The organism is Rhodococcus sp. RCBS9 (assembly GCF_029457415.1).
Classification (GTDB): domain Bacteria; phylum Actinomycetota; class Actinomycetes; order Mycobacteriales; family Mycobacteriaceae; genus Rhodococcus_F; species Rhodococcus_F qingshengii.
Genome location: NZ_CP120422.1, coordinates 3,663,715 through 3,721,385, shown reverse-complemented (window position 1 = coordinate 3,721,385; position 57,671 = coordinate 3,663,715). Strand labels below are relative to the sequence as shown.

51 protein-coding genes (2 of these 51 only partly in view) are annotated in these 57,671 nt (G+C 62.3%); 24 read left to right on the top strand and 27 right to left on the bottom strand.

The features are described 5' to 3' along the window. On the top strand, positions 1-75 hold the 3' end of the coding sequence (locus tag P0M12_RS17460) for a response regulator transcription factor (RefSeq protein ID WP_007734457.1). It extends 639 nt beyond the left edge of the window; the window shows 75 of its 714 coding nt (coding positions 640-714); the start codon falls outside the window, past its left edge; the stop codon is at positions 73-75. Beyond that, complete coding sequence (locus P0M12_RS17455) at positions 72-1,193, top strand: ATP-binding protein (RefSeq protein ID WP_277376626.1); 1,122 nt, start codon at positions 72-74, stop codon at positions 1,191-1,193. The genes P0M12_RS17460 and P0M12_RS17455 overlap by 4 nt, the downstream gene beginning before the upstream one ends. On the opposite strand, the gene P0M12_RS17450 is transcribed toward P0M12_RS17455, so the two are convergent. Continuing rightward, positions 1,177-1,467, bottom strand: a complete 291-nt coding sequence (locus P0M12_RS17450; protein WP_003945505.1) for a YiaA/YiaB family inner membrane protein — start codon at positions 1,465-1,467, stop codon at positions 1,177-1,179. The genes P0M12_RS17455 and P0M12_RS17450 overlap by 17 nt on opposite strands. Before the next feature lie 163 nt (positions 1,468-1,630). Between P0M12_RS17450 and P0M12_RS17445 the strand changes: the two genes are divergently transcribed. Continuing rightward, positions 1,631-2,839 carry a macrolide family glycosyltransferase gene (locus P0M12_RS17445; RefSeq protein ID WP_277376625.1) on the top strand — a complete coding sequence of 403 codons (1,209 nt, stop codon included), beginning with the start codon at positions 1,631-1,633 and terminating at the stop codon, positions 2,837-2,839. 6 nt (positions 2,840-2,845) lie between these two features. On the opposite strand, the gene P0M12_RS17440 is transcribed toward P0M12_RS17445, so the two are convergent. Together P0M12_RS17440 and P0M12_RS17435 are read right to left on the bottom strand one after the other, a co-directional pair. Further along, entirely contained in the window at positions 2,846-3,292 is a 447-nt protein-coding gene (locus tag P0M12_RS17440) for a hypothetical protein (RefSeq protein ID WP_007734451.1), read from the bottom strand. A 57-nt stretch (positions 3,293-3,349) separates the two neighbouring features. Beyond that, positions 3,350-4,756, bottom strand: a complete 1,407-nt coding sequence (locus P0M12_RS17435; protein WP_042452643.1) for a PLP-dependent aminotransferase family protein — start codon at positions 4,754-4,756, stop codon at positions 3,350-3,352. A 138-nt stretch (positions 4,757-4,894) separates the two neighbouring features. Here P0M12_RS17435 and P0M12_RS17430 point away from each other — a divergent pair, with 138 nt between their 5' ends. Then, the gene (locus P0M12_RS17430) at positions 4,895-6,115 is read left to right on the top strand and encodes a pyridoxal phosphate-dependent aminotransferase (protein WP_003945423.1); all 1,221 of its coding nucleotides are present in this window, start codon (positions 4,895-4,897) and stop codon (positions 6,113-6,115) included. Between the two features lie 79 nt (positions 6,116-6,194). Here P0M12_RS17430 and purQ read toward each other — a convergent pair whose 3' ends face one another. Further along, positions 6,195-6,872, bottom strand: a complete 678-nt coding sequence (gene purQ / locus P0M12_RS17425; protein ID WP_003945887.1) for a phosphoribosylformylglycinamidine synthase subunit PurQ — start codon at positions 6,870-6,872, stop codon at positions 6,195-6,197. Next, on the bottom strand, positions 6,869-7,108 hold the full coding sequence (purS, locus tag P0M12_RS17420) for a phosphoribosylformylglycinamidine synthase subunit PurS (protein ID WP_003945817.1): 240 nt from the start codon (positions 7,106-7,108) through the stop codon (positions 6,869-6,871). Before purS ends, purQ begins: the two co-directional genes overlap by 4 nt. 165 nt (positions 7,109-7,273) lie before the next feature. Here purS and P0M12_RS17415 point away from each other — a divergent pair, with 165 nt between their 5' ends. Beyond that, positions 7,274-7,921 carry an MBL fold metallo-hydrolase gene (locus P0M12_RS17415; RefSeq protein WP_007734446.1) on the top strand — a complete coding sequence of 216 codons (648 nt, stop codon included), beginning with the start codon at positions 7,274-7,276 and terminating at the stop codon, positions 7,919-7,921. 8 nt (positions 7,922-7,929) lie between these two features. Here the strand turns inward: P0M12_RS17415 and P0M12_RS17410 are convergent, their stop codons facing one another. The 4 genes from P0M12_RS17410 to P0M12_RS17395 form a co-directional block, all read right to left on the bottom strand. Continuing rightward, positions 7,930-9,300, bottom strand: coding sequence for an Ig-like domain-containing protein (locus P0M12_RS17410; RefSeq protein ID WP_277376624.1), 1,371 nt, complete (start codon positions 9,298-9,300; stop codon positions 7,930-7,932). 227 nt (positions 9,301-9,527) lie between these two features. Next, the gene (locus P0M12_RS17405) at positions 9,528-10,232 is read right to left on the bottom strand and encodes a DUF2334 domain-containing protein (RefSeq protein ID WP_007734443.1); all 705 of its coding nucleotides are present in this window, start codon (positions 10,230-10,232) and stop codon (positions 9,528-9,530) included. A gap of 94 nt (positions 10,233-10,326) precedes the next feature. Next, complete coding sequence (locus tag P0M12_RS17400; protein ID WP_003945816.1) at positions 10,327-10,824, bottom strand: glutathione peroxidase; 498 nt, start codon at positions 10,822-10,824, stop codon at positions 10,327-10,329. 47 nt (positions 10,825-10,871) lie between these two features. Beyond that, positions 10,872-11,810: an iron-siderophore ABC transporter substrate-binding protein gene (locus tag P0M12_RS17395; protein ID WP_042452648.1), complete on the bottom strand. Its 939-nt coding sequence runs from the start codon at positions 11,808-11,810 to the stop codon at positions 10,872-10,874. A gap of 277 nt (positions 11,811-12,087) precedes the next feature. Here P0M12_RS17395 and P0M12_RS17390 point away from each other — a divergent pair, with 277 nt between their 5' ends. From P0M12_RS17390 to P0M12_RS17380, 3 genes are all read left to right on the top strand, one after another. Beyond that, positions 12,088-12,912, top strand: a complete 825-nt coding sequence (locus P0M12_RS17390) for a sucrase ferredoxin (protein WP_228401916.1) — start codon at positions 12,088-12,090, stop codon at positions 12,910-12,912. Between the two features lie 125 nt (positions 12,913-13,037). Continuing rightward, on the top strand, positions 13,038-14,315 hold the full coding sequence (locus P0M12_RS17385; RefSeq protein ID WP_042920311.1) for an acyl-CoA dehydrogenase family protein: 1,278 nt from the start codon (positions 13,038-13,040) through the stop codon (positions 14,313-14,315). Continuing rightward, positions 14,312-15,535 carry an acyl-CoA dehydrogenase family protein gene (locus tag P0M12_RS17380; protein ID WP_054188015.1) on the top strand — a complete coding sequence of 408 codons (1,224 nt, stop codon included), beginning with the start codon at positions 14,312-14,314 and terminating at the stop codon, positions 15,533-15,535. Before P0M12_RS17385 ends, P0M12_RS17380 begins: the two co-directional genes overlap by 4 nt. Before the next feature lie 128 nt (positions 15,536-15,663). On the opposite strand, the gene P0M12_RS17375 is transcribed toward P0M12_RS17380, so the two are convergent. Then, positions 15,664-17,076, bottom strand: coding sequence for a C4-dicarboxylate transporter DctA (locus P0M12_RS17375; RefSeq protein ID WP_007734438.1), 1,413 nt, complete (start codon positions 17,074-17,076; stop codon positions 15,664-15,666). A gap of 119 nt (positions 17,077-17,195) precedes the next feature. Here P0M12_RS17375 and P0M12_RS17370 point away from each other — a divergent pair, with 119 nt between their 5' ends. Both P0M12_RS17370 and P0M12_RS17365 read left to right on the top strand, forming a co-directional pair. Continuing rightward, positions 17,196-18,782 (top strand): sensor histidine kinase, encoded by a 1,587-nt coding sequence (locus P0M12_RS17370; protein WP_007734437.1) that lies wholly within the window; start codon positions 17,196-17,198, stop codon positions 18,780-18,782. Next, positions 18,779-19,468 (top strand): response regulator, encoded by a 690-nt coding sequence (locus P0M12_RS17365; protein ID WP_003945570.1) that lies wholly within the window; start codon positions 18,779-18,781, stop codon positions 19,466-19,468. The genes P0M12_RS17370 and P0M12_RS17365 overlap by 4 nt, the downstream gene beginning before the upstream one ends. A 44-nt stretch (positions 19,469-19,512) precedes the next feature. Here the strand turns inward: P0M12_RS17365 and P0M12_RS17360 are convergent, their stop codons facing one another. The 3 genes from P0M12_RS17360 to P0M12_RS17350 form a co-directional block, all read right to left on the bottom strand. Beyond that, a complete protein-coding gene (locus tag P0M12_RS17360) occupies positions 19,513-21,627 on the bottom strand; it encodes a S9 family peptidase (protein ID WP_075832286.1) in 2,115 nt (704 codons plus the stop codon). Then, entirely contained in the window at positions 21,624-22,517 is an 894-nt protein-coding gene (locus tag P0M12_RS17355; RefSeq protein WP_003945463.1) for a phosphoribosylaminoimidazolesuccinocarboxamide synthase, read from the bottom strand. Before P0M12_RS17355 ends, P0M12_RS17360 begins: the two co-directional genes overlap by 4 nt. A 155-nt stretch (positions 22,518-22,672) precedes the next feature. After that, a complete protein-coding gene (locus P0M12_RS17350) occupies positions 22,673-23,707 on the bottom strand; it encodes an ABC transporter substrate-binding protein (RefSeq protein ID WP_277376622.1) in 1,035 nt (344 codons plus the stop codon). Between the two features lie 250 nt (positions 23,708-23,957). On the opposite strand from P0M12_RS17350, the gene P0M12_RS17345 reads away from it, so the two are divergent. Further along, positions 23,958-24,890, top strand: coding sequence for a tyrosine-protein phosphatase (locus P0M12_RS17345; RefSeq protein ID WP_007734429.1), 933 nt, complete (start codon positions 23,958-23,960; stop codon positions 24,888-24,890). A 96-nt stretch (positions 24,891-24,986) separates the two neighbouring features. Here P0M12_RS17345 and P0M12_RS17340 read toward each other — a convergent pair whose 3' ends face one another. From P0M12_RS17340 to fepB, 3 genes are all read right to left on the bottom strand, one after another. Continuing rightward, positions 24,987-25,649 (bottom strand): response regulator transcription factor, encoded by a 663-nt coding sequence (locus tag P0M12_RS17340; RefSeq protein WP_003945911.1) that lies wholly within the window; start codon positions 25,647-25,649, stop codon positions 24,987-24,989. Beyond that, positions 25,646-26,923, bottom strand: coding sequence for a histidine kinase (locus tag P0M12_RS17335; RefSeq protein WP_007734428.1), 1,278 nt, complete (start codon positions 26,921-26,923; stop codon positions 25,646-25,648). Before P0M12_RS17335 ends, P0M12_RS17340 begins: the two co-directional genes overlap by 4 nt. A 147-nt stretch (positions 26,924-27,070) precedes the next feature. Then, a complete protein-coding gene (gene fepB / locus P0M12_RS17330) occupies positions 27,071-28,066 on the bottom strand; it encodes a Fe2+-enterobactin ABC transporter substrate-binding protein (protein ID WP_037132295.1) in 996 nt (331 codons plus the stop codon). Positions 28,067-28,132: 66 nt separating this feature from the next. On the opposite strand from fepB, the gene fes reads away from it, so the two are divergent. Next, a complete protein-coding gene (fes, locus tag P0M12_RS17325; protein WP_070162186.1) occupies positions 28,133-29,368 on the top strand; it encodes an enterochelin esterase in 1,236 nt (411 codons plus the stop codon). 13 nt (positions 29,369-29,381) lie between these two features. Here fes and P0M12_RS17320 read toward each other — a convergent pair whose 3' ends face one another. From P0M12_RS17320 to P0M12_RS17295, 6 genes are all read right to left on the bottom strand, one after another. Then, the gene (locus P0M12_RS17320) at positions 29,382-29,993 is read right to left on the bottom strand and encodes a DUF1214 domain-containing protein (protein ID WP_277376620.1); all 612 of its coding nucleotides are present in this window, start codon (positions 29,991-29,993) and stop codon (positions 29,382-29,384) included. A 4-nt stretch (positions 29,994-29,997) separates the two neighbouring features. Next, the gene (locus tag P0M12_RS17315) at positions 29,998-30,771 is read right to left on the bottom strand and encodes a DUF1254 domain-containing protein (protein ID WP_277376618.1); all 774 of its coding nucleotides are present in this window, start codon (positions 30,769-30,771) and stop codon (positions 29,998-30,000) included. Positions 30,772-30,826: 55 nt separating this feature from the next. Beyond that, positions 30,827-31,240 (bottom strand): HIT family protein, encoded by a 414-nt coding sequence (locus P0M12_RS17310; protein WP_065456106.1) that lies wholly within the window; start codon positions 31,238-31,240, stop codon positions 30,827-30,829. Between the two features lie 66 nt (positions 31,241-31,306). Continuing rightward, positions 31,307-32,728, bottom strand: coding sequence for an adenylosuccinate lyase (gene purB, locus P0M12_RS17305; protein WP_003945775.1), 1,422 nt, complete (start codon positions 32,726-32,728; stop codon positions 31,307-31,309). A gap of 55 nt (positions 32,729-32,783) precedes the next feature. Further along, positions 32,784-33,389: a TetR family transcriptional regulator gene (locus P0M12_RS17300; RefSeq protein ID WP_003945736.1), complete on the bottom strand. Its 606-nt coding sequence runs from the start codon at positions 33,387-33,389 to the stop codon at positions 32,784-32,786. 64 nt (positions 33,390-33,453) lie between these two features. Then, the gene (locus P0M12_RS17295; RefSeq protein WP_037132442.1) at positions 33,454-34,614 is read right to left on the bottom strand and encodes a pyridoxal phosphate-dependent aminotransferase; all 1,161 of its coding nucleotides are present in this window, start codon (positions 34,612-34,614) and stop codon (positions 33,454-33,456) included. 162 nt (positions 34,615-34,776) lie between these two features. Here P0M12_RS17295 and P0M12_RS17290 point away from each other — a divergent pair, with 162 nt between their 5' ends. From P0M12_RS17290 to P0M12_RS17275, 4 genes are all read left to right on the top strand, one after another. Next, the gene (locus P0M12_RS17290; protein ID WP_042452661.1) at positions 34,777-36,387 is read left to right on the top strand and encodes an ABC transporter substrate-binding protein; all 1,611 of its coding nucleotides are present in this window, start codon (positions 34,777-34,779) and stop codon (positions 36,385-36,387) included. Positions 36,388-36,441: 54 nt separating this feature from the next. Next, positions 36,442-39,810: a serine hydrolase gene (locus P0M12_RS17285; protein WP_277376616.1), complete on the top strand. Its 3,369-nt coding sequence runs from the start codon at positions 36,442-36,444 to the stop codon at positions 39,808-39,810. Between the two features lie 20 nt (positions 39,811-39,830). Continuing rightward, the gene (locus P0M12_RS17280) at positions 39,831-41,228 is read left to right on the top strand and encodes a serine hydrolase domain-containing protein (protein ID WP_007734413.1); all 1,398 of its coding nucleotides are present in this window, start codon (positions 39,831-39,833) and stop codon (positions 41,226-41,228) included. 87 nt (positions 41,229-41,315) lie between these two features. Next, positions 41,316-42,704, top strand: coding sequence for a HAMP domain-containing sensor histidine kinase (locus tag P0M12_RS17275; RefSeq protein ID WP_277376615.1), 1,389 nt, complete (start codon positions 41,316-41,318; stop codon positions 42,702-42,704). A 3-nt stretch (positions 42,705-42,707) separates the two neighbouring features. Here the strand turns inward: P0M12_RS17275 and P0M12_RS17270 are convergent, their stop codons facing one another. Beyond that, positions 42,708-43,382: a response regulator transcription factor gene (locus P0M12_RS17270; protein WP_037132434.1), complete on the bottom strand. Its 675-nt coding sequence runs from the start codon at positions 43,380-43,382 to the stop codon at positions 42,708-42,710. 117 nt (positions 43,383-43,499) lie between these two features. On the opposite strand from P0M12_RS17270, the gene P0M12_RS17265 reads away from it, so the two are divergent. Next, complete coding sequence (locus P0M12_RS17265; protein WP_277376614.1) at positions 43,500-44,333, top strand: phosphatase PAP2 family protein; 834 nt, start codon at positions 43,500-43,502, stop codon at positions 44,331-44,333. Here the strand turns inward: P0M12_RS17265 and P0M12_RS17260 are convergent. Beyond that, complete coding sequence (locus P0M12_RS17260; protein WP_231917208.1) at positions 44,269-45,351, bottom strand: ABC transporter substrate-binding protein; 1,083 nt, start codon at positions 45,349-45,351, stop codon at positions 44,269-44,271. The genes P0M12_RS17265 and P0M12_RS17260 overlap by 65 nt on opposite strands. A gap of 42 nt (positions 45,352-45,393) precedes the next feature. Between P0M12_RS17260 and P0M12_RS17255 the strand changes: the two genes are divergently transcribed. Next, positions 45,394-45,906, top strand: a complete 513-nt coding sequence (locus P0M12_RS17255; protein ID WP_231917207.1) for a MarR family winged helix-turn-helix transcriptional regulator — start codon at positions 45,394-45,396, stop codon at positions 45,904-45,906. 74 nt (positions 45,907-45,980) lie between these two features. Here P0M12_RS17255 and P0M12_RS17250 read toward each other — a convergent pair whose 3' ends face one another. Both P0M12_RS17250 and purD read right to left on the bottom strand, forming a co-directional pair. Further along, entirely contained in the window at positions 45,981-47,549 is a 1,569-nt protein-coding gene (locus P0M12_RS17250; protein WP_007734403.1) for a GMC oxidoreductase, read from the bottom strand. 242 nt (positions 47,550-47,791) lie between these two features. Then, positions 47,792-49,048, bottom strand: coding sequence for a phosphoribosylamine--glycine ligase (purD, locus tag P0M12_RS17245; protein WP_007734401.1), 1,257 nt, complete (start codon positions 49,046-49,048; stop codon positions 47,792-47,794). 171 nt (positions 49,049-49,219) lie between these two features. Here purD and P0M12_RS17240 point away from each other — a divergent pair, with 171 nt between their 5' ends. From P0M12_RS17240 to P0M12_RS17215, 6 genes are all read left to right on the top strand, one after another. Further along, positions 49,220-50,842: an ABC transporter substrate-binding protein gene (locus P0M12_RS17240; protein WP_277376613.1), complete on the top strand. Its 1,623-nt coding sequence runs from the start codon at positions 49,220-49,222 to the stop codon at positions 50,840-50,842. Further along, complete coding sequence (locus P0M12_RS17235; RefSeq protein ID WP_082920574.1) at positions 50,839-51,873, top strand: ABC transporter permease; 1,035 nt, start codon at positions 50,839-50,841, stop codon at positions 51,871-51,873. The genes P0M12_RS17240 and P0M12_RS17235 overlap by 4 nt, the downstream gene beginning before the upstream one ends. After that, positions 51,866-52,687 carry an ABC transporter permease gene (locus tag P0M12_RS17230; RefSeq protein WP_020906350.1) on the top strand — a complete coding sequence of 274 codons (822 nt, stop codon included), beginning with the start codon at positions 51,866-51,868 and terminating at the stop codon, positions 52,685-52,687. The genes P0M12_RS17235 and P0M12_RS17230 overlap by 8 nt, the downstream gene beginning before the upstream one ends. After that, complete coding sequence (locus tag P0M12_RS17225) at positions 52,684-53,601, top strand: ABC transporter ATP-binding protein (protein ID WP_209922137.1); 918 nt, start codon at positions 52,684-52,686, stop codon at positions 53,599-53,601. The genes P0M12_RS17230 and P0M12_RS17225 overlap by 4 nt, the downstream gene beginning before the upstream one ends. A 1-nt stretch (position 53,602) precedes the next feature. Then, on the top strand, positions 53,603-54,250 hold the full coding sequence (locus tag P0M12_RS17220) for an ATP-binding cassette domain-containing protein (RefSeq protein ID WP_277376611.1): 648 nt from the start codon (positions 53,603-53,605) through the stop codon (positions 54,248-54,250). Positions 54,251-54,320: 70 nt separating this feature from the next. After that, on the top strand, positions 54,321-55,622 hold the full coding sequence (locus P0M12_RS17215; RefSeq protein WP_277376610.1) for an HNH endonuclease signature motif containing protein: 1,302 nt from the start codon (positions 54,321-54,323) through the stop codon (positions 55,620-55,622). Between the two features lie 85 nt (positions 55,623-55,707). Here the strand turns inward: P0M12_RS17215 and P0M12_RS17210 are convergent, their stop codons facing one another. Further along, a protein-coding gene (locus P0M12_RS17210) for a glycosyltransferase family 39 protein (RefSeq protein ID WP_277376608.1) crosses the window boundary here: on the bottom strand, positions 55,708-57,671 show its 3' portion. It continues 184 nt past the right edge of the window; 1,964 of the gene's 2,148 nt are visible here — the last part of the coding sequence; its start codon lies beyond the right edge, outside the window; its stop codon occupies positions 55,708-55,710.

Below are 57,671 nucleotides of genomic sequence, written 5' to 3'. Positions count from 1 at the left end.
CTCGGCGACGACGCGACCGATCCTCGGTTCATCAGAACCGTCAGGGGCGTCGGATACTCCCTGAGGTCGTCATGAACGCGGTCGTCATGAACGAGGTCGTCATGAAGAAACTCGGGCTACGCGGAAAACTGCTGCTGGCGCAGCTTGTCGTCCTGTTCGTCTCCTGCCTCGCCATCGCCGCAGTCGCCATTGCCGTCGCTGCCCCGCTCTTTCACAACCACCTCATGATGGCCGGCATCGAAGACTCGAATGTCCGTACCCACACCGAAGAGGCATTCGCTCAGACCATGACCATTGCACTGTTGTGCGGGATCGCGGTCGCACTGGTGGGCGCAAGCATCGCCGCGGTCTACATCGTCCGACGCATCACGGCCCCGATCTCAACGCTGGCGGAGGCGGCTCAAAGCGTCGCAGACGGGAACTTCGACGTGACAATCGGCAGGTCCGACGTAGATGCCGATTTCACGCGTCTCGAAACTGCCTTTGCCGACATGGCGGCACGCCTTGATCATTCGGATCGGGTCCGCAAACGCCTGCTTGCCGATCTTGCCCACGAATTACGCACTCCGGTATCGACTTTGGCTGCGTACGTGGACGGCATCGAGGATGGCGTCCTCCCCACGGACAACTCTTCATGGTCGGTCATGCGCGATCAACTCGAAAGACTGCGTCGGCTCTCTTGCGATCTGGCGGACGTCTCCGCGGCCGACGAACACGCTCTCGAACTCGATCGCCGAGACGAGAACATCGACGACATCGTTTGCAGCGCAACGGCAGCAGCGGCGCCACGTTTCGCCGATCGTGGAGTCGAATTGACGACCGCGCTACCTCCGCAACCGATCACGGCCGAGGTCGATCGCCAACGAATCGAACAGATCCTCGCCAATCTGCTCGAAAACGCGTTGCGGCACACTCCGAGCGGAGGTTCGGTGACGGTGACACTCGCACGGGAAGGTGACCACCTCTCGGTGTCCGTCACCGACACCGGTGACGGAATTCCCGCAGACCAACTCGAATCAGTCTTCGACCGTTTCCATCGCGGTGATCGATCCGACGGTTCCGGTTTGGGGCTCACGATTGCGCGCAGCCTCGCGCTCGCACACGGCGGCGATCTGTCGGCGCTCCGAAACGAGCAACCTCTCGGCAGCACGCTGATCCTCACCTTGCCGACAGGTTTCAGGCTGCCGCTTTGAACGGATCGTGCTCGGCGATCAGCTTCTCGAGTCGAGCCTCGTCCACTCGAACCCTGACAGTGGATGCCTCCTGCTGATCACGAATCACCTTGGCCAACGTGAACGTACTGGTGACCAAGAACAGCAAGGACATTCCGAGAAATCCGCGTTGCCACGCATCGATCGGAAGATACGCAATTCCGAGGAGGGTGCCGACAAAACTGACGGCAAAGGCTATTCCGGCCTGAAGATAGAAGGCTGCAGTGGTCTTCGAGGGTGTTGTCGGTGTGCTCATGCTTCGAAGTCTGCTCGCCCATCCCGGCACTCGGATGCGTAGTCCTACTCGAGTGCGCACGGTACTTCCCCGGCAAAAATCAGATGCCGTCACCCATCCTGGTGGATAGTCTCGGTCCCGTATCCGGAGTTGTTCCAGAACAGTCAGACGGCAGGAGTGATCGATGACCCGCAGACATATAGCCATGGTGAGCATTCCGGCACCGGGCCACGTCAATCCGAGCCTGGCGGTCATCGCGCGTCTCGTCGCCGCCGGTCACCGCGTCACCTATGCCAACGACGAGTCGATGCGTGAGATCATCGAGGCGACCGGGGCCGAATTCGCACCGTACGTCTCCACGCTGCCCAGCCTCGTCCCTTCTCCCGACGGCGCCGAATCCGAGAAGAGCTGGGACGGGGATCTGATCGATCAGTTGACGATTTTCCAGGACGATTACGAGTCGATGCTGCCGCAGCTACGCCGAATCTACGAAGACGATCGCCCTGACCTCTTTCTCTACGACATCGCCGGCATTCCGGCACGAATACTGGCTCAGCAGTGGGGCGTTCCCATCATCCAGTTGTCGCCGACGTACGTTGCCTGGGACGGTTACGAAGCCGACGCCGCACCGATGTACGACGAAATTCGTTCCGATCCGAGAGGCGTCGACCTGCTCGATCGGGAGACCCGGTTCTTCCGCGCCGAAGGCGTCGAGGTCGATCCACGTGAGTTCACCGGACGCCCACCCCGTGCAATCGTGCTGATCGCAGAATCGATGCAGCCCAACGCCGAACGCGTGAACCGCGACGTCTACACGTTCGTCGGCCCCGCACTCGAACCGAGCAGTCAACCTTGGGTGAACCCGGATCCCGAACGCAAGCTCTTGTTGATCTCGCTGGGTTCAGCATTCACCGATCATCCGGATTTCTACCGCACCTGCGTCGAGGCTTTCGGCCAGATGGACGGCTGGCACGTCGTCCTCCAGATCGGAAAGCAGGTGCAGATCTCAGATCTCGGACCATTGCCCGACAACGTCGAAATACACCGTTGGGTACCGCAGTTCGCGATTCTGCAGCAGGCCGACGCGTTCGTGACCCACGCGGGTATGGGCGGATCCAGCGAGGGACTGGTGACCGGGACACCCATGATCGCAGTGCCGCAAGCCGTCGATCAGTTCGGCAACGCCGACTCGCTCGTCGACGCCGGTGTCGCAGTACGCGTCGACAGCGCTACCGTCACGGCAGTAGAGCTTCGTGAGGCGCTGACTCTGGTGAGCGCCAACGAGTTCCGCCGACGCAGCGCGGAGTTGGCAGAAGAACTCGCAGCGGCGGGCGGTGTGTCCCGTGCCGTCGAATTGATCGAAGCCGCTCTACCCGGCAGCGGGCCCAGATAATGTCTGCTACCAGTGCCAGGCGTCGCCGCCCACGTTCTTGATGGTTCGCTGCAGCACAGTGATGGTGGTGACAAACTCCTCTTCGGTGATTCCCTGCATCCGCTCTTCCTGCAGCATCTGCTGTACCCGCGCGGCGCGATCGAACTGCTCGGAGCCCGCATCAGTCGGGCGAAGGACAGACCCGTCTTCGCGCGCCCACCCCAGTTCGAGGGCAGAGTCGACGGCGTCATCGATCACGTCGGTGGATTCGTTCGGACCGATCGTCCGCAAGAGGACAGCACGCTCCACCCCTTCAGGGTGCAGCGAAAGTTGGTGCAGGACCCACCACCCCGGCTGGGTGACGCCGATCGCTTCGAGTGCTCCGCGCGTGCGCGTGCGAATCGCTTCACCGGCTCGCGCGGTCCAGAATCCGATCGGCTGGTTGGCCGGTGGCTGCATCGCTTGTTTGTTCATGCACACGACGATAAAACCTCAACGGAAGTTCAGGTCAACCACCAGCGAGGTGAAGTTCTACATATGTTGCGTGATTGCTCGGCCGATAATGCGGGCGGCGTCGGGGAACTCACCCGGGTTCGGTCCGGCGTAGTTGAGCCGCAAGAACTTTCCAGTCGGTTCTGCCGGGAACCAATCGTCACCGGCCCCGACGATGACGCCGGCCGACCGGCAGTCCTGCACCACGCGTTCGACGTTCGTGGTGTCCGGGAGCCGAAGCCAGAGGTTGAGTCCGCCTTTCGGTACGGCGTCGAGGTGAGCGTCCGGCGCGTGCTCGCGCAGACTCGACACGAGGAGGTCGCGTCTGGCCTCGAGTTGGTGACGAAGCCTACGCAAGTGCGTTCGCCAGGCCGGTTGGGTCACGACGTCGAGCGCTACCGCTTGCAGCATCCCGCTGACATACATCGAATCTGCCTGTGTATCAGCCAGAATCCGCTCGTACGCCGGACCCCGAGCGATCAATCCGGCAACTCGCACCGATGGGGACACGCTCTTGGTCAGCGCACGAAGGTAGACGACGTGACCGCTGTCGTCTCGTGCAGCGATGGGGCTGGGATCTGCGGTGATTCCGAAGTCGAGCGCCGAACTGTCCTCGATGAGGAATGCGCCGTGCCGACGGACGGTGTCGAGAACCTTGTCAGCCAACGACGGCGACCACAGCGCTCCGGTCGGACTCGCGAAGCTCGGTTGTGCGTAGAACGCACGGGCACCGGTCTGTTCGAATGCACGCGAAAGCTCTTCAGGATCAGGACCGTTGGCGCCGCTGGAAATCGGAATGACCGTGACTCCAGCCTGTGCGGCGGCCAGGATCGCTCCCCAGTAGGTCGGCGATTCCATGAGCAACGGACGTCCCTCCCCCACCAACGCGCGAAAGGACGTCGCAAGCCCACCCTGACTGCCGGGAAGTACAACCACGTCGTTCGGCCCCGGCGGAGTGATCCCGGCAGGAGTGGCGGAACCCAATTCGGAGGCAAACCAGGACTGCAGTTCCGGAAGCCCGGCAGCGAGGGGCCGATTGAACACGGCGTCGGTTCGCGTCGCCCTGGTGAAGGCTGCACGAACCAGACCTTCCGGCAACAGCTCTCGGGCCGGATAGCCGGAATGCAGCGCGATCACGTCGTTGGAGGTGGACTGCAGCGCCATGGGCAGCTGCAGACGATAGTTCGGCGATCCGAGCGCCGCTGTCTGCCACCCGTAGTCGTTGGGTCGCACGACGCGCGCCGCGCGCACGAAGGTCCCCACACCGGGACGAGCCTCCACAACCCCCTGAGATACCAGTGTTCGCAGCGCCTTCTGCACGGTGACCGGACTCGCCCCGTGCAGGCTGACGAGCGACCGAGTGGACGGAAGCTTCGCGCCTGGAGGAGCCGTCGCGATCCACTCACGCAAGGCTGCGACAATCCTCGAACTGCTATCATTGGACATGTCGAATCATAGTAGCGCTACTCTTCTTTCGCCGCTAGCGCTATCGCGAATCAATGTCCGTTTCCAGACCGAACCCTGAGGCGCCCTTCTCATCTGAAACACAACTCACCCACCCGAACCGGAGAGGTACGTAACCGCGTGAACACACCCATCGATCAGGCCCGCAAGCTCGAGAATGTCAGGTACGACATCAGAGGGCGAATTCTCGACAAGACCGAAGAACTCGAGGATCAGGGACACACGATCCTGCGACTCAACGTCGGCAATCCGGCCCCCTTCGGGTTCGAAGCTCCGGACGAAATCATGATGGCCATGATCCGCAATCTCCCTACCGCGCAGGGATATTGCGATTCTCGCGGACTGTATTCGGCGCGCACTGCGGTGGTCCAGTACTACCAGACGCGGGGTATCACCGACGTCACCGTCGACGAGATCTATCTCGGAAACGGTGTGTCCGAACTGATCACCCTGACGATGCAGGCCCTCTGCAATCCAGAGGACGAGATCCTGATTCCCGCTCCCGACTATCCCTTGTGGACGGCTTCGGTTTCACTTGCCGGCGGCACGCCCGTCCACTACCTCACCGATGAAAGCCAAGGCTGGGCACCGGACTTCGACGATCTGGAAGCTCGGATCACGCCGCGCACCCGAGGGATTGTCGTCATCAATCCCAACAATCCGACGGGCGCCGTCTACTCGACGGAGGTGCTGCAACGCTTCGTGGATCTAGCGCGCAAACACGATCTGATGCTCTTCGCCGACGAGATCTACGAAAAGATCGTCTACGACGGCCGATCCATGACAAACCTTGCGACGATGACCGGGCGAGACGTTCTGTGTCTGACGTATTCGGGACTGTCCAAGGCCTACCGCGTGTGCGGATTCCGAGCCGGATGGCTGGCCATCACCGGACCACTCGAGCGGGCGTCGAGCTTCATCGAAGGCATCAAATTGCTGGCCAACATGCGAATGTGTGCCAACGTGCCGGCGCAGCACGCTATCCAGACTGCACTCGGCGGACGCCAGTCCATCGAGGACCTGTTGCTCCCACAAGGTCGGCTGACGGCCCAGCGCGATCTCGCACACACCACGCTCAACAGCATCGACGGGATCAGTTGCCAACAGGCCGACGGGGCGCTGTACCTGTTCCCCAAGCTCGACGTCGACAAGTTCGGCATCGTCGACGACGAGAGGTTCGTTCTCGATCTACTGGAATCGGAGAAGATTCTTGTCAGCCACGGTCGCGCGTTCAATTGGATCGAACCCGATCACTTCCGGTTGGTGACTCTCCCCAACACCGACGATCTCTCGACGGCACTCGAGCGACTCGGCAACTTCCTCAGTTCCTACAGCCAGTAGCCCTGGGTACCGGGCCCACATACGACTGAACGCCGACCGGATTTCCGGTCGGCGTTCAGTGGTGAAAATCAGCAGGCGATCAGGCAGTGACGATCGCGTCGAGGGCCGAGTAGAACAAGCCCAATCCGTCGTCACTGGGACCGGTGAGAGCCTCGGTGGCGTGCTCGGGGTGCGGCATCAAACCGACGACCCGGCCGTTGGCCGAGGAGATGCCGGCGATACGACGCTGCGAGCCGTTGGGGTTCTCCTCCGAGTAACGGAAGACGACGCGGCCTTCGCCCTCGAGTTCGTCGAGAACCTTCTCGGACGCCTGGAAGCGACCTTCACCCGACTTGAGGGGGATGAGGATCTGCGCGCCGGCCTCGTATCGCGAGGACCACGCCGTGTTGTTGGCTTCGACCGTCAACCACTCGTCGCGGCAGATGAAGTGCAGACCCTGGTTACGGGTCAGGGCACCGGGCAGCAAACCTGCTTCGCAGAGGATCTGGAAACCGTTGCAGATGCCCAGGACCGGCATGCCGCCCTTGGCTGCTTCCACGACCTTGCCCATCGCGGGAGCAAAACGTGCGATCGCGCCGCAACGAAGGTAATCGCCGTACGAGAATCCGCCGGGCACGATGACCGCGTCGACACCCTTGAGGTCTGCATCGCCGTGCCAGAGTTCGACAGCTTCACCGCCGGCCAGGTTCACTGCCCGCGCCGCGTCGATGTCGTCGAGCGTGCCGGGGAAAGTGATTACTCCGATACGTGCGCTCATGCCTCGACTCGCCTGACGGTCCAATCCTCGATCACCGTGTTGGCCAGCAGGCCTTCGGCGATCTTCTCGAGTTCGGCGTCTTCGACACTGCCGTCGATCTCCAACTCGAACCGCTTGCCCTGACGGACATCGGATACTCCTGCAAAGCCCAGGCGAGACAGTGCCCCGACAATTGCCTGTCCCTGGGGGTCGAGAATCTCGGCCTTGGGCATGACTTCGACGACGACACGGGCCACGTGCTGCTCCTCGGTACTAGTGCGCGAACCCGGAGTGAAACGCTCGGGTGATGGCCAGTTTACCGGGCGGACCCGAGATGGTTCGCATCGAGTGATCGGGGCGTGACGGCCACCACCTGTGAAACCCGCCTGCGAGTCCCTTCGGGGCGGCGCATACTCGAAATCATGCGACTGACACATTTTGGCCATTCCTGTGTGCTCGTGGAGTTGAACGGCTCGAAGATCCTCTTCGATCCCGGCAACTTCTCGCACGGATTCGAAGGCATCACCGGCCTCGACGCCATCCTCGTGACACATCAACACCCCGATCACGCCGACCCGGCGCGGCTGCCCGAACTGGCCGAAGCGAATCCTGACGCCGTGCTCTACAGCGATCCGCAGACGGCTGAAAAGCTCGGTGGGCGCTGGACCGGCGTCCGGCCGGGCGACCGGTTCAGCATCGGCGACGTCGAGGTGACCGGAACGGGCGGAGAGCACGCAATCATCCATCCGGACCTACCGATGATCGACAACACCGCGTTCCTCCTCGGTGACGCCACAAACCCGGCACGGTTCATGCATCCCGGCGATTCCCTCTACGTCCCCGAACAGAAGGTCGACGTTCTCGCCCTCCCCGCCGCCGCACCGTGGCTCAAGATCTCGGAGGCCATCGACTACCTCCGCGCGGTGGCGCCGCGCGTTGCGGTTCCCATTCATCAAGCGATCATCCGCGACGAGGCCGCAGGCATCTTCTACGGTCGCTACTCGGAAATGGCTGCCGACGGCACCGAGTTCCGAGTTCTCGACGAGGAGTCGAGCGTCGAAGTCGCCTGATTCGGTTCTCACGCACTCACATCGACGATGATCCAGCCGGTGCTCGTGCCACCGGCTGCGTCGGTGAGTGTGTAGAGAATCTTGTCGGTGCCTGCCTTCGTTCCGGCTTCGAACACCACTTCGCCGTTTTCGAGCTTCACGGTGCCACCGAGAAGTGACGTCGCCCCGACGCCGGTCACTTTGATCGAATCTCCGTTGCTGTCATGATCATTCGCGACGGCGTCGACGGTGACTGTGCCGCCTGAGCGGACCCGCGCGGTGTCGAGTGCGGCGTACGGTGGGATCGGGCTTGCCGTGTACCGACCGACGTCGTCGAGTCGAGCCGAGGCAACCTCCGCCGCATCGACGATGGCAGCGAATTCGGTGCCGTCGAAGCGCGAGAGGTCGTTACCGTTCATGATGGTCGATCCCTCGGCGCCGCCGCCGTGGTAGTCGTCGGCATAGAAGTTGTGGCCCAACTCGTGGCGGAGAACGCGGCTGAAGTTGCCGTCGGACTCGGCACCGACATGCGCGTAGCTGTGGTCGAGTTCGAACTTCGAGTAGTAGGCATTTCCGCCACCGGATGCGCACACGACGGTCGCCTGATCGACACTCGACCCGACCTGATCGGACCACAGATCTTCCAACTGCTCGAGATTTTCACAACTGCTCGAGTACGGATCGCCGGCGGAATCTGCCCGCAGGACAACTCGACCGAGGACCGGCCGAATCCCGACGTCTCTGATCCAGATGGCAGCGGTGCGGGCCATTGATTCCTCGGCCCGATCCAGAGCGACGGCGGCACTGCCTGCGCCGTGCGCGGAGTACCACTCGCCACTGAGGTCCAGTCCGACCACGAACTGCTTGACCGTCTTGCCGACCCTTGCGGCCGAGGCCGGCGCAATGGCCGCGGTGGGCCACTTGGGTTTTGCGTCGATCGGCGCCGTGCTGCGACCGACCACCTCGGATCCGACGAACTCTATCGAAACACCACGATCGAAAATCACCTGCCCGCGCAGTGTTCCGGCGGAGTCGACGATGGCCGAGACGATTGCGTCCGGACGCCCTTCCACGCTGCCGATGTACGAACGGGGCGCCGGGATCACCGCGTCGGTCAGCGCTCCGTCGCTGTCTTGCACAGCCATCGAGAACTCGGATCCCCGCAGGTTCATCTTGTGAAGGCGCAGTGTGAGTTGCTCACCTTCATCGTCGACGGTTGCGGTGCGGACGCCATCGCTCGATCCGCTCGACCCGCCGTCGACACTGCCCGTCGGCAGCGTGTGAACCGCGCCGGTCGGAGCGGCAGACGCGAGCGCCGGAACGAACGCAGCACAGACGACTGCGCCCACAGCCACGGCGACAAGACCCTCGGCCGACTTGGAGAACACTCTCGTGCGCATGGCGAGATCCCGATCCCATCTACTAGCGGCAGATTAACTGCACGCACTCTAGCAGTGGGAGAGCTGGCTGACCCAGCGCTCTAATTAATCGTCCGTTTTATGCGATTTTGACCCACTCTGCACTACTACCAGCAAGGAAGTGGAGAAACGCGAAGAGTCTGCCCGCTCGGACAACCCGGACAGACGACATAGTCTCGTAGCTATCAAATAGTTGCCAACTGCCGAATTCAGGCAGCGCCGAGCTCCTGAGACGGGGAGTTCCACCGATACACCTGCGAGTCGGCTTCGTGGAAGAGGGCAAGGTCGACGGCGTCGAGGACGGCCTGACGTGGGCCCTCGTTTCCCAACTGCTTGGCCGTGATCGACAATCTGACCAGTCCCCCACGTTTGGCGGCACGCCCGGCTCCGAGAACCAATGCGCGACACCACCACGGCTCGGCCTTGAAGCCTTCGCCGATCCCGAAAACCCTTCCCCGTTGCAAGGTTCCGCGGGTCAGATCATGTACTGCCCCGAGGCCTGCCATCGTGCGAAAGCCCGTCTCCGGCAACACCGACATGGCACCGGGCGATGCCACCCAGCGCGGCGGTGCGAACACCCGGGTCCGAAGGCCTGCATGCTCGAGAACGCGGTCCGCAGCGAGTAGTCGCAGTTTCGCTTCGTGCTTCGACAGAGTGGCGAACTCGGCTCGGCGACGCTTGGTCGCGGCCTGGTCGTAGCCGTGCAGAACGATGGCATCGCCGTGCTCGCGACGCTCACGCAGCCAAGCCGTCGTCACCGCGTCGTCGGCCAGTCGGTATTTGTCCTTCAGTCGCGGCGCCACCAGGAGCGACAAGCGGACACCTCGAGTGTCCATCTCGTCTGCGAATCCGGCAGCGAGATAACATGTCTCGTCTCTGATTCCGGATACCGACACGATCAGTTCTGCGGACATACTCCGATAGTGGCAGCTGTGGGTGAACAGCACACTGCCGCCGGATGATCATCCGGCGGCAGTTTTCAGCGCACCTACTGGTTCTTGGGAGCCTCTAGTTCTTGGGAAGCGCAGCTTCGATCGCGGCGACAACCTCGGGTGCGTCAGGCTCGGTCCGCGGACGGAAGCGGTTGACGACGGTGCCGTCCGGTCCGATCAGGAACTTTTCGAAGTTCCACTGAATGTCTCCCGCAGCGCCTTCGGCGTCGGCCGCCTTGGTGAGCTCGGCGTACAGCGGATGCTGGTTTTCGCCGTTCACCTCGATCTTCTCGAGAAGCGGGAACGTGACGCCGTAGGTAGTGGAGCAGAACGTCTCGATCTCTTCGGCGGTACCCGGTTCCTGCCCCATGAACTGGTTGCACGGGATACCGATCACGGTCAGACCGCGATCGGCGTACTCGCTGGCCAGCTTCTCGAGCGCCGAGTACTGCGGGGTCAGTCCACACTTGGACGCGACGTTGACCACGAGGACGGCGCGGCCGTCGTATTCACCCAAAGAGGTGGGCACGCCACCGAGGGTGTTGATCGCGATGTTCTGTACTGGAGTTGTCATAGGCTCCAACTTAGCGACTCTCTCACGCACTGCTCCTTCGCGCACTGCTAATTCGACGCTCCGAGAATGCGATCGAGGTCGTCCAGAACGGTGAGGCCGCCGAGCGGTCCGACGCCGGTGATCCAGTAGGACATGTCCACCAGATGCGGGTTCGGGAAGAATCCGGCGTTGTCGGCCACGGCCTTCGGCATCGTGCCGGCATCGGCCGGTTTCGCGGAGGTGACCAGGATGAGGTCGGCGTTGGCTCCGGAGACGAATTCCGGGGAGAGGTCGACCGAGATCGAGTTCTCCCAGTCGCGTGCGGGAATCGTGAGTCCAGCACATTCGAGAGTGCTTCCGGCAAACGACGTGGGTCCGTACAGCGTCAGAACGTCGTCGCGTGGGCGGATCAGCTGAGCAGTCTTGCCCTCGGTGCTGTGCTTGCTCGCCACTTCCTCGCAGCGTGCCGTGTAGTCACCGAGCAGTTCACCTGCCTGATCGGTCTTGTTCAACGCCTCTGCGACGAACTGGACGTTGTCCTGCCACGGATCGGTCTGAGTTGCCATGTAGACGGTCGGTGCGATGGCAGCGAGCTGCTCGTACAGATCACCGTGCCGCGATTCCGTTCCGATGATCAGGTCCGGGCTCAGTGCGACGATCTTCTCGAGGTTCGGTGCCGCGACGGTTCCGACCATCTCGATCTCCGCCGCCTTCTCACCGAGGTACGCCGGAACGCCGGTCGTCTCGCTGAGTACCGCGGTGCCCACGGGAATCACGCCCAGCGCTACCGACGTGTCGAGCTGAACCGGCTCGAGCACGACAACTCGCTGCGGATCCGTCGGTACGTCGGTAGTTCCGCGGGCGTGGGTGACCGCGTGCACGGTGTCGGCAGACTGACTGCCGGTATCCGTCTTGTCGTCACTGCCACACGCCGTTGTCGTTGCCACTATGGCGGCGAGGACAAAACCACCCAGCATGTACTTCGTCCGCGAGTTACTGCGTTTCATTCACAAACTCCTGTTACCGACTGCTTCCGACCGTCACAGCCACGTGCATTCACCGCGGCTGAGCAAAGGATTCACCATCCAATAGTCTGGTGAGCCTAACCTACGAGACTGGAGCCTCATCATGTCTTCCCTCCCCTGCCACAGTGACGGTGTCCTGGGGAAAGGATCTATGCAGTGCCTTTCGGAATTTGTCGCCAATCCGCAAACCAGTCGACGCCCTCACGCCTGTACACGGCAGTCGTCGACCGCCGGCGAACCTATGGTCGGTCGCGCCGGAATGACACATCTGTGGGTATTGATCGAGCACCCCGGCCCCTGGCCGGCGTCCGCCCCTGACGACGTTCTCCCCGTCGCGCTCACCGAAAAGATCTACGCAGCGCAGGGCCGTATCCGTGTCGTGGTGATCCGGCGGACCCGCAACCGCCGGGTGCTCACCCCGACGTGTGTACTCGCCTGGACGGACGGCACACGCCAATGGATGCGGGAAGGGGCGGTCGACCGATACGAGGACCTGTCGGTACTGCCGTTCGAATCGATGGCCACCGGAGCGGAACCCGACTTCGGCCGCCCCCGCACGGAACCGCTCTTCGCAGTCTGCACACATGGAAAGAAGGATGCGTGCTGCGCGGAACTCGGCCGCCCGGTCGTGTCGGCGCTGAACGCGGCACAGATCGCAGATGTGTGGGAATGCAGTCACATCGGCGGAGATCGTTTCGCGGCCAACATGATTGCGTGGCCCGCCGCAGTCTATTTCAGCCGACTGGACGGCAACTCCGCAATCGATGCAGCCGAAAAATACCAAGCCGGAGAATTGGAGCTGCTGCACCTGCGCGGCCGGGCGGCACTGTCACAGACCGCTCAGGCAGCCGAACATGCTGTCCGACGCGCCACCGACATCGTCGCCACGGACGCACTCGAGAGCATCAGCGAGAGTGTCGACGGAGAACACACGACTGTCGATCTTCGGTTGGAGGGGAGAGACTTTCGCGTCGTCGTTCGCTCCGGTCCTCCAGGGCTGCCGTTCCGACATGATTGTGGTGCCGGAGGGACCGTCGAATGGAGCGGATGGACCGTCGAGCACGTTCGCGAGCAACCCCACTGACCACTCGATTTCGACAAGAGTGCCCGGCAGGCCATCGAACCGAGATTTGCGCTGACTGACAACACTTCGAATCAGGTCGCGATGAAGGATCGACGCCCCTGGTGTTTACAGCTTGCATTCTTCCCATGACCACCGCACTGACGCCGAATGCCGTACCCCGGTCTGCTGATCCGATCAAAAGTGAGGTCGACTACGAAACACTGGCAGAGAAATTCCGTCCGATCTTCGCGGACATCGCACAAGGCGTCGTCGAACGCGAACGCGATCACGTGCTTCCCTTCCAACAGATCGACGCGCTCAAGAATGCAGGCTTCGGCGCCGTTCGGGTGCCGACAACACACGGTGGATCGGGTGCGAGCATCCCGCAATTGATCCGCTTACTAGTCGAGCTGTCGAGCGCCGATTCCAATATCACCCAGGCCCTGCGCGGACATTTCGCGTTTGTCGAAGACCGACTGGTCGCCGACCCCGACCCGGAGCGTGACATCTGGCTCCGACGCTTCGCGGAGGGACAGTTGGTCGGCAACGCATGGACCGAAATCGGCGACGTTGCATTGGGCGAAGCCAATACCAAGGTCTCGCCCGCACCCGATGCCGACCATTTCCTGGCGAACGGGGCAAAGTTCTACAGCACGGGTTCCATCTTCGCCGACTGGATCGACCTGTACTCGCAGCGCACCGACACCGGCGCATTCGTGATCGCGGCGGTCGAGGCGAGACAACCCGGTGTCACACACAGTGACGATTGGAACGGGTTCGGTCAGCAGACGACTGGCTCCGGTTCGTCCGTCTACGAGGACGCAATTGTACAGCCGGAGAACATCTTCGACTTCTCGACACGATTCAAATACCAGACCGCGTTCTACCAATTGTTCCACCTCGCCACTCTCGCCGGCATCGCCAAGGCTGCTACGATCGAGATCTCTCGTCGAGTTGCCTCTCGTACTCGAACCTTCAGTCACGGCAACGCTCCGAGATACGCGCAGGATTCGCAGATCCAGCAAGTTGTCGGCGAGGTGTCCTCTGCTGCCTTTGCAGCCGAGGCCGTTGCACTGCACGCAGCACAGTCGTCCCAATGGGCTTACGAAGCCGCATTCTCCGGCTCGCCGGAGGAAGAGAAGGCCGCCAACATCGCAGCCGAAATCGATTCGGGGCGAGGGCAAGTCGCCTCGATCGGACTCGTCGTGCCGGCCACGGCCAAGATCTTCGACGCACTCGGTGCCTCCGGAGTCAGCCGCGACCTCGATCTCGATCGATTCTGGCGCAACGCCCGCACCGTCGCCAGCCACAATCCGGTCGTCTTCAAATCCAAAGTTGTCGGCGACTACGAAATCAACGGAACCGAACCGATTTACGTGTGGGCCATCGGGACCGCACCGACCGAAAAGGATGAACAGGCATGACCGTGACCAGTGAAACCGAAGTCTTCGTCGGCGTTCCCGACACATCCGAAGGCTGGATCGACCGGGCTCGCGAGGTGAGCAACATCCTTGCCGCCGACGCACTCGCCCGCGACCGAGCCGGCGAACCACCGTTCCGAGAAGTTCAGCTGCTCAAGGACAGTGGTCTTGTGACGCTCCTGGGCCCGGTCGAGTTCGGCGGCGGCGGGCAGCGATGGGAGACCGCCTACAAGGTGGTTCGGGAGATCGCCCGCGCCGACGGCTCCATCGGACAACTGCTCGGATACCACTACCTGTGGGCATGGGCAGCCAGATTGGTCGGAACCGATCCGCAGATCTCCGCTGTCGAGGAGCTGTACACGAGCAACCGATTCTTCTTCGGCGGCGCGGTCAACCCTCGAGACACCGACCTCACCGTCGCGGACCGCGGAGACACCCTGGTGTTCAACGGTGTGAAGTCGTTTTCCACCGGCGGCCGAGTCACCGACCTCACTGTGCTCGAAGGAATCATCGACGGAACTGCGACGCATGTGTTCGCAATCGTGCCGACTGCTCAGGACGGCATAGTCTTCCGCGGTGATTGGGACAATCTCGGGCAGCGCCTCACCGATTCCGGCAGTGTCGAGATCAACGACGTCGAGGTCGACTGGGCAAGTGCGGCAGGCTTTGTCGACAAGGAATTCCAACCTCTGGTCTACAACACCCTGAACTTCCCGGCGATCGAGATCGTGTTCGCCAACTTCTACCTCGGGATCGCTCGTGGCGCACTGGACACTGCCGCCGAGTACACCCGAACCCGTACGCGCCCATGGCCGTACGGCGGTGACAACCGCGAAATCGCAACCGACGAGTGGTACCTCCGTGAGGGCTACGGCGACTTGCAATCCAAGCTGTGGGCAGCGGAGGCCTTCGTGGATCAGGTCAGCCGTGAGGCCGACGCCGTGCTCCACGACGCTCGCGAAAACCTCACCGAGCAGGCTCGCGGCGACCTCGCCGTACGCATCGCGGCCGCAAAACTTCGCGCCGCCGACGTCTCCTTGGAGATCAGCAACAAAATCTTCGAGCTGACCGGTGCCCGAGCCACGTCCAACGACGTCGGCCTGGACATCTACTGGCGCAACATCCGGACGCATACCCTTCACGATCCGCTCGCGTACAAGCGCCGTGAAGTCGGTAGTCGTTTTCTGACCGGCGAGATTCCCGAACCGACCTGGTACACCTAGCCACGAACAGAAAGAGACCGTCGCACGGTTGGTGCGGCGGTCTCTTTCATCGTTACGACCAGGATCACTGATCGTAGATCGGGTTCCGCGCCTGCAGCGCAGTCAAACGTTCAGCAGAGCGGACGTTTCTAGTGATGGCTCACGAACGACTGTTTGGTGCCGGTCGGAGCCGTTTCGAGCTTGTGCTGCTCTTCTTCGTCCTCGTCGTCGAGCATCGTGGCTTCGTTGAACGGAATCTTCCCGTCGAGTACCTCGACGACGCGTTCCTTGTCGATCGTCTTGGTCCAGGCGCCGACCAGGAGAGTCGCAACCGCATTGCCCGAGAAGTTGGTGATCGCTCGCGCTTCCGACATGAAGCGGTCGATTCCGACGATGAGTCCGACGCCGTCGAGAAGCTCGGGGCGATGGCTCTGCAGTCCGCCGGCCAGCGTGGCCAGACCGGCGCCGCTGACTCCGGCAGCGCCCTTGGAGGCGATGATCATGAACACCAGCAGCGAGAGCTGTTCACCGAAACCGAGCGGCTGTCCCATGGCGTCGGCGATGAAGATCGAGGCCATCGTCAGGTAGATCGCGGTGCCGTCGAGGTTGAACGAGTAGCCGGTGGGAACGACGATGCCCACCGTGGTGCGCTCGACGCCTACGTGCTCCATCTTGGCGATCAGACGCGGCAGTGCCGATTCGGAGGACGACGTGGCGAAGATGAGCAGGTACTCACGGGCCAAGTACTTGACCAGCTTGAAGATGTTGAATCCGGTGACCGCGCGCAGCAGCGTTCCGAGAACACCGAAAACGAAGATCAGGCAGGTCAGGTAGAAGCCGATCATCAGGGTTCCGAGCTGGACGACGGCGTTCAAACCGGTCTGGCCGACGACGCTGGCGATGGCACCGAAAGCACCGATCGGGGCGAGCCAGAGGATCATCGTCAGGATCTTGAACACGAGCTTCTGGATGTATCCGACGGCCTTGAGGATCGGTTCACCCGACTTGCCGAGCGACTGGATCGCGAAGCCGACCAGAAGGGCGACGAACAGAGTCTGCAGCACGCTGCCGGCTGTGAGAGAGGACAGCATCGACGTCGGAATGATGGACGCGATGAAGTCCCAGGTACCGCCCGCGCTGTGGGCCTGATCTGCAAGCTTGGCCACGGAGGCCGCATTGGGCGTGATGTTCAGGCCACTGCCCGGGTTGAGCAGGTTGCCGACGCCCAGGCCGATCGCGAGTGCGATGGTGGACATCCCGATGAAGTAGGCGAGTGCGAGGCCGCCGACCTTGCCGACCTTGGCCGCCGCTCGAACCGAGCCGATGCCGAGCACGATGGTGCAGAAGATGACCGGGCTGATCATCATCTTGATCAGGCTGACGAACAACGTGCCGAGTACACCGACGGACTTACCGAACTCGGGTGCGAGCCAACCGACGAGGATGCCTCCGATGACCGCGACGATGACGCTCATGTAGAGCCAATGCGTCTTGTCGCGCTTTGCCTTGGTGCCCTCGGGCTGTGGGGAACCGTCTACTGTCCCTGTTGCCGTGCTGCTCATGGGGTGTCCTTTGGATCGGATATCTGTGAAGTGATCGGGATCACTTCGAGTCGTGGAGAATTCTTGTTGCAAACAGGTGGGCCCGGAAGTTTGTGTTCATTACGTTCAGGAGGCGCTCGATGGTCGAACGAAAGACCGGCCGACGTATGAGCGTCGCCAGGCAGATCCTGCTCCTGCAGTTGGCGTTGTTGGCGCTGGTCATCGGTGTGGGAGCCGCGCTCGCAGTTGTCGACGAACGCCGAGACAGCGACGACGCGATCCGCAGGCAGGTGAGCTCGATAGCGCAGACTCTCGCCCTGTCGGATTCGACGGCGGCAGCCCTGACGAGTCCGGACCCGACCGCGATTCTGCAACCACAGACCGAGAAGATCCGACAGGCAACCGGCGTCGATTTCATCGTGGTGATGGCGCCTGATCGCACTCGGTTCACCCACACGAGCCCGGAGCTGATCGGTCAACTCTTCACCGGGAACATCGACCGCGCACTTGCCGGCGTGACCTTCACAGAGACGTACGCCGGGTCGCTGGGGCCGTCGATCCGCGCAGTCACTCCTGTTTACGATTCCGGCGGAACCCTGGTCGGTCTGGTTTCTGCCGGTGTCACCCGCGAGCAGATCAGCAAGCAGTTCGCCCAAAGTGTTCCGGTCATCCTGTTCGTTGCCGGCGGCGGTCTTCTTGCCGCCCTCCTGAGTTCACTTCTGGTGAGTCGGCGTATCCGGCGACAGACCCTGGGGATGGCGCCGGATGAACTGCGCACCATGTACGAACACCACGACGCCGTCCTGCACAGCATCGGTGAGGGTCTGGTGGTGATCGGGCGAGGCCGAAGCAGAGATGCGCGAGTGGATATCGTCAACGACGAAGCGCGTCGCCTCCTCGATCTACCGGACGGGCCCGTGCCACTTTCGTCCATCCCCGAGACCATGCGAGTCGACGACGCCTCTCCCGCGAAGGATCAAGTGCACCTCACCGACAAGCGTGTGCTGGTGGTCAACCAACACCCGGTTGAGTGGGAGGGCAACAGAATTGGCACCGTGCTGACAATTCGCGATCACACCGAATTGCAGAACGTACTCGGGGAATTGGATTCGGTACGCAGTTTTGCCGAGTCGCTTCGATCGCAAGCCCACGAGAGTGCAAATCGTCTTCACACGATCATCACGATGGTCGAGTTGGGCCGGAACGAAGACGCAGTGGCCTTCGCCACCAATGAATTGCGAGTGTCCCAACAGTTGATAGATCGTCTGATGAATGCGGTCCACGAGCCGGCGCTCGCCGCACTGCTGCTCGGGAAAATGAGTGAAGCGGCCGAACGCGGGGTCGACCTGACCATCACCGAAGACACCGCGCTCGGTCCGGTTCCTTCGCTCAATGCACGCGAGTTGGTCACGCTGGTCGGCAATCTCGTGGACAATGCTATTGACGCATCGCGCGCGAGCGAGTCTCCGTGGGTGGAAGTGACGGTAATGGAAGAGGATTCGATGATGGTTGTTGCCGTCGCCGACAGCGGCCCGGGAATGACACCCGAAGCACTCGAAAAGGCCAAGGGCCGTGGCTACTCCACAAAATCCGGCTCTCGCGGACTCGGTCTCGCACTGGTCTCTCAAGTTGTGAAACGGCACGGCGGCACGCTCACCAGCGAGCCGGCGATGGGCTCCATGCTGGTTGTCCGTATCCCGCTGCGCGAGGCGGAAGCACCGCGATGATCCGTGTGCTGATAGTCGACGACGAACCGTTGATCGCCCAGGCGCACCGTTCGTACGTCGAGCGTGTGCCGGAATTCGTGGTCCACGGCGTGGTTCATTCCGGGAACGCCGCCGTGCGTGCAGTTACGGCGGCCAACGCCACCGACCAGCCCATCGACCTGGTCCTGCTCGACATCGGGTTGCCCGACGCCAGCGGTCTCGACGTGGCTTCCGCCCTGGGCGGTTTGCGGCCCAGTCCGGACATCATCGCGGTTACCTCGGCGCGCGATCTGGAGGTGGTCCGAAGCGCCGTGGCTCGCGGGATCGTCCTCTATCTTCTCAAGCCGTTCACTTTCGCAGCATTCCGCGACAAGCTCGAGCGCTACCTCGAATATCGTGCAGCGCTTCCCGCTGGAGAGTCTGCGGTCAGTCAACACGACATCGACCGCGCGATGTCTGCGCTACGAACGTCCGACGATCGAGCAGCGGCACCGAAAGGCTTTGCGTCTCAAACACTCGGACTCGTCGCAGCGTCTGTCCGGGATTCTGAGGGACCCGTGACCGCTGCAGAGGTGGCAGCCTCGGTCGGCGTGTCCCGGGTGACAGCCTGGCGCTACCTGGAAAAGCTGGCAGACGACGGCATGCTCACCCGGGAGACCGAGTACGGGCGCGCTGGGCGCCCTCAGGTTCGTTACCGCAGAACCTGATTGACACAGAACCTGACAGTCACCGAACCCGATTGACACCGGAGCTAGTTCGCACCCACGGTGTCCAGCACCCAGGCGAACTCGAACGCGACCTCTTTCCACTTCTCGTAGCGACCGCTGACACCGCCGTGTCCGGCGCTCATCTCGGTCTTGAGAAGTAGCGGAGCATCACCGGTCTTGGTGGCGCGCAGTTTTGCGACCCACTTGGCCGGCTCCACGTACAGAACACGGGTGTCGTTGATGCTCGTGATCGCAAGAATGGCGGGATAGTCCTTGGCTTCCACGTTCTCGTACGGGCTGTACGAGCGCATGTAGTCGTAGACGTCCTTGTTGTGCAGCGGATCTCCCCATTCGTCCCACTCGATGACCGTCAACGGCAGCGACGGATCGAGAATCGACGTCAACGGGTCGACAAACGGAACGTTGGCGAGAATGCCGGCAAACAGTTCCGGAGCGATGTTGGCGACAGCGCCCATCAGCAATCCACCTGCACTACCGCCGTCGGCAACCATCCGGTCGGCCGATGTGACGCCGGTGTCGATCAAATGCTTTGCGCAAGAGACAAAATCGGTGAAGGTGTTCTTCTTGGTGAGCGTCTTGCCGTTTTCGTACCAGTGACGGCCCATCTCGCCGCCGCCGCGCACGTGTGCGACGACGAAGACGACGCCGCGATCGAGCAACGACAAGCGGGCAACCGAGAACGACGGGTCGATGCTCGCCTCGTAGGAACCGTAGCCGTACAACAGCAGCGGCGCGGGACCTTCCGGCGCACCTACGCGCCTCACGATCGAGAGCGGAATGCGGGTTCCGTCGTCGGCTACTGCCCAGTCGCGACGCTGCTCGTAGTTACTCGCATCGAAGTCTCCGAGAACGGGCTGCGACTTACGCAGTGCCAGTTCACCACTGGCGACGTAGTAGTCGTACACCTGCCCGGGAGTGATGAATGAGGTGAATCCGAGCCGGATGGTGGGCTGCGCCCATTCCGGGTTGGACCCCATGCCGATGCTGAAGAGTTCTTCGTCGAAGTCGATTTCGTGACGTTCGCCGTAGCCGTCATCCGTCAACGGCCACACGGCAACCCGAGTGAGCGCCTCGCGGCGGTAGCTCAGGACGAGGTGTCCGGCAAAGGCTTCGGCTTCTTCCAGACGAACGTCTGCGCTGTGCTCGATCAGCGTCGTCATGTTCGTCGGATCCGACACGGGAGCTTCCACCAACACGAAGTTCTCTGCCTTGATGCCGTCGACGACGTCGTTGTGGAGGATCAGGAAGCGGTCCTCTCCCCCGATCACGGCGTGCTCGGCCCCGTACTCGACGCCCTCGCGACGCGGGATGATGACGCGGAATTCGCCTTCCGGGTTCGCCGATTCCAGCATCCAGCCTTCGCTGGTCACCTTGGAACCGACCCAGATCATCAGGTACTTCTCGCTGCGGGTGGACCCCACCGAAACCCAGTACCGTTCGTCGGGCTCGTGGAACACCGAAACATCTTGACTCTGCGGCGTTCCCAGCTTGTGACGCCACACCGTGTCCGGACGCCAGGAGTCGTCGACCGTCATGTAGAAGACGTGACTGTGGTCGATCGCCCAGGTGGCGCCAGGCGCGGTATCGGGAATCTCGTCGGCGAGCATCTCACCGGTCTCGAGGTTCTTGAACCGCAGGGTGTACCGCTCGTCGCCGACGATGTCCACCGAGTACGCGAGCAACGTGCCGTCCTCGCTGATGGAGAACGCGCCGAGCGAAAAGAACTCGTGCCCTTCGGCTTCGACGTTGCCGTCCATGAGGATCTGCTCGTCGGCCAGCTCGACGCCGGGCGTCAGGTCGGGCGGAGTCCAGTCGTCTTCACCGGCGATGGGGCACCGGCACTGGACGGTGTACGACTTGCCTTCCACGCTGCGCGAGTAGTACCACCACTTACCCATGCGAGTGGGCACCGACATGTCGGTTTCCTGCGTCCGCGACTTGATCTCCTGGAAGATCTTCTCGCGCAACGGCTCGAGCGCGGCCGTCTGCTCGTCGGTGTACGCGTTTTCGGCTTCGAGGTATGCGACTACCTCGGCGTTGTCCTTGTCCCGCAGCCACTCGTAGTCATCGACGAACGTGTGTCCGTGATGGGTACGTTCGGTGGGGACCTTCTTTGCGACCGGCGGGATCAGGCTCATGCGCTGGGACCGACCCAATCGTCGAAGGACAGACCGGAAATGCGCTCGTACGCCTCGATGTAGCGTGCCCGGGTCGCGTCGACGATCTCCTGCGGCAACGGCGGCGGTGTCGTGTCCGAGCTACGGTCCCAGCCGGATTCAGGGCTCGTGAGCCAGTCGCGCACGAACTGCTTGTCGAAACTGGGCTGCACCTTGCCCGCTTCGTAGCCTTCGAGAGGCCAGTAGCGCGACGAGTCGGGGGTGAGCACCTCGTCGGCGAGCACGAGGTTTCCAGCGGAGTCGAGACCGAATTCGAGCTTGGTGTCGGCAAGGATGATTCCGCGATCGGCTGCGAAGTTGGAGGCGCGGGCATAGACGTCGAGAGTGTCCTCGCGAAGCTGCACTGCCAGCTTCTGGCCGACCTTCTCCACTACCTGATCGAAGCTGATGTTCTCGTCGTGATCCCCGAGAGCCGCCTTGGACGCCGGGGTGAAGATCGGGTCGGGCAGACGCGAGGCCTCGACGAGGCCCTCGGGCAACGCGACGCCGCACACTGCGCCGGTGTTGTTGTAGTCGACCAAGCCGGAGCCGGTGAGGAAGCCACGAACGACGCATTCGACGGGAACCATGTCGAGGGAGCGCACCACGAGAGCGCGGCCGAGAACCTCTTCCGGGATGCGATCGTCGTCGGGCTCGCCGGCCAGGTGGTTGGTGCCACCGAGGACGTTGAAGAAGAACACGCTCATCGCGGTGAGCACGCGACCCTTGTCCGGGATCGGCGTGCTGAGCACGTGGTCGTAGGCCGAGATCCGATCACTCGCGACAAGCAGCAGATGCTCGTCGTCGATCGTGTAAAGGTCACGGACCTTGCCACCGGCCAGATGAGTGTAGGAATCAAGTGTAGGACGCACCCGGTCACCCTATCGGGCGTTCGCAGTTCGTACAGAACCCCGGTAGCCGGGACAGGTAAGCGTCCTCGCCGATCGGAGAGCTGTCCGCCCTGCTCATCCGGATATGCAGGTGGCCCCTCGCCAGCAGGCGAGAGGCCACCGTCACAGTCGATGAACTACTGGTTTGCGGGCAGCTTCGACAGGCCCTCGTCGATCGAATCCAGCGTCAGAAGAGCCGTCTGATAGGTCGCGGCCAGCGAATGCTGGACCTGGACGACGTTGCCGGCCTTCACTGCGGGCAATTCCTTCCACAGCTCGGAATTGACCAGCTCCTGCAACTGCGGAGACATCGAGCCGTCGGCATTGAGGCCGTAGACGATCACGTCGACATTTCCGAGATTTTCGCCGATCTTCTCGATGGATACCTGTTCGACGTGGATGTCGGCGGGGTCTGCGGGGGTGCCGGGGAACTGCAGTCCGAGTCCGTCGAAGAGATTGGTCGTGTACGAGGACGCGTACTCGCGTGAGAAGGTGCCGGCTTCCGGCTTGCAGACGTTGCACACGCCGCCGAAGGTCAGCGAGCCGAGCTTGTCCTTGTACTTCGCGGCCAGTTCGGCGGTTTTGGCGTCGTAGTCGTCCTTGAACTCGCCGTAGTTGCCGGAGACATTCGCGGCATCGGCGAACTGCTCGCCCAGCACTCGCCAATCAGCAGGAACCGTCGGTCCCAGGAAGACGACGGGAGCGGCCGCCTCGAGCTGCGCCATGTCCAGCTGGCTTTCGACTCGAGCGGGAACGCCCATGATGATCAGATCGGGCTCGGCAGCGACGATTCCCTCGTAGTTGAGCTGGGAGACGTTGCCGTCGGGCGCGACCTTCGGCAGAGCTTCGTAAGCGGCCTTGGTCTTGTCGTCCATGTTGCCGAGTTCACGGGTCCACTCACATACTGCTGCCAGGTTCGCTCCCGCCTGAATCAGCGGCAGAACTGCGTATCCGCAGGCCACGATCCGTTGCGGGTCGCTCGGGATCTCGATGGATCCGTTCTGTGCCTCGAAGACACGGGTCTGCGAGCTCGCGGCTGTCGTCGACGATTCGGACGACGCCTCCTCGGAGTTGCTGCAGCCGGCGACGCCGACCGCCAGCGCAGCTGCTGCGCCGATCACCACTGCGCGGCGAAACCGCGACAGACCTTGAACCCGCATGTTGAACTCCATCTGAACGCACCGGACCGCTCCGGAATTGATTTGGTGAGGCTAACCAATATCAGGGCACCGGACCTTTACACAAACACAGGTCCCGAGGAATGAACTGCGCCTCCCGAGCCGCCCACGCTCACAGCAGCACGCCTCCCACTGAGAGGGAGCAAAGCAAGATTCCTCTCGAATCGGACACGCGAACTCGCTACCTTGCCTTCGCGATACCTCATCGACTCGCCACTCTCTCCGCTCGACGAAGGGCTCACACATGTCCCGATCCACCCGTACCTGCTCACTACGGTCTGCCGCGGCCATTGCGTTGACCAGTAGCTTTCTCATCACCGGTTTCGGCGCCTCGATCGCGCAGGCCGAACCTGGCCCCTCGGCTCCGCTGTTCGGCTCGCTGGATTTCGGATCCAGCAACCTCGGCAGTTCCGAGCAGACCCCAGATGCGCCGCGGCTGACCGGGATCGACAATTTCCGCGACGTCGCAGGCACCGGCGCCGGATACTCGGGAACTTTCGGCCTGCCCGTGAACAAGGGAGTCTTCTACCGCGCGAACGCGATCACGCCCAAGGGCGATGACATGAGCAATCTCGAAAAGCTGGGACTGACAAAGGTTTACGATCTGCGCACGGAACCCGAGATCGCCAGTAAGCCCGATGTCTTGCCCGACGGGGTTGCGTACGAGAACATTCCGATCCTGTCCGGGAACATCGCCGAGATGATCGCGAAGATCAAGTCCCCCGAGGACTCACGATCGATGATGCAGGACATGAACCGCGCCTTCGTCACCGGAGCGACGGAGCGAGCCGGGTTCGCGCAGTTGCTCACAGGTCTCGCGGAAACCGAAGGTGCACAGGTCTTCCACTGCACCGCAGGCAAAGACCGCACCGGCTGGACGTCGTTTCTGCTGCTGAGTATCGCCGGTGTCGACCGCTCGGTGATCATGAACGACTACTTGCTGACCAACGAGTACACAGCCGAAGGCATGAAGGCCACGCGCGCGGGCATCGCGGCGAGCCTGGGCGAACAGATGGCCGTCAACATGGAGCCTCTGTTGGGTGTCGAGGCAAGCTATCTCGATGCCGGTCTCGCCCAGTTGGACCAGACCTACGGGTCGGTCGATCGGTACCTGACCGAGGGCCTGGGTCTGAGCCCGGCGACTGTCATGACGCTCAAAGCCAAACTGCTGGGCTGAGTGGCACGGATGCCCCGGGTTCGACGAGGGATCGGACCCGGGGCACGTGTACTTCTCTGCCCGTGCCGCGGCGGATGCGCCGCAGCGTCCCGTGCGTCAGCGCGATACGGCGATCACGTTGTTTCGGTACGCCCAGATGACGATCTGCACACGGGTACGCACCTGCAGCTTCTTGCAGATGTTGCTGATGTGCGACTTCACCGTGCTCTGTTCGAGGCTGAGGGAATCTGCGATGTCGTTGTTTCCCAAGCCTTGTGACAGCAACTGCACCACATCCATCTCACGCGCACTGAGACCGTGATCCGATCCGGAGCGCGCCGTGGACATCGGTGCCGGCTTGCGCCTCGCGAACTCCACGATCAGTCTCGACGTCAATCTCGGCGAGAGCACCGAACCACCTTCGGCCACGGTCAACACTGCCGACGAGAGCTCTTCGGGATCGGCGTCTTTGAGCAAGAACCCTGCGGCACCGCTGTCGAGCGCCTCGAAAACGTACTCGTCGAGATCGAACGTGGTGATCACGATGACGCGGGTCCCGGGAAACTCGGCAAGGACCTCCCGAGTCGCAGTCAACCCGTCGCCGTGCGGCATTCGGATATCCATCAGCACGACGTCCGGTCGCAGTGCACGCACCTGCTCGTACGCCTCGACTCCCGTCTTGGCATGCCCGACGACGCGAATCTCGGGGTGACCGGAGAGAAACAGCTCGAACCCCTGCCGTACCACCTGCTGGTCGTCTGCAATAAGGACATCGATCATGCGTTGATCCTCCCGTTCACCGGCACCAGTGCCTGCACAGCCCACTCACCTTCCGAATTCGGTCCGGCGTCCAGTTGACCACCCATGAGCGTCGCGCGTTCGCGCATTCCCACAATTCCGAGGTTTTGCCCGTCGGAGGCCGGGCGAGCATTCCCGAGAGTATTGACCACCCGTACCCTCACCGCACCGGCTTCTCGACTCAGACACACCTTGGACTCGCTACCCGGCGCATGGCGAAGGACGTTCGACAACGCCTCCTGCACGATGCGGTAACACGTCAACTGGACTCCGCTGTCCAGGTCGTCGAAGCGGCCGACCTTCTCCAACGAGATCGACGAGATGGTGCGCTTGCAGTCGTCCACCAACTCGTCGATGTCGGAGACCATGGGCGTCGGGAAATCGGGGTCTTCCTCACCCAGGCGAAGTATCCCCACGATCTGCCGCAAGCTGTTGAGGGCCCGCTGTCCCTGCTCGATGACGCCGCCCAGAAGGGCTTGCGCTTGTTCGGGATTGCTCGAGAAGAACTTGTCGGCGGCACGAGCCTGGATGATCATGCCGGTCATGTGGTGGGCAGCGACGTCGTGCAGTTCACGTGCCATGTCCTGCCGTTCGGCGACAACGGCATTCGCGATCTTGCGTTCGCGGTCCCGGTGCAGATCCGCTACTGCCTGACTGTTCTCCACTGCTTGTTTTCGCAGGCGCGCGACAATCTTTCCCATGGCTGCGACGACCAGGAAACTCGTGACGGTGTTTGCCGCCGGTTCGAGGAACAAGTGAGGCAACTCCCCCACCTGAACCTCGGCGACCGTCAGCCCGTCCCGTTCGGTGAGATACATCGCCAAGATCACGTCCATCGCCATTCCGAGGACCAGCAGTCCGACCAGGCGCATGCCTGTCACTCGGATGGACACTGCCATGATCGCGAACCAGAAAAGCGGCGTGGCCCCCAGCGATCGACTGCCGAGGAAGAGCATCAATCCGCCGGATCCTGCCAACGTCAGGAGGTAGTACGCGATCGGGTACCGCCGGCGCGCACACGCCACAACGGTCAACACCGTCAGGAAACCCATGATGCCGACGACGGTTCCCGGATCGCTCAGCACTCGATTGCTCGTCTCGGGTTCAGTCTTGAGACTGGCGAGACCGAACACCCACGGCACACTCAGCAGGCCGACGATCACGGCCGCCGTGGCCGGGTTGTTCAGGTTGAAACGTCCCCACCCTCGCGATGCCAGGGCTTGCCCCGGGGCATTCTGACCAGCCGAGTCGAACATCCACTCCCCATTCCGCATCCGATGATTGACGTTCATGGTGGCATGCGCGCACCACTTGGTCCCACATTCGGCGAACGTGAAGGGAATGTTCGATTCCCGGCTCCTACCAAAGCACTAGTTGAAGGTGAAAGGCCTAGTACTTATGGCTCAGCTGAACTGCTCGACCAACCGGTTCACCATGTTGGTTGCGCTGTAGTAGTCGAGACGGAAGGTGTCCAGACCCACGGCATAGACATGGTGGTCACGAATTGCAGGATGCTGGGCCAACAGGGGAAGTGCCTCGACCGCTTTCACCGCACCGTCGTCGGCGCTGACCAGGATCAGGGTGTTGCCCGCGATACCGTCGTAGAGGTTCTCCGCCGAGACCTGAATGATGTCCTTGCGCTTACCCATGGATTCACTGCTCTTCGCGGACTCGGGAATGTCGGCGACCGTGAAACCCATCGCCGTGAGCAACTTCGCCTGCCCGGACTCGTGCGTCCAGATATTGGCGCCGCTGCCGTCCTCGTAGTAGACGAGCGCGGTGGTCGGCTGCGGGGGAAGTGTGATCTTGGCCTTCGCGGCCTCTACTGCGCTGTCGAACTTCGCGACCGTGGCCGCCGCGTTGTCTTCGAGACCTGTCGCCTTACCCAGCACAGCGGCGACTTCCTGCCAACTACTTCCGCCGTAGTCCACCACGATTGTCGGCGCGATGGCCGTGAACTGTTCGTACAGATCGACGACGGAGTCACCTCCAGTTGCCGAGACGACGATCAGGTCCGGGTTCTGCGCCAGAACGGATTCCGCGTTCGCACCGCCCATCGGCAACACTGCAAGTCCGCGTTCTTCTGCTATGTCGCCCCACTGTGTGAACAACCCCTGCGCATCCGAGACGTCGGTGTTCGGTCCCGTCGATGCGGTAGCCACCACCGGAGCGTCGATCGACAACAGCGTGCCCGTCAGCGTCACACTGGTCGAGACGATCCTCTCCGGCTTCGACGTGATCTCCACCGGCCCCTTCGGCGTTTCCACGGTACGCGGCCAATTACCCTGCGATGCAGCTGAGTCAGCATCGGAATCGGCATCCGCAGAACTACAACCGACGAGGGCGAACCCTGCCACCAAGACTGCGGAGAGCACCTTCAGGGTGCGTGATTTTTTCATTGTGACGCCCACTGGCGGACCACTCCTCGAATTCAAAAGCCCATCAAATTAGGTTAGGCTGTGCTCATGCTAACTCAGGCGGTGACCGAATTGTCCGCTACCCTCGCAGCCTCGCCCGACATCGAGACGTCCTGGAATCGGATAGTGCAACAAGGAACGCCGATCATCGAAAGCATTGATACACAGACTGTTCGAGTTACGTTCCTCTGGCGTCAGCCCGAGGAGACCGAGGTCGAGCGCGTTTACCTGGATGCAAATTCGCTGACCGACCATCACGCAGAACAACTCAGCGTGATGCAGCGACTCGGCGACAGTCCGGTGTGGTTCTACACCGCCGAAGTCTCGAACACCTGGCGTAGCAGTTACAGCATCATCCCGGTACCGAAGTCCGTAGTCGACGAGTTCGACTATCCGGGAGCAGGCAAGGAAGACTCGACCCGCCGCACCCGCTGGTTGGGGTTGCTCGAGCACCGAATTGCCGACCCACTCAATCCGCTTTCCGCAGGTGTGGACACAAGGCGTTCCGTCGCCGAGATGCCCTCGGCGCCGGTCCAGTTCGGTTGGGATGCTCCAGTTTTCAGGAAGTCGATACAGCTCACCTGGGCTAGTTCGACTTTGGACGTCGAGCGGCCGGTGTGGATCTACGAGACCGTGGACGACGGATTGACACCGCTCGAAGAACGGCCGCTCGTGATACTTCTCGACGGGCGTCACTGGGCCGAGGTCATGCCGGCAGGCGCCGCGTTCGATCGTGCGGTCCAGACCGGCAAACTGAAATCCTGCGTTCTGCTGGCCATCGATTCCGTTGACAATCAACGCCGTTCGCAGGAATTGCCGTGCAACCGCGACTACTGGAGTGCAGTCGTCGACGAACTGCTTCCGCAGGTGCGCGCCGTCACACCCTTCTCGTCTGATCGAACGCGAACGGTGGTCTCGGGGCAGAGCTTCGGCGGCCTGGCTTCGATGTTCGCAGCACTCGAATTCCCCGAACACTTCGCGCTGGTCGCCAGCGGGTCCGGTTCGTTCTGGTGGCCAACCGGATTGAAGCGCGGGGAAGACGGCCCGCCGGGTGGAGACATAGCCGCACGGATCGAGCGCGACGGCGTACCGGACGGTTTACGCGTTGTCCTCGAAGTAGGTAAGCACGAGTCCGACATGGTCGGGCACAGCGCAGCGGTCGCACAGGCACTGAAGGCCGCAGGAGCGCAAGTATCGTGTCGGATCTTCGACGGCGGCCACGACTGGTTGTGCTGGCGCAGTGTCCTTCTGGACTCCGTTGTCGAACTGATCGGCAGTCCGTGAGACAGACCACGCTCTAGGCCGGCTCGATGTCACCAAGCTTCCAAGTCCGATCGAAATACGGTTCGAGCGGTCCGTAGAAGCGGAAGTACGAGAACCAGTGCTGACCCGCAATGGTCTGAACCCAATTGGGTTCCTTCCCTACCGGAGCTGTAGGTCCGTAGTAGAGATCCACCGAACCGTCCTCGTTGACAACAAGATCGGGATCTCGCGAGCCACGGTCGCCTCGGCCCTGCTGGTTGTCGACAAGGCAGCGTGTGTCGACCGAGTAGACCGTCGCGGACCAGAACAACTTTGCCGGGACATCGGCGGGTACGTGGAGTGTGTAACTCTTTCCTCCGTCCAACCAGTGCCCCTCGGCGTCGGCGTAGCTACCCAGATATGCCTGCCCGAGTCCGGGCGTCGTACTCTTCATCGCCTCGGAGAAGGTGACCGCCTCGTAGAACCACGACGCGCGTTCGTAGAACTCGTCGTAGTTGTCCCCTCGCTGAGCTGAGTTGTCCAGGACAATCGCCAAGTCCCACTGGCGATCCGGCCAGTAGCGCGAACCGGGGAAGCGTTTGACGAACGCATTCGCCTGGGCGAACACCTCCCCCACTTCGACGGCCCGTTGCAAGATCTTTCTCACTCGATCATCCGGGGGCGAAGGGCTTGCCCTTCTCAATCCCCAGCTGCCGAAGCCACGCCATCGGGAAGCGGTCGCGCTCTTCGACAGGTTCGTCCTGCACGATGTCGTGCAGGAGTTCCCAGTATCGAAGGTCTCGCGGCTGAATTCCGCTCCAGGGCTTGCCGTCCGGTGAGACCAGACGCGTCGGACTCGGATTCTCACGATCGGAGTACGGGTACACCCGGACGGCGTCGACCAACGCGTCCGAGCGCGCCGGGTCGGGATCGAGCGTGCGGAAGCCGAACATGATGTGCATCATCGGGGAGTGGACAACGGTGTAATCGCCTGTGTCCTCGGCACTCTGGCCTGGGCCGACTACCAGGGTCTTGCCACCCTTGCCTGCATCGGGGCCCATCTCACCGAGCACCGCGAATTCTCGTTGCCAGAAATCTGCGATGCCCCCGGCGGTCGGCCCTGGCGGCAATTCGATCACCAACGGCCCCGTTGCACCGAGATCGAAAAAGTTCAAGATGTACGGAGTCGTCGCGTTGGCGGTGATCAGGCCTAGTCGGTCACGATATGAGCGGTAGACGACGATATCGGAGGCAGTTGCTCCGAAGATGTTGGTATGCACGTCCATCCACTGAGCCCAGGACACGATGGGTATGGCCCACAAGTACGCCTGCACTGCTGTTTGGAAGTCGAGCTCGTCGAAGACCGTTGCGATGGTTTCGCGAGCGGGAAGCTCTCCGTCCCTCGGGACAAGTCCGCAGGAATACGTCAGTTCGATGTCGGCCATACCCAGATGGTGCTGGGAGAAACCTCGGCGCGAATCACCCACACCGGGTGAACCTCTAGTTCAGTGCGCCTCGAATGACGGCAGCCGTGCTGTCGAGGATTGTCCGATTGGGCGTGCGAGGTAGGGCGCGCAGGCCGAAGCCGTCGCCGCGATTTCGCGGAATGACATGCAGATGAACATGGAAGACTTCCTGCCCCGCAACAGCTCCGTCGGAGAGGTGCAGATTCACTCCGTCGACGGGGAGAGATCCGGTACGCATCGCCGCGGCGATCTTCTGCGCGACGGCGAAGATCCTGGCACCGTCGTCGGGATCGAGCGTGGACAATCCACTGGCATGGCGCTTCGGCACGACCAGGAGATGGCCGGATGTGAACGGCCGAATATCCATGAAGGCAAGAACGTTCGCATCGTCGTAGACGACACTGGCCTCGGCCTCACCGGCGATGATGGAACAGAAGATGCAGTTCATGGTCTTCGACCCCTGTGCGCCTTTTCGGTAGTGGTGACCACCGAAAAGGCGCACGGGGCGTAGCCCTTACAGAATCGGCGACGGCGCGTACGCCGCAGCTTCGGGGTTGGCGTCGACAAGTTTCTGCACCTCGGCGACAACGGCATCGACCTGAGCCGAAGCAGCACCGACAAAAGCAGCCTTGTCGGCCAGGGCCTCGTCGAGTGCAACGCGGTCGAGCGGCAAACGGTCGTCGGCGGCAAGACGATCGAGCAGGTCGGGCTCCTTGCCCTCTTCACGCATCGCCAGCGCAACTGCGACAGCATTCTCCTTGATCGCCTCGTGTGCGGTCTCGCGTCCGACGCCGGCGCGGACGGCGGCCATGAGCACGCGCGTCGTGGCGAGGAACGGCAGATACCTGGTCAGTTCCTTCTCGATGACGGCCGGGTACGCGCCCATCTCGATCAGCACGGTCAGGAAGGTCTCGAACATGCCGTCGATCGCAAAGAACGCGTCCGGGAGCGCGACGCGGCGCACGACGGAGCAGAAGACGTCGCCCTCGTTCCACTGTGCACCCGCAAGCTCAGCTGCCATGGAGCCGTATCCGCGCAGGATCACCTGAAGTCCGTTGACTCGCTCGCACGAGCGGGTGTTCATCTTGTGCGGCATCGCCGAGCTGCCGACCTGGCCGGGCTGGAAGCCTTCGGTGACCAACTCGTGGCCGGCCATCAGGCGGATCGTGTGTGCAAACGACGACGGTCCCGCGCCGACCTGAACGAGCGCGGAGATGACGTCGTGGTCGAGGGAACGCGGGTACACCTGGCCGACGCTGGTCAACACGTGAGCGAATCCGAGGTGCTCCGCAACCTTCGCTTCGAGCTGCTCGAGCTTGGCCGCATCGCCGTCGAGGAGGTCGAGCATGTCCTGAGCGGTCCCCATCGGGCCCTTGATCCCACGAAGCGGGTACCGGTCGATCAGCTGGCGCAGACGCGTCAGTGCAACCAGCAGCTCGTCGGCGGCCGAAGCGAAACGCTTGCCCAAGGTGGTGGCCTGAGCTGCGACGTTGTGCGAGCGGCCGGCCATAACGATGGACGAGTACTCGGCAGCGCGCTCACCCAGACGGGCGGCGACGGCGATGCCGTGGTTGTAGACGTGTTCGAGAGAACGCACGATCTGCAGCTGCTCGACGTTCTCGGTGAGGTCGCGGCTGGTCATGCCCTTGTGGACCTGCTCGTGCCCGGCAAGTGCGTTGAATTCCTCGATGCGTGCCTTCACGTCGTGGCGGGTGACCCGCTCGCGGTCCGCGATGGACTCGAGGTCGACGTTGTCGATGACACGCTCGTAGTCGTCGATGGCGTCGGCCGGAATGTCGATGCCCAGCTCTGCCTGCGCACGCAACACCGCCACCCACAATTGACGCTCGAGCACGATCTTGTACTCGGGAGACCACAGAGCAACGAGCTCCGGGCTGGCGTAGCGGTTGGCAAGGACATTCGGGATGCGGCTCACGAGGCCTCAGTCTAACGGGGGCCAAGCAGTGCCGTTACCCCCGATAGAGACCGAGCTAGACCGGCGGCGCCATCACGTCGATCGATTCCAAGAGCATTCCCCTGGCCAACCCCCGTGGGTCCGGGTCGTACTCCCCCAGAGCCGTGATCATCGCGCCGTCCACCATCGCGACAAGACGGCGCAATTGCCCCTCGGGAGCCGACCGGCCCGAGCGTCGAAGCGCATCGGTCAACAGGTCGTCGAGCTGGGCTCGTAGGCGCAACTGCACGTCACGAAGTGCGGGATGACGGGCACACGCGACGAATCGTTCGTAGCGCGAGATCAAACGCTCGCGGCTCTCCGGCCGCTTCTCTTCGTCTCCGAGCAGCAGCTCGACCAACAGTTCGACGGTTGATTCCGCGCCCCGCCGACGTTGGGTCACCGCAGCCACTCTGGCGCGCATCGCTTCCATGTCGGCGTTGCCGTTGAGCTCGACGGCACACGCGATCAGATCGTCGAGTGAGTCGAAGTAATAGGTCGTCGAAGCCAGTGGAAGGTCAGCTCTGGTTGCCACCGCTCGGTGACGAACGGCGTCGAACCCGCCCTCCAGCAAAAGTTCAGCAGCGGACGCCACCAGAGCTTGGCGACGTCGTTCGCCCTTGGGCGTAGCTGCAGAAGACACCACGACATCGTGCCAGCAGAGGGCACCTCCGCATGGCGAAACAGCTCGAAGACCCTGCTGTTTGTTACCCGAGCCACTTCTCGAGGCGGGCCAGTGCCTCCTGGATGTCGGCTGTCGCACCTGCGAACGAGAGTCTGACCATCCGGTTTCCGTGGACGGTGTCGAAATCGATTCCAGGTGCCAGCGCGACCCCGGTATCTGTCAGCAACCGGGCACACCACGCGGTGGCGCCCTCGTCGCCACACAGATGGCCGATGTCCGCGTAGACGTAGAACGCACCGTCGGCGGGAGCCAACTCGGTGATGCCCAGTTTCGGCAACCCGGTCAACAACAGTTCACGATTGACGGCGTACCGCTGAACGTGCCCGTCCAACTCGACCTTCGCCTCGTCCGAGAACGCCTCGACGGCGGCGTACTGAGAGATCGCGGGCGGACACACGGTCATGTTCGACGCGAGTCTCTGCAGCGGGCGCCGAAGATAGGTCGGCACCAACATCCACCCGAGTCGCCAACCCGTCATCGAGAAGTACTTGGACACCGAGCCGATCACGACGGATTCGCGTGAGGTCTCCCAGGCGCTCGACGTGTGCTGATCGCCGTATCCGATGCCGTGGTAGATCTCGTCCGAGATCAGAAGAGTTCCGTGCTGCTCGCACCACGTCGCCAATGCAGCGAGCTCCTCGGGCGAGATCACCGTGCCCGTGGGATTTGCCGGGCTCGCGACGATCAGACCGGCAGGCGGCGACGGCAAAGCCTCGAGCATTTCCACTGTCGGCTGGTATCGAGTTGCCGGCCCGCAGTCGAGTTCGACGACGTTGCAGCCGAGAGCGGCAAGGGTATTGCGGTACGCGGGATATCCGGGTCGAGCAACCACCACGGTGTCGCCCTCGTCGAACGCGGCCAGGAAGAGCAAGGTGAACGCCCCGGACGAACCGGTCGTCACCACCACGTCTTCGGCGTCGACGGCGATTCCCGATCGCTCGCTGTGGTAGCGCGCAATAGCCTCGCGTAGCTGCAGGATCCCGAAAGTCTCGGTATACCCGAGTAGTTCGGTGCCCAGAATCTCTCGCGTCGCACGTAGCACCGGTGCCGGCGCGGGCGTCGACGGTTGACCTGCCGCCAAGGTCAGGACGTCACCATGTGTCCGCTGACGTTCGGTCGCGGCCTTCCATACATCCATGACATGGAACGTCTGGATATCTGATCGACGAGATTCTGAGCGCACACTCCGACGGTAGTCGAACCGTGGTGCGGCAAGAAACGACGGCCACCCATTGTGACGATCCGACAGATTCAGGCGCTCAGCATGAGTCGATTCAACGAGACCTGGGCCACGTCCCTCGCGCAACATTGATCAACGACTTCCTTCGATCAAAAGGTGCATCAGATGAAAGCTCGCTCAGTGCCCACTGCGGCTCTGGTCACGATCGGCGTTCTCACGGTTGCCTCGTGCGGAAGCACCTCTGATCCTGGCGGCAATTCTTCCGGCGACTACGCGAAGGACGGCAGTTTCACCACGATCGTGAACACCGATCCCGGCAACCTTCATCCCCTGATCACCAATCTGACTGCCACGCAGGCGATCAACAGCTATACGAACGACTCGTTGTTGGCCATCGACCCCAAAACCCGCGCAGCGGGCTCGTATCTGGCCGAAAAATGGAGCGAGAACGGAACTTCGCTGAACTTCACCCTCAAAAAGGGGATCACGTGTGAAGACGGCACGACCTTCACTGCCCAGACAGCGGCAAACAACATCAACTGGGTCGTCGACACGACCAACGGCTCGCCGTGGTTGGGAGCATCCGTACCCGAAACTGCGGTAGCAACCGCTGATGGTGACGAGCTCACGATCAAGACAACGGAACCCGCGCCCTTCCTCCTCGAGCGCATCGGCGCTCTCAAGATGGCGTGCCAGGCAGCCCTCGACGACCCTGCCAGTGTTCGAGGCAGCAGCAACGGAACCGGACTGTTCAAGATCACCGAAGTAGTGGCCAACGATCACGTCACGCTCGAACGCCGCGACGGATACAACTGGGGGCCGAACGGCGAAACCACGTCGGACACGCTCGGAGTGCCCAAGACGGTCACGATCAAGGTCGTGACCGACGCCGCGACGACGGCGAATCTCGTCCTCACCGGAACGGTCAACGCGGCCCCGGTTGCCGGCGCGGATATCGAACGTGTGGAAGCTTCAGGCCTCGAGTCGATGACGTCCAACACCCTGAGCGGACAGTTCATCTTCAACCACAATGCGGCTCTCCCCACCAAGGACGAAGCCGTACGCACCGCACTCGTGCAAGCGATCGATCTCGACGATTACACGGACATCAACACCGGTGGCAAAGGCTCACGAGCTACGGCACTGGCAGTAGTCGATCCGCGGGCGTGTGACTTCGACAGCGTCACCGGTGTAGTTCCGAAGTTCGACATGGCCGCTGCGAAAAAGACTCTTGCGGACGCCGGTTGGAAACCCGGATCCGACGGTGTCCTGACCAAGGACGGTCAAGCGCTGCAATTGACGGTCATCTTTGCCAACTACCGCGACACCACCTCTGCAGCAGCAGAATACGCGATGAAGCAGTGGCAGGAGCTCGGCGCGAAGGTGGAGCTTCGTGGTGGTGACAACAACTTCATCATTTCCAACACATTCGCAGCGAAAGACCTTACGTCATGGTCGATCTCGATCGGACTGACCGTCCAGAGCGATACCCCCAGCATCTTCGTTCCGTACTTCGCCGGCCCCACCCCACCGTCGGGTGTCAACTTCGCATCGATCGACAATCAAAAGTACGCCGAACTGGCGGCGAAGGCCTCGGTTCTGCCCGGGCAGGAATCCTGCTCGGTGTGGAAGGAAGCGGAACAAGCACTGTTCACCTCGTCCGACGTCATTCCGGTGTCCACGTCGCCGAACTTCATGTTCTTCAACGGCGCAACGGCCCTGTATGCACCAGTTGGCGGCACCCTGGCCGGCCCTGGCATTCGCGTTCTGAAATAAGCCGGAAGACAAAGCTTTACGTCTGCATCTATTTCTCCGATTCGAAGGATCTACATGACTGACCGTCCATTTGTTCTCGACGACCTCCACCGTGTGGTCACGCCCACTGAGACCTCAATCTCTCCCGACGGCACCGTGGTCGTCTTCGTTCGCTCGGAAATTGTTGCCGGAAAGGCAACTACATCGCTCTGGGCGGTGTCCCGCGATTCCCAGGCTCACCGCCTCACCGCAGGGCCCGCCGATTCTGCCCCTCGGTTCTCTCCGGACGGAACCTCGATTGCCTTCCTGCGTAAGGTCGGCGACTCCGCGCAGCTGCACCTGATCCCGCTCGCCGGTGGCGAGGCCGAAACTCTCACCACATCAGCATCACTCCCCCTCGGCGCCGGTGCAGCAGCCTGGAGCCCGGACGGAAATGCCATCGCGTTCGCCGCTGTGGTCTCACGCTCGGACTCCGCCGATCCGAATGCTCCCATCGTCACCGACCGACTCGGATACAAGGTGGACGGTGCCGGTTGGCTCGGCACCTTCCGTCGCCACCTTCACACCGTCGATCTGGAGACGAAGGCAGTTCGACGGCTCACCGACGGTGATTGGAATGCCGACGTTCCGTCCTGGTCGCCCGACGGCACGGCCCTTGCCTTCACCGCGAATCTCGAACCGGACAGCGATCTGAACCTCACGTTCAGCGCTTACCGCATCCTCGTCGACGATCTGTCGGTTCCCCCGCAGCGACTCGGTCATGCCACCGGAGTGCAGGGCTCCACACTGTGGCATCCGCAGGGAGATTCGGTCGTCGCCATCGGCACTCCCGAGGTCCGTGTCGGAACTGCAGACCTGATCCGGCTGTCCGTCCCCGGCCCAACCGAGACACCGGTCGACGTCACCCTCACAGCTCATCTCGATCGCAACGTGATGCCCGGTGCACCCGGTTACCCCGGCGGCACACCGGCACTGTCGAATACTCGCGACGAAATCGTGTTCTGCCTACGCGATCGTGGATGGACGCATCTGTACGCGGCGGACATCGAAACCGGCACCTCTCGATCCCTCGTCGCCAATCCCAACGAGGTCGTCTCGGCGCTCTCCGTTGCCCGTGACGCCCGCGTCGCCTCCGTCATCGTCACCACGCAGCAGTCCTTCGGCGAGGTCGCACTCGTCGATCTCGACAGCGGCGCGGTCACCACGCTGACGAAATTCACCGCAGAAGCACTCCCCGAGGTGACACTGTTTGCCGCCGAGGAACGCGAGTTCACCATCTCCGACGGCCGCACCGTGCATGGTTGGTTGCTGTCCGCTCCCGAAACCAGTGGTGCCGCACCCCTTCTGCTCGACATTCACGGCGGACCGCACAACGCGTGGACCGGCGTTGCAGATACCTATCACCCCGCCCACCAGGTTCTCGCCGCCCAGGGTTGGCGCATCCTGACCCTCAATCCACGTGGGTCGGACGGGTACGGCGCAGACTTCATGTACGCCGTCAACGGCGCCTGGGGTACCTCCGACCAAGCCGACTTCCTCGAGCCGATCGACGCGCTTGTCGCCGAGGGACTTGTCGACGGGGACCGTCTGGCGATCACCGGGTACAGCTACGGCGGATACAGTACGTGTCACCTGACGTCCGCGACGGATCGTTTTGCCGCTGCAGTTGCCGGCGGGCTGATCTGCGATTTCAACGCCATGGCCGGAGTCTGCGATTTCGGTCCGCACCTCGCGTCACTCGCCACCGGCACGACTGTTCCCGAGAACTCCGCGGGGCTCCTGGCAGCCTCACCGCTCGCCGCTGTAAAGAACGTGGTGACCCCGACGCTGATCCTGCACGGAAAGTCGGACGAGCGGTGCCCGCTGGGTCAAGCCGAGGCCTGGTTCGCCGCACTGCGCCAGCAGCATGTACCCACCCGCCTGGTGGCGTATCCCGGTGCAAGCCACGGGTTCCTCGTCAACGGTTCGATCTCGCACCGAATCGACTACAGCACACGGCTCATCGAGTGGGTCAAGCGATACACCTCCGCGAAGCTGCCCAAGGCCGGCCTGGCCAACGCGTCTGCCGGAGCCGACGCGTGGAAGCGTTCGCTGGACGTACTGTGTGAGCGTTACGGCGTCACCGGTGCTCAATTCGGGATTCTCACACTCGATTCCAGCGGCAAGGAAATCACCCGCACGACGGTTGCTTCCGGCGTGATCAATGCAGACACCGGGGTCGAGGTATCCACCGACTCCCTGTTCCAGATCGGATCCATCACCAAGGTATGGACCGCGATGCTGGTCATGCAGCTGGTCGACGAAGGCTTGCTCGACCTGGACGCGACCGTCCGGTCGATCCTGCCCGATTTCGCACTGCAGGACGAGGAAACAGCTGCCCGCATCACGGTTCGCGCACTTCTGAACCATCGCAACGGAATCGACGGTGACCTGTTCATCGACAAGGGTCGCGGCGACGACGTCGTCGAACGCTACGTCGAGGGCCTGCGTGACTTCCGTCAGGTTCATCCACTCGAGGACGGCTTCGCGTACTCGAACTCCGCGTACGTCCTTGCAGCTCGTATCGTCGAGGTTCTTCGCGGCGGCATCTGGGACGACATCCTCAAGGAGCGGATCATCGATCCGCTCGGCCTCGCGCACACACTCACGTTGACCGGAGATACACCGAGATACTCTGTGGCAGCGGGTCATACGGGGAACTCCGTCGTGATGCCCGTCTGGCCGATCACGCGCTCGATGGGGCCCGCGGGTTGCATCACTGCCAGCATCGGAGATCTACTCACGTTCGCGGAACTCGGTCTTCTCGAAGGACAGAGCGTCGACGGCGTACGGATCGTGTCGGAAAAGTCAGCCGCCGCGATGCGCACACCCGAAATCGACATCAGCGAACTGTTCCCGGACAAGTCGGGTTGGGGCTTGGGCTGGTTCCACGAAACCTGGTCGGGCGAAGAGATTTTCGGGCACGACGGCAGCACCATCGGCCAGCACGCGTATCTGCGCATCTTCCCCCGCCACAATGTCGCGATCGCACTGCTGACCAGCGGCGGCAAGGCCGACGGCCTCTACCGTGATCTCTTCACCGAAGCCGCGGCCGCGTTGGTCGGACTCGAACCTCCGCAAGCCCTCGCCCCGAACCCCGCGAGTGTGGAGTCGATTCCGGATTCGGTTCTGGGAAAGTACAGCTCGGGCGGAATAGCAATCGAGTTCCGTCGTGGAGAGTCCGCTGACGAGGCCGTGATCACCGTCATCGGCGACGTAATCCCGAATCCCGAGGAAGACGAGACAGCTCCGAAGAAGCCTGCAACGGTAGCCACTCTCGTACCGTCGCAGATCCCGGGGACCTGGACCACCCGTCAACCCGGGGCCGCGGGTTGGACGACGGTACGGCCGCACCGAGACGGAGTGTACGTCGGATTCCGCTTCCTACCACGGGTTAACGCGTGACGATGACCGATACACATACGATGACGGAAACACAGAACGCCGAAACACAGAACGCCAGCGAACTCGAGGAATCAAAGATGCAAGAACAGCTTCAAGAACTCGTCGATCAGTGGAGGGTCGAGGCAAACATCCCCGGCGTCTCGGTCGGCATCGTTCACGGCGACAAGGACATCGTCGTCACCAGTGGCATCGAGAGCGTCGAAACCCAACTCCCGGTCACCGACAAGACGATGTTCATGATCGGCTCCACCACAAAGGTGTTCGCCGCAACAGCCGCGATGGCACTCGTCGAGGACGGCCTACTCGATCTCGACACCCCGTTGGTCGAGTACGTCCCCGAACTGACCTTCGCCGACGAAACAGCCACGCGCACAGTCACGATGCGTCACCTCCTCACCCACACCGGCGGATTCACCGGCGACGCGGGCCTCTCGGCAGGCTGGGGCGAAGACGCCCTGGGACGCTCGGTTTCACGGCTGAACGAACTGCGACAAGAATTTCCCGTCGGAGAAGTCTTCTCCTACAGCAACTCCGGATTCGTTCTCGCCGGACATGTCGTGGCCAAGATCAGCGGACTGACCTTCGAAGAGCTGGTCAAGCAGCGCGTGCTCGACCCCCTCGAAATGAAGAACTCGGCCTTCCTGCCCTGGGACGTGATGACCCACCGGTTCGCACTCGGTCACTACATCCGCGACGGTGTGCCGTTCGTGTCCAACGAAACCGGACTGGACCGCGGCATGATCCCTTGCGGCGGAATGTGGTCCTCGGTGCGAGACCAACTCGTCTGGGCACGTTACGCACTGTCTGGCGAACACCCCGGCGAAGGACAGCCGCTCGACGAGTCCACCCGGTTGTTGATGCAGAAGCCGCAGCGTCCCGCCGCGATGATGTTCGAAGAAGTCGGCCTGGGATGGCTGTTGACTCGATACGGAACCACACAGGTAGTACGGCACGGCGGAAACGTGAGCAACCTCCAGGTCTCCGAGTTCATGACAGTGCCCGAGAAGAACTTCGCCGTCACCGTGCTGACCAACGCCCTCGGCGGCGGAATCGGCAAGAAGATCGTCGACTGGTGCATGGCCAACCTCACTGAACTACCCACGCCGGCATCCCTCGACGTGGTCGAGCCCGAACCCGCTGCCGTCGACGCAGTCCTGGGCAAGTATCAGGCCGGCTCACTGACGATGACCGTCGCCCCCGGTGACGAGGGAATCGGCATCCGGATGGGCAGCGCGCAGGATCTCGGTGAATACGAGGACATCGTCTGGCCGCCGGCAATCCCGATCGCCTTCCTCAACGACCGTGACTTCGCTGCGCGCGCCGACACCACCCGGGCGTTGGGACGCTTCGTCACCGACGACACCGGTCGCGCCGTGATGCTCGAATTCGGCGGCCGCACCGCCAAGCGAGTGGCCTGATCCTCTAGACGGGTGACGCGGTCCGATTACGGGACCGCGTCACCCGTCTTCGTAAATGCACAGCCGAGAAGGTACAGACTGGACGCCATGAACTTCATCGGCGAGTCGATTCTGCACCCCTCCCGGTGGAGCGTGCGTGCCCGTTCGACCGTGGCTTCGACACTCGTGATCGCCTTCTGCCTGGTGATCGCCGGGCTTGCACTGGTTTTCGTGCTGGCAAACTCCCTGCATCTGTCCGCGCTGAACAGCTCCGACGCTCGCGCCACGCAATTGGTCCAGCAGCTCAACGGAAAAAACCCGGCCGATCTCGACCCTTCGCTTCTGTCCACAGACAGTCAGATCGGAATCGTGCAGATCGTCGACGCCGATCACCGAATAGTCGCCCAATCACCTGGAACCGACAGCGACCTCCTGTCCGAACGTTTTCTCGGCCCTGACGAGTCGGACGCTCTCGGAAGGGTCAAGAAGTCCGACGACGAGGACTACTGGCTGATCGGGCGAGGCGCTCAGACGGCGACCGGACCAGTCACCGTCTTCGTCGGCGCCGACCGCGAACCGGTTGAAACCGTGGTGACGACCGTTGCCGTTCTGCTGGCCATCGTCGGACCTCTGGTCCTGGGGCTGGCAGCGTTTGCCACCTACCGCCTCGTCGGTTCGGCCCTCGCTCCCGTCGAACGCATCCGCGCTCGGGTAGCATCGATTTCGAGTGGGCGTCAAGGTGAACGAGTGCCTGTCCCGTCAGGGAACGACGAGATAGCCCGACTGGCAACAACAATGAACGACATGCTGGCGCGCCTCGACGAAGGTGCGCTGGCCCAGCAACGATTTGTCAGCGATGCCTCACACGAGTTACGCAGTCCGCTGTCCACGATCACGACGGCCCTCGAACTGGCACACCGACGCCCGGATCTCCTCGACGACGCGCTGATCGAAGACGCACTACTTCCCGAGGCGCGCCGGATGCGGCAGTTGATCGAAGACCTGTTGATTCTCGCGCGCTCTGACGAAAGCGAACTCGAAAAGTTCGGCATCGTCGTCGACGTCGACCTCGATGACATCTTGTTCGCCGAGCAGAAAAGGATCGACGGTATCTCCGCAGTTACGGTCGCCGCTGCCGTGGCTCCGGTTCGGGTCTCCGGAGACCCGAGAGCATTGACGCGGATGGTGCGAAACCTCGTGGACAATGCAGTGCGGCATGCGGAGACCCTCGTGTATCTCGAGTGCTCCGAAGCCGGAAACGAAGCCCACATCGTGATCGAGGACGACGGGCCCGGAATCCCTGCAGCAGAACGCGAACGAATCTTCGGACGCTTCGTCCGCCTGGACCAGCCGCGGTCGAGGCAGGGAGGCGGGTCCGGACTTGGACTCGCCATCGCGTCGGAAATAGTTGCGGCGCACCACGGAACCATTTCCGTCAGCGAGAGGGTGGGCGGTGGAAGTCGATTCGAGGTGACGATTCCGGTACCGAACGACTGACGATCAGGCAGTGCCGACAAAGCGGTACCCGACGCCTCGGACCGTTTCGATGCTCTGAGTTCCGAACGGGAGGTCGAGCTTCTTACGAAGGTAACCGATATACACCTCGACGATGTTCTCGTCACCTTCGTAGTTGGTGTCCCAGACAGAGCGAACGATCTCGGTCTTCGTGACCACCACACCATTGTTGCGCATCAAGAATTCGAGAACGCTGTACTCCCTTGGCGTCAGGGTCAATTCGATTCCCGCTCTGCTCACCTGATGTTTGGCCGGGTCGAGGGACAGGTCTCCAACGGAGAGTATCGCCGGACGTTGTGGAGCGCCGCGACGCACCAGTGCGCGCAGCCGAGCGAGAAGCACGACAAACGAGAATGGCTTGACCAGGTAGTCGTCGGCGCCGAGATCGAATGCATCAGCCAGGTCGTATTCGCCGTCCTTTGCCGAGAGCATGAGGATCGGCGTCCAGATCTCCCGGGCGCGTAGATCCCGCACGATGTCGTACCCGTGTTTGCCCGGCAACATGATGTCGAGAACGATCACGTCGAATTCGTCACTGCACGCAGTCGCGAATCCGTCGTCACCGTTGAGTTCGACGGCGGTCACGAATCCCTCGGCCACCAATCCCCGCCGGATCGTCTCGGCCAGGCGCACTTCGTCTTCGACCACCAGTACTCGCACCACCGGCCCCGTTTCGTCGCCACGCAGTTGTTCGGATGCACCCAGTAGAGCAGACGGTAGACCCAGAGCCGAGTTCCGTTCAGCGTTTCTTCAGCTTCGGCTCGTCACACTGCATTCATGCCTGCAACTGTGTCGACCGTGCGAAACGTGGTCACCGAAGTCCTGACCGAGAGCACCACCGCAGAGATCGCGGTTGCCGCAATCGTGGTGGCCGCAGCTCTGTTCGCGTTCGGTTCGATCTACCGAGCTTCCGGCGTTCGGTCTACAGCCCTTCGCACGTGCGGACTCGTGCTTGCACTGGTGACGCTGTCGATCCAGGTGTATGGAAGCGGGTGGTTGACGAGCTTCGACGGGCCGGTGACCGACTGGATGGTCGATCATCGGAGCGGCGCCCTGAACCAGATCGCGGTCGCCGTCACAGATCTCGGTAGCCCGGTCGCCACCGCGCTACTCGGGATCACCTGCGGAGTGCTCATCTCATGGCGAGCGCGTTCGGTCGTTCCGGGCTTGATCGTGATCGGAACCGTTGGCGGGGCGGCGGTCGCCAGCACGGTAATCAAAGCGCTCGTCGGTCGCGAACGTCCGCCGACCAACATCCAGGTTCTTCTCGAGACCGGCCACTCGTTCCCCTCCGGTCACGTGACGGGCACAGCAGCGCTGTTCGGCATTGCCGTTCTCGTTGTGAGCGTCGACCGAACAACGGCCGTCAAACGCCTTCTGATGCTCCTCGCCGTGACGGTCACCGTCGTCGTCGCGCTGACTCGCCTCTACTTGGGTGCGCACTGGCTCACCGACGTCATCGCCGGAGCCATTCTCGCGACGCTTGCCGTCACGGTGGGTGGAGCCCTCTTCCGATTCGTCGGCACTCACAACCAAGCTGAATCGACTACTGCTGCAATGCGCTCTGCAGAACCTTCAGCACTTCACGAGCCGCAGTCGGCCCGGTATTGAGGTAAAAGACGTCATCGTCAACAGCGACGGCGTGGTTGGCGACCACACCACGTAACTGCGCCCACAACGGCGCGTTCGTCAATGTCGCCGGGTCCCCGCCCTGCACGCCGTAGAAGATCCAGTCGGCGTCCGCCACGTTCAACTCTTCTTCACTGATGTCTCGGGAAGTGTCGTCGAACTGCTGCGACTGCGGACGGGTCAAGCCGGCATCCTCGGCGATACTGCCGGTGAACGAAGGAATACCGAAGATGCGCAGACGATTTCCGTTCTGGCGCGTGAACGACACCGTCGGCGGCGACGAGAGGGAAGCACCGAGGGCCGCGGCATCGGTATTGAAGGTATCCAGCAGTACCGTCGCCTGCTGCGTCTTACCTACCCCGTCGGCAACCAGCAGGAAGTCCTGCTTCCAGTAGACGCCGGTTCCCTGTGTTGCCACCGTGGGTGCGATGGCAGAAAGCTGGTCGTACAGCGAATCAGCGTCCTTTCCTGCAACATTCATCAAGATCAGGTCAGGATCGAGCGTGACGATCGCTTCGAAATTCGGTGTGAAGCGTCCACCTGCGTCAACGACATCACTTAGCTGAGTACGGAATTCGGGGTATGCAGACAACAAGTACGGAGGCACCAGGTCCGCACCGTCACCACGCGTCGAACCTGCGGGCACGACACCGAGCGACAGGAGAGCATCTGCTTGCCCGGTCGAGATGACGACAACCTTTTCGGGCTGCGATTCGATCGTGGTGTCCCCTTTGAAGTGTGAGACGGTACGAGGGAACTCGCCGTCCGACTTTCCGCTCCCCATTCCAACCGGGACTTCTCGCGGAGCGACAAACGCAGAGTCCGCCGGAGCCGACGCACTGATCTCGGCATCTGTGGGCGACGCGTCCTCGCTCGAGCAGCCACTGAGAGCTGCCACCAATGTCAGTGCGCCGATCAGCATTACACTGCGTGACTTCTTTCGAAAATTCATGATCGTGTCCCGTACGTCGTGAAGCATGACAGCTTCATCTTCCGTCATGGTTAGGTGACCCTACCCTTTGAAGAACTGTAAACTATATCTGTGTCAGATACAGTTCCAGGGCGTGGATCACACGAGGTCGATCGCTACTCCGATCGCGTGCCCACCGCGGAAGAAGCATCGAGATCACTCATCGCTGCGGCGTTCGAATTGCGTCGAGCGCTGCGGGAATACATGGATACGTCGGGTACCGACGCGACTCTGCCAGAGGCACAATCCGAAGTACTTCACGATGTCGCACACCATCCGGGCACTCGCATCGGGGCCGTGGCCGATCGCCTCTCCAGACGCCCGAACACCGTCAGCACGCTGGTGCGCATCCTCTCCGACAAAGACCTGATCGAGCGGCGACCCGATCCCACGGACGGCCGAGTGAGCACACTTTTCGTGAAGGACGAGCGAAGCGCGCGACGAGACCGTCGATCCGAACTACGCATCGGCGTTCTCGCCGAAGAATTGGCGGCCCTCGACGAGGGCGACCTCGACACATTGACCACTGCCGTCGGTATCCTCGACCGAGTCAATCGATCATTGCGAGATCACGCACCGCGGTGACACTCCGGGACATACAGAAGCGGTGCGGTGCAGCACCTGCCGCACCGCACCGCACCTGCTGACGAGTTACCGCCCTAGTTCATGTCGTTCGCAATGATGTTCTCGATATTCCGTTCGGCCAGAGCGGTGATGGTGACGAACGGATTGACTCCCACATTGCCCGGTACGAGGGATCCGTCCATGACGTACAGACCCGGGTACTCCGGCAGACGACCGTAGCCGTCGGTCGCCTTGCCGAGCACACAACCGCCGAGGGGGTGGTACGTCAACTGATCGCCCCACGTCTGCGTCGGGCCGAAGAGGTCGGTCCGGTAGATCGTGCCTTCCTTCTTGTTGATCTTGTCGAAGAGCTTCTTCGCCATGTCGATCGACGGCTGGTTCTGCGAGCGCTGCCAGTTCAATCCGACTTTGCCTGTTGCCGAGTTGAATTGGAACTGAGCGCGTTGCGGATTCTTGGCAATCGCCAAGTACAGGCTGACCCACAGTTCGGTACCGGCCGGGAAGGGTGCGATTTCCGCAAAGACGGGAGCGGATGTGTCGGCCCAGTTGTCGATACCCATCACGGGGATCGCGGACTGCTTCGCACCGGTGGCGTCCCACATGTGATTGGCGCGGCCCACCATCACGTTGCCGTTGTGACCCCATTCCTGTCCAACTGCACCCGGCAAATTCGCCAGCTGCCCTTGCGCTTTCATCGCGACCAGGAGCTTGCTGGTCCCGATACTGCCGGCCGCGAAGAAGACCTTGTCCGCCGTCACTGTCTTGGTGCCGACGGTATTGCCCTGCTCGTTGATCTGGTTCATCACCACTTGATAGCCACCGCCGGTCGCGGCCGGGGCAACCGAGGTCACGACGTGCAGAGCTGAAATGGTGAGCTTGCCGGTGGCGGATGCCGCAGCGAGGTACGTCTTGTCCAGAGACTTCTTTCCGGCATTGTTGCCGTAGATGACCTCACTGACCAGAGCGGACTTGGTGACCTGGCCGGCAGCTTCCTGCTTCATGTAGTTGAAGTCGTAGACATTCGGCACGAACGTTGTTGTGTAACCGGATCTCTCAGCGGTCTTTCGCCCCGTCCGCGCGAACTTGTAGTACTCGGTCGATTCGAACCAGGCCGGGTCGATGTTGTTGACTCCGAGCGCAGCGTTCGCGCGCGGGAAATACGTCGAGTACATCTCGTTGGAATCGACACCGGGCAGGATCTCTTCGAAATAGTTACGCTTGGGTGTGACGGCCATACCGCCGTTGACCAGCGACCCACCGCCGACCCCTCGGCCCTGGTAGACCTTGATCCCGCCGAAGTCCTCGGCGTCGAGAACACCGACGTAGCGGCTGATGTTCTTGTCCACCGAGCCGCCGGAGAAGTGTGAAACCGGTTGAACTGTACGGTCTCTGAGCCAGAAGGACCGACCGTCGGGCGAGAGCATCGGGCAGAAGATCTTGCCGTCGGACCCTGGTGTGGTCCACGACTTCCCCATCTCGACCATGTGCGTGTCGATACCGGCCTGTGTCAGGCGAAGTGCCGCAACGGCACCGCCGTATCCACTGCCGATCACGAGCGCGGGGACACGGTCTCCGTCGTTCAATGCTCGTCTGGGCGCAGCGGCCGCCGTGGTCCACGAGGACGAGAGTGCGGCGGCCCCCACAGCTAATCCTGTTGCTGCCAAGAAGTTTCTACGCGAGAGCGTGGAATTGGTACGTGCGTGCCGTTCGTTGGATCCAGCGCGAATGCTCAAGTGTGCCCTTCTCTTTCCGTGACCCCCGCGCTGAGATATACCGGGAGAAACCGAACGAGAAGTCCATACTCGTGGGTAACTTCAAGGAACCGTTGATTTTCCATGAAAAGGGCCGATGAACAGAAAGTTCACCGGCCCTCCGAAAGAACGAGTCAGGGAATTGAGATGCGACCTTCGACGGCGCCGAGCCCGATGTCCTTGCGGAAATGACCGCCGGGAAGCTTGACGTCGGCGATCTTTGCGTAGGCGTCGTCGCGAGCTTCGGTCAGATCCTTGCCCACTCCGACAACACTCAGCACACGCCCGCCGGCCGAGACGACGGCACCGTCTTCACGCTTCTTGGTACCGGCGTGCAGGACTCCGTCGGCGTCGGCTCCGGTGATCACGTCGCCGGTGCGTGGGGTTGACGGGTAGTTCTCCGCGGCAATCACGACCGTGACAGCGGAACCGTCGCGCCACTGCAACGGACCGACCGAATCGAGTGTTCCGGTCGAGGCCGCATTGAGTAGACCGCCCAGCGGCGTTTCGAGGAGAGCAAGCACGGCCTGAGTTTCGGGGTCACCGAACCGGCAGTTGAATTCGACGACGGCCGGGCCGTCGACACCGATCGCCAGACCGGCGTAGAGAAGGCCGGAGAAACTGCTACCGCGCGCGACCAACTCGGCAGCGACAGGCTTGACGACGTCGTCGACGATCTGCGTGACCATCTCGTCGGGCAGCCACGGCAATGGGGTGTACGCGCCCATGCCGCCGGTGTTGGGTCCGGAGTCTCCGTCGCCTACTCGCTTGTGGTCCTGAGCCGGGAGCAGCGGGATCACGGTTTCGCCGTCAACGAGGCAGAAGAGCGAAACTTCCGGACCGTCGAGGAAGGACTCGAGGAGAACCGGGTGTCCGGTCTCGAGCAGTTCTGCGGCATGATCGCGCGCGGCGAGACGATCCGTCGTGACGACTACGCCCTTACCCGCGGCCAGTCCGTCGTCCTTGACCACCCAGTTGGGACCGAAGCGGTCGAGTGCTTCGTCGAGCTTGGCCGGATTGTCGACGATCTCGCTGTGAGCGGTCTTGACGCCGGCGACAGCCATCACGTCCTTGGCGAAAGCCTTCGATCCCTCGATGCGGGCGGCGTCGGCCGAAGGCCCGAAGCAGGCGATACCTGCTGCGCGCACCGCGTCTGCGACACCGAGGACCAGCGGAACCTCGGGTCCGATGACGACGAGGTCGGCTTCGACCTTCTGGGCCAGCGCGGTAACCGCGTCACCCGAAGCGACGTCGATGGGGTGCTGCTCGGCGATTTTTGCGATCCCGGCATTGCCAGGCGCGCAGATCAGGGCCGTGACACCTGGATCGCGAGCAAGAGAGAGAAGGAGGGCATGTTCACGGGCTCCGGAGCCGATTACTAGTACGCGCACGGTGAACAGACTACGGCCTGCGATAACAGGGCTCTCGGAGTGCCACTGGCGGGGCCAAGGTCCCAGCGTTCAGCCTTTGTGCGAAATATCCGTTTCGAGATGAGATCATATGAATACCTGAATAGGTGAACAGATGTTTTCGGACACCTGTCCACCAAGGAAAGGACACCCGTGAAACTCCACAAACCAGGCGTTCTGACGCTCACCGCAACCGCCGCAATCGGCGCACTTCTGATCACGTCGTGCAGTAGCCCGACTGGCACCGACTCCTCGGGCAACAACGACGGCCTGGTCTTGGCCGACGGTTACGAACTGGGCGGTTACAACCCGGTCGCAGGCTTCGGCGCTGCCGGTGAGGCCAAGATGTACGACGGCCTCGTCCGACTCACCGGAGGGACCGGCATGCCGGGATTCGAGCCGTCTCTGGCCGCGGAGATGCCCACTGCCAACGCCGACGCGACAGTCTGGACGGTCAAACTCCGCGACGGGGTCACCTTCTCCGACGGATCGACCTTCGACGCCGCCGACGTGGTTGCCACGTACAAGGCGATCCTCGATCCCGCTTCCGCCTCCGAAGCGCGTTCGTCGTACGACATGATCAGCGACGTCGTGGCCGTCGACGACAACACAGTCGAGTTCCGCCTCGCCTACTCGTACGCGCCCCTGCTGACGAAGATGCTGATCGGCATGGTCCCGTCGGAATCCCTCGCGAAACCCGGACTTGCCGCCGAATCGCCGTTGAACACCGCACCGGTCGGTACGGGCCCGTACACACTCGTCGATCTCTCACCGGATCGAGCGGTCTTCGAGGCGAACGAGAACTACTGGGACGGTGCACCGGAGATCAAGAAGCTCACTCTCCTCTACGTTCCGGACGACAACACCCGCGCCCAACGTATGGTGTCCGGCGAGATCGACGGAACCAATCTCCCTCCACTGCTTGCCAATACGTTCTCGGGCAAAGACAACATGTCGGTGACTGCCCATCAGTCAGCGGACTGGCGCGGTCTCTCACTTCCGACGAACAATCCCGTGGCAGGCGACAAAGCCGTACGGATGGCGCTCAACCTCGCCGCCGATCGCCAGTCGATGATCGACAACGTCCTGGGCGGACACGGCCGCGTCGCCGCCACTCCGATCCCCGAGGTCTACGGCGATTCGTACAACCAGAAAGCAACCTTCGCCTACGACCCGGCCGAGGCCGAGCGAATTCTCACCGAAGCGGGCTGGATCGAAGGTGCCGACGGAATCCGTTCGAAAGACGGTCAGCGGGCGCAGTTCACGATCATGTACAACTCCGTCGACACCGTTCGACGTGATCTCGCTCAGGCATTTGCCTCCGATGCTCTCGCTGTCGGCATCGAGGTGGATCTCGAAGCGCTCTCCTGGGACCGCATAGACCCTCGAATCAACCAGGATTCGACGCTTCTCGGTGGTGGAGACGAACCTTTCGATCCAGACACGCAGGCGTACGACGCGCTGAACTCGAAGTACATAGCGCCCGGGGTCGGCAGCATCTACGACAACGCCAGCGACTACTCCAATCCAGCAGTCGACGCAGGCCTGGAAGTAGGACGCCGCAGCCTGGATCAGGCAACGCGTGACGCCGCGTATCGCGACGTGCAGCAGGCGTACGTCGAGGATCCCGGATTTGTCATCCTCGTATTCCTCGACCATACGTACGTTTCGAAGGATTCCGACTGGCAGATGTCCGGACCTGTACTCGAGCCACACTCACACGGTGTGACCTGGGGCCCGTGGTGGTCACTGCAGACGTGGGCCAGAGGGCAATGACAGCGGTCGACGTTCGGGTAGACGCGCGGCAATCGCTCGACCACCGTGGCAACTCCCGCCGAAAGGCCATCCTCACGATGGTCGGTCGGCGGGCGTTGTTCATCGTGCCGGTGATCGCCGTGGTGTCCGCGGGACTCTTTGCCGCCGCCGCGGTCTCACCGTTCGATCCACTTGTCGGCTACCTGGGCACGCGATACATGACGACCAGCGACGCGGACAAAGCGTTGATCGCCGATCAGATGGGTTTCGACAACCCCTGGTACAGCACGTACTGGAATTGGCTCCAGGGCGTGTTCACCGGTGATCTCGGGATCTCCAGATCGTTCAATCAGCCTGTTTCCCAAGTTATCTCCGAGCGTCTGCCATGGACCCTGCTGCTGGTCGGTATCTCACTCCTCATCGCGATTCTCGCCTCGCTGACACTCGGTGTTCTCGCCGGAATACGCAGTGGAGGATTCTTGGACAAGACCGTGTCCGGGCTGAGCGTCGTGGTCCAAGGACTTCCGCCGTTTGTCTTGTCGCTGGGTGCCATCGCGCTCTTCGCGTTGACTCTCGGCTGGCTCCCGGTCGCCGGGTTGACCGACGGGGGTGCCGATCCCACACCGGGACAGGTGATCCGGCACTTGGTCCTACCGGTGACGGTCCTTTCCATCTCGCAGATGCCGTGGCTCCTACTCGCGGTCCGAGAATCCGTCGTGGGTTCGAAAAGTGAGGGATTTGTCGCGGGCGCCGTAGCACGCGGAATCCCGGCGCCGACCATCACGAAACGCCACATACTGCCGACCTCACTGGCGCCTTTCGTGAACATCGTCGGCGTGCGACTGCCCGAGCTGATAGTCGGGGCAGTGCTGGTGGAAGAGGTCTTCAGTTGGCCAGGGATCGCCGGCGCCATCGTCTCGTCAGCCCGTGACCTCGACATGGCACTGCTCGCGTTCCTCACCGTCGGTACGACATTGACGGTCATGCTCGGCTCACTGCTTGCCGACGTCCTCGTTGCAGTACTCGACCCGAGAGTGAGTACCGATGGCTGAACGACGCTTCAAGATCGCCCTCGGCGTGCTGATCCTCGTTGCGCTGTACGCGGCGTTGGTCCCATGGTTGGCCGACGTCGACGACCGAGTCACAGACTTCTCGGCGGCTCGCCTGGCTCCGTCGTTCGATCACCCCTTCGGAACGGACTCGGCGGGCCGAGATCTGTTCGTGCGCATAGCTGCGGGCATTCGAACCTCACTTCTGATCGCACTCGCCTGCGCGCTGCTCGCCACGGTGATCGGCGTCGCCGTCGGCACTACGGCCGGACTGGTCGGTGGCTGGGTGGACAGGTTCGTCATGCGCGGCACCGATGCCGTCAACGCACTCCCCCACCTGTTGCTCGGCATCGTCATCGTCGCGATGTTCCGTGGAAGCATTGCCGCCATCGTGCTTTCGATCGCACTGACCCACTGGACCCAAGTGGCCCGGATCATCCGCTCCGAGATCTTGAGTCTGCGCGAGCGTCCCTACATCGACGCCGCCATTCTCGCGGGAGCAAGTCGACGTCACGTGATCATGCGCCACCTCGTGCCGGCGACGGCGCCGCAGGCTTTGATCGCAGTCGTTCTCCTGCTGCCCCACGCCGTCTGGCACGAATCGACGTTGTCCTTCCTGGGATTCGGCCTTCCCCCGCACAAGCCCAGTCTCGGGACGCTTCTCGAAGAGGCACGCAGTTCTCTGCTCCTCGGCGGTTGGTGGACGCTGGCATTCCCCGCCGCAGTTCTCGTGATCGCCACCGTCGCAGTTGCCGTCGCCGGTTCGGCCCTGCGGTCGATGCTCACACCACCTCGACCTTCGGAGTTGCGACTGTGAACCACGGCCTGCGCATCGAATCTCTCACCGTCAGGATCCCTCTACTCGGAGGATCGGTAGTTCACGCTGCGAGCGACATCGACCTCGACGTTCCAGCCGGCACGGTGACCGCACTTGTCGGGGAATCGGGGTGTGGCAAGTCGATCATCGCCACCTCGGTCATGAACATGTTGCCGCCGAATGCTTCTCGAACCGGAACGGTCACCGTCGGAACACCGGACCTCGAGATCGACGTCTTCTCCGGCGCCGCGTTCCGTGGGCGGCACGTGGCTCTCGTTCCACAATCCGCCGCAACACATCTCACCCCCGTCCGGACTGCGCGATCGCAACTACAGGAGACGATCGACGCACTCGGCAGCGATCACACTTGCGATGCCTTGGCACTTCGCGTCGGACTCGAACCGTCGGCCCTGGACTGCTACCCGCACGAACTGTCGGGCGGCATGGCGCAACGCGTGGCCATTGCCGGTGCGCTGGCCGGGAATCCGTCGGTGATCGTCGCAGACGAACCCACCGCCAACCTCGACCGCGAACTCACCGACCACGTCATGGGATTACTTCGAGAGTGCGCGGACGCCGGAGCGGCGGTCCTGCTCATCACCCATGACCTGGCATCCCTCACCCGCAGCGGTGTCGCTGATCGACTTGCCGTCATGTACGCATCACGCATCATGGAGACCGGTCCGGCCACAATGGTGTTCAAAGATCCGCTTCACGATTACACCCGAGACCTTCTCGGCGCCTTACCTTCCAGAGGTTTGACTCCCATGCCGGGATCGCCACCGCAACTCACCGATCTCCCCGAGGAGTGCGTCTATCACCTACGACGCCCGGAGTCGAAACAATCCGGTGGCCCGACCGAACTCGTCACATTGGGTGACCGCACGTACCGAACGCTGCGGAAGGTGGGCTGACATGAGTCTGCAAGCTCTGGGAATCACCAGCGGTTACCGTCGCAACCGGCCAGTTCTCGAGAACGTCTCGCTCGAGATTCCGTCGGGAAAGCTGATCGGCCTGACCGGGCCTTCGGGCACCGGAAAATCAACACTTGCAAGGATTCTCGCTTCGCTGGATGCACCGTGGTCAGGCGGAGTGCGGATCGACGGATCACCCGTTGTGGGTACCAAATTCTCGGTACCCGCGGCACTACGCGGCACGGTGTCCATGCTGTTTCAGTCACCTCGCGCATCGACCGATCCTCGGCAGACGCTCGCCTCGATCATCGGCCAACCCGGTGACATTGCCAGTAGGTCAATCGATGTGGCCGCGCTGGCAGCAGAAGTGGGCCTCACTCCCGATCTCTTGTCGCGCAGACCACACCAGGTGAGCGACGGCCAACTACAGCGCGCCTGCCTGGCGAGATCGCTGGCGCAACAACCGAAATACCTCATCTGTGACGAGGCGACGGCGATGCTCGACGCCGCCACGACGGCCACGCTCATTCGGTTGATCGAGAGTCGCGCCGCCGAAACCGGCGTCGGCGTATTACTCATCAGCCATGATCGCGAATTGCTCGGCGCCTGCTGCGACGTGGTCCACGACCTCGACATTATTAGCGCTTAGCCCCTGCGAAATCGGCCCTTGACTCGAACACGTGTTCGAGTATGATTCGGGGAGGGAATCGGGGGATTCAATGAGTGTCTTGTTGTCGGATGTGGTGTCTGGTTCTGCGGTGGGGTTGCGCGGACGGTTGTGGCGGTTGTCTGCTTCTGAGTTGCGTGCTGCTGCTGTCGAGGTGAGTGCGGAGATTCTGCGCCTGGAAGCTGTGCGTGTGGCGGTGGTCGACGAACTCTCGTTGCGCCCGGATGATCAGGTGATCGCCAGCCGCGGGGTGGGGTGCTGGTTGGCGGCCAACACGATGCTGCAGGTTCGGGACGGGAAGAAGATCGCCGCGTTAGGTGCAGCTTTGCGGCCGTTTCCGGCGGTGGCGGCTCGGTTCGATTGCGGGGATTGCTCGTTCGAGCATGCCGTGTTGATCGTGGCGTTCTGTGAATCGCCGCCGAAGGGGATGCCGGAGGAGGCATTACCGAAGTGCATCGATTTGTTGTTGGCTGCGGCATCCGGTGTCGAGGCCACGACCACGAAGGTGCGGAATGTAATCGCGACGTTGGAGCGGTTGTTCGAGTCCGATGAGATTCCGCCCGCCGAAGACGTCGACCGGAACGAGCTCCGGATCGCCTCGACGCTCAATGGCCGGGTGGTGGTGCGCGGCGATTTCGACGCCCTCACCGGGGAGATGTTGCTGTCGGCGTTGTCGAATCTGACGATGCCAACCCCAGCACCGGATGGGACGCCGGATGCCCGGTCGGCGGCGAAACGCACCGCGGACGGGTTCACCGAACTGATCCGCCGCTATCTGGACTGCGCCAAGACCGGAACCGATGGTGGCCAACGCCCGCACGTGAACGTGCACATCAACGCGCGTGATCTCGCCGAGCATCGGGACTGCGCCGCCACACCAACTGATGGTGGTGGAATGGCTGTGTCTGATCTTGATGTCGGGCACATGCCCTGGCTCGGACCACTGTCCGTGTCGCAGACCAGACTCCTCGGCTGTGATTGTTTCCTGTCCACCGTCCTGCTCGACAGTCACGGCGCGCCGTTGGATGCGAAACCCGGGAAACGGTTGGTCAACGCCGAACAGCGAGTGGCGTTGATCGCCCGAGACAAGGGCTGCGCGTTCCCAGGCTGCACATGTGTGCCTGCCTGGACGGATGCGCACCATATCCGGCACTGGGCCAACGGTGGCCCGACGGTGATGAACAACCTGGTGCTGCTGTGCCGTTCACATCATCGGTTGATGCACCGAAAAGCCGGGTTCGTCGGGAAATGGGTGATCCGAATCGGTGTCGACAACAAACCGTGGTTCATCCCGCCACCCTCGATCGACCCGCAGCAGCACCCGCGGCCGGCGAACACCACCTTCAAAACCTGAGGACGAACCTCAGGCATACAACTTCACGCCAGGTTCGCGTCGGAGGAAGCACCTCCGATGCGGACCTGGCGTGCGTTCATTATGGTCAGCCTGCAACCGTCAAGTCGTAGAGGGTCACCCCGTCCACCGTTGTGGCGGTGAAGTTTTCGGTCACCCACGTCGAGATGGCGGTAGCGGTGCCTTCGGCGTTCATACCGCCACCCATCCCACCGCCGGCGATGAAGAAGTGAATCTTGCCCTCTGCCACGTACTGCTGGAACTGCGCGAGCGTCGGCGACGGATCGCTCCCGTTGAACCCTCCGATAGCCATGACCGGTGACTGCGTCGCAAGCTGATAACCCGAGGCGCTGTTGGACCCGATTGCCGCGGCTACCCACGTGAACTGGTCGGAGTTCTCTTCGAGTGTGGACACAACAGCGGCTCCCGGCGTGCTGCCCTGCAGTAGACCACCGGCACCGCCTCCCATTGCGCCTCGCGTTCCGTCGGTGGTCGGCGTGGTACCGCCCGGAACTGTTGCACCACCCGGTATCTGACCCATTCCTGCAGGGGGCGTGCCCGGCATTCCGGTCCCAGCCCCGTCAGTCCGACGGTTACCGCCATCAGCCGTGCCACCGAATCCGCCGAATCCTCCGCGGCCACCGCCGGGCCCGCCCATTCCACCTTCGACGCTCGGTCCGGCCGAAACTATGGAACCGGTATGCGGAGTGTTGATCGTGTCGATCGCGTATGCAGTCGGACCTGCCAGACCGGTGAAGATCGCTGCGAGAATCACTGCCACAGCCAATCGACCTCGCGTCACTGCCGGAATCAGCACTGCCACGGCACTGACGATGCCGACCACCAGAATGGTCCAGCGAAGCCACGGTACGAACGTAGGCGAGCGTCCGAGCAGTACCCACGCCATCGCGACGGTTGCGGCCAAGGACACCGCCAGAATGATGCGAACCCAGAGGACGTCACGATGACGCCACGCCACTACCGATCCTGAACCGATCAGCGCGGCGATCGCCGGCGCCAGCGCAACGGTGTAGTAGGCGTGGAAGATTCCCGCCATGAAACTGAAGGTCAGTCCGGTCACCAACAGCCAGAGCCCCCAGACGATGAATGACGCACGCTGTGTGTCAGCGCGGGGTGCCTTGCCTCGCAGCACGATTCCAGCCACCAGAAGTATCAGTGCAGCAGGAATCAACCAGGCGATCTGTCCGCCCTGGGCCGATTCGAACAGTCGGGTAATGCCGGTACTCCCCCACATACCACCGCCGGCCCCACCACCTGGTGCCATACCTCCCCCGGCCATACCACCTGCGGCCTCGCCCATGCCGGGGAAACCGCCCGCAGCAGCGCCGGCCGCAGCATCACCAGCACCGCGCATTCCGCCGCCGCCGACGCTTCCGGTCTCGTTGCCGCTCAAGCGCCCGAGCCCGTTGTAGCCGAGCGTCAGTTCGAGAATCGAATTGTTCTGTGAACCACCGATCCACGGACGCGAGTCGGCCGGCCACAGTTCGACGATTGCCAACCACCATCCGGCGGAGACGATCAGTCCGCCCAGTGCCGCGAACAGTTGGAGTACGCGCTTACCCAGTTTCGGCGGTCCGGCGATCAGATAGGTGAGCGCCAGCGGTGGAACCACCAACATGACCTGTAATTGCTTTGTCAGGAAACCGAATCCGCAGAAGATACCGACCAACACGAGCCAGCGGGTGCGGCTGTCCTGCACGGCGCGCATCATCGCCCACACTGCTGCGATCATCAGGAGCACCAGCAGAGCATCCGGGTTATTGAACCGGAACATCAGCGCCGCTACGGGTGTGAGCGCAAGTACCAGGCCCGCGATGAGGCCGGCGGCCGCACCGAAATACCGTCGAACCGTTCCCCACAACAGTGCAACCGATCCGACCCCGAGGAGTGCCTGCGGCACCAACATCGCCCAGGAATTGAGTCCGAAGATGCGAACCGACAGCGACATCAACCACAGGGACATGGGCGGCTTGTCGACGGTGATCGAGTTTGCAGCGTCCGAGGAGCCGAAGAAGAAAGCCTTCCACGACA

Coding starts and splice junctions, on each gene's coding strand:
- fes (WP_070162186.1), top strand. CDS start 28,133: ATGCTAACTCAGGCGGTGACCGAATTGTCCGCTACCCTCGCAGCCTCG.
- P0M12_RS17335 (WP_007734428.1), bottom strand. CDS start 26,923: ATGTTCGACTCGGCTGGTCAGAATGCCCCGGGGCAAGCCCTGGCATCG.
- P0M12_RS17435 (WP_042452643.1), bottom strand. CDS start 4,756: ATGTCCAATGATAGCAGTTCGAGGATTGTCGCAGCCTTGCGTGAGTGG.
- P0M12_RS17455 (WP_277376626.1), top strand. CDS start 72: ATGAACGCGGTCGTCATGAACGAGGTCGTCATGAAGAAACTCGGGCTA.
- P0M12_RS17340 (WP_003945911.1), bottom strand. CDS start 25,649: ATGATCGATGTCCTTATTGCAGACGACCAGCAGGTGGTACGGCAGGGG.
- P0M12_RS17215 (WP_277376610.1), top strand. CDS start 54,321: ATGAGTGTCTTGTTGTCGGATGTGGTGTCTGGTTCTGCGGTGGGGTTG.
- P0M12_RS17360 (WP_075832286.1), bottom strand. CDS start 21,627: ATGAGCCTGATCCCGCCGGTCGCAAAGAAGGTCCCCACCGAACGTACC.
- fepB (WP_037132295.1), bottom strand. CDS start 28,066: ATGAAAAAATCACGCACCCTGAAGGTGCTCTCCGCAGTCTTGGTGGCA.
- P0M12_RS17410 (WP_277376624.1), bottom strand. CDS start 9,300: ATGCGCACGAGAGTGTTCTCCAAGTCGGCCGAGGGTCTTGTCGCCGTG.
- P0M12_RS17265 (WP_277376614.1), top strand. CDS start 43,500: ATGCCTGCAACTGTGTCGACCGTGCGAAACGTGGTCACCGAAGTCCTG.
- P0M12_RS17370 (WP_007734437.1), top strand. CDS start 17,196: ATGGTCGAACGAAAGACCGGCCGACGTATGAGCGTCGCCAGGCAGATC.
- P0M12_RS17390 (WP_228401916.1), top strand. CDS start 12,088: ATGACACATCTGTGGGTATTGATCGAGCACCCCGGCCCCTGGCCGGCG.
- P0M12_RS17290 (WP_042452661.1), top strand. CDS start 34,777: ATGAAAGCTCGCTCAGTGCCCACTGCGGCTCTGGTCACGATCGGCGTT.
- P0M12_RS17375 (WP_007734438.1), bottom strand. CDS start 17,076: ATGAGCAGCACGGCAACAGGGACAGTAGACGGTTCCCCACAGCCCGAG.
- P0M12_RS17220 (WP_277376611.1), top strand. CDS start 53,603: ATGAGTCTGCAAGCTCTGGGAATCACCAGCGGTTACCGTCGCAACCGG.
- P0M12_RS17450 (WP_003945505.1), bottom strand. CDS start 1,467: ATGAGCACACCGACAACACCCTCGAAGACCACTGCAGCCTTCTATCTT.
- P0M12_RS17230 (WP_020906350.1), top strand. CDS start 51,866: ATGGCTGAACGACGCTTCAAGATCGCCCTCGGCGTGCTGATCCTCGTT.
- P0M12_RS17315 (WP_277376618.1), bottom strand. CDS start 30,771: ATGGCCGACATCGAACTGACGTATTCCTGCGGACTTGTCCCGAGGGAC.
- P0M12_RS17405 (WP_007734443.1), bottom strand. CDS start 10,232: ATGTCCGCAGAACTGATCGTGTCGGTATCCGGAATCAGAGACGAGACA.
- P0M12_RS17395 (WP_042452648.1), bottom strand. CDS start 11,810: ATGAAACGCAGTAACTCGCGGACGAAGTACATGCTGGGTGGTTTTGTC.
- P0M12_RS17380 (WP_054188015.1), top strand. CDS start 14,312: ATGACCGTGACCAGTGAAACCGAAGTCTTCGTCGGCGTTCCCGACACA.
- P0M12_RS17345 (WP_007734429.1), top strand. CDS start 23,958: ATGTCCCGATCCACCCGTACCTGCTCACTACGGTCTGCCGCGGCCATT.
- P0M12_RS17310 (WP_065456106.1), bottom strand. CDS start 31,240: ATGAACTGCATCTTCTGTTCCATCATCGCCGGTGAGGCCGAGGCCAGT.
- P0M12_RS17350 (WP_277376622.1), bottom strand. CDS start 23,707: ATGGAGTTCAACATGCGGGTTCAAGGTCTGTCGCGGTTTCGCCGCGCA.
- P0M12_RS17365 (WP_003945570.1), top strand. CDS start 18,779: ATGATCCGTGTGCTGATAGTCGACGACGAACCGTTGATCGCCCAGGCG.
- purQ (WP_003945887.1), bottom strand. CDS start 6,872: ATGAGCGCACGTATCGGAGTAATCACTTTCCCCGGCACGCTCGACGAC.
- P0M12_RS17235 (WP_082920574.1), top strand. CDS start 50,839: ATGACAGCGGTCGACGTTCGGGTAGACGCGCGGCAATCGCTCGACCAC.
- P0M12_RS17260 (WP_231917208.1), bottom strand. CDS start 45,351: ATGACGGAAGATGAAGCTGTCATGCTTCACGACGTACGGGACACGATC.
- P0M12_RS17440 (WP_007734451.1), bottom strand. CDS start 3,292: ATGAACAAACAAGCGATGCAGCCACCGGCCAACCAGCCGATCGGATTC.
- P0M12_RS17280 (WP_007734413.1), top strand. CDS start 39,831: ATGACGGAAACACAGAACGCCGAAACACAGAACGCCAGCGAACTCGAG.
- P0M12_RS17285 (WP_277376616.1), top strand. CDS start 36,442: ATGACTGACCGTCCATTTGTTCTCGACGACCTCCACCGTGTGGTCACG.
- P0M12_RS17400 (WP_003945816.1), bottom strand. CDS start 10,824: ATGACAACTCCAGTACAGAACATCGCGATCAACACCCTCGGTGGCGTG.
- P0M12_RS17415 (WP_007734446.1), top strand. CDS start 7,274: ATGCGACTGACACATTTTGGCCATTCCTGTGTGCTCGTGGAGTTGAAC.
- P0M12_RS17445 (WP_277376625.1), top strand. CDS start 1,631: ATGACCCGCAGACATATAGCCATGGTGAGCATTCCGGCACCGGGCCAC.
- P0M12_RS17275 (WP_277376615.1), top strand. CDS start 41,316: ATGAACTTCATCGGCGAGTCGATTCTGCACCCCTCCCGGTGGAGCGTG.
- P0M12_RS17385 (WP_042920311.1), top strand. CDS start 13,038: ATGACCACCGCACTGACGCCGAATGCCGTACCCCGGTCTGCTGATCCG.